The following is a 55441-nucleotide window of genomic DNA, read 5'->3' as shown; positions in this document are numbered from 1 at the left end:
GACAGGAATTCCTTGGTGCGCGGGTCGCGTGGATTGGCAAAGAATTCCTTCGGCGGGCCGTCCTCTACGATGATGCCGCGATCGGTAAAGTACATATGATCGGCGATCTCGCGTGCAAAGCCCATTTCGTGTGTGACCAACAAGCAGGTCATACCCTCCTCGGCCAGTTGACGGATGGTGACAAGGACCTCCTTCACGGTTTCCGGGTCAAGGGCTGCCGTCACCTCATCGAAGAGCATCACGTCCGGGCTCATGGCGAGTGAGCGGGCGATGGCCACGCGCTGCTGTTGCCCACCGGAAAGCTCGCCTGGATACTGCAACTCCTTGCCCTCAAGCCTCACCTTTTTCAGCAAACGATAGGCTCGCTCCTCGACCTCCTTGCGGTTCTGCTTCAGGACGATGGTGGGCGCCATCATGACATTCTGCAAAGCCGTGCGATGAGGAAAGAGGTTGTATTGCTGGAAAACCATGCCGACCTTGCGCCGCAACGCGAGCTTATCCAATCGAGGATTGTTGACCTCCTGGCCTTCAACCTTGATTGAGCCCTGGTTGATCGGTACCAGCGCGTTGATGCAGCGAAGCAGTGTCGATTTGCCGGATCCCGACGGGCCGATAATACAAATCACATCGCCCTTTCGAACATTCATCGAGACACCCTTTAGCACCTCCACGGCTCCAAAGGACTTATGCACATCCGAGACTTCGATGATCGGTTGGTCCGGGCTCCAGGCGCTTGCAGTGGCCATGGCGGTCATCACTCCTGTTTCATCCTATAGCTTTACCTGGAAGCGCTGCTCCAAGCGCACGGTGAAGCGGGCAATGGGATAGCAGTAAACAAAAAAGCACAACAGCACGAAGCTGTAGATCGGGATCAAGAGGTCCGGTCGATCTTCGGCCGCCAGCACGCGTCCAGCCTGCGTCATCATCTCCGATACGCCAACGATTGAGGCCAGCACGGTAGCCATGGTCAAGATCGCATAGAGGTTCATCCAAGGCGGCAGCATACGCTTGACGCATTGGGGCAGAATGATCTGCCAAAGCGTCTGCCGTCTTGAGAATGCAAGCGATTCAGAAGCCTCCCACTGACCCGACGGGATGGAGGCGATAGCGCCACGGACGATCTCCGATACGTTGGCCATCACAGGCAGTGCCAAGCCAATGGTTGCTTTGATCCAATCGGGGAAGGGTATGACCAATCCGCCGAGGCGAAACTCGAAGGGCAGCAGGAACATGCAGTAAAACAGCAACACCAACCAAGGCGCATTTCGGAAGAACTGCGTGACCAACCAGGAGCCCTGGCGCACCGGCAGCAGCAACGAGATCTGCATCAGCCCAAGACTGGTCCCTACCAGCGTGCCAATCGCCATCGCCATGAAGGAAATAAGAATGTTGAAGCCGAAGCCTGTAAGGAGCACTGGCAGCCACTTGAAAATCACTTCGTAGGCCGGTTGGCGCGCGTCACCGCTCTGCGCCGCTGCAACCCCTGACGAAAGAATCAAAATAGCAAGCAGCCAAAGCCCGTGTTTTGCCGTTAGGCGCGGCAGGAAACCGCCGACCAGCCGATCACGTTCCGCTTGTTGTTGGAGCCGTTGCGCAGCAGGCAGCAGCACCGGCAGATCGGTGCCGCCGGTTCGAAGTGCGGGGTGCTCGAAAGGAGTCTTCATCAAACACTTCATTGGCCGAACCCCGGTAATCGCATGGCGCGTTCCCAACGATGCATGCCCATCACCAGAACGCCCACGAGGAGAACATAAGCGACCAGCAGGAAGGTCATCATCTCAGGTACGTTTACCGAGTCGGACCAAATCTGGTTCGCCATGTAGAGCATCTCGGGAACGGCGATGGCATAGGCCAGCGTCGTTGTCTTCACTAGATTGACGAGATTATTGTTCAGCGCCGGCAGGCAAACCCTGAAGGCCAACGGCATGACAATGTAAATGTAAATCTGCAGCCGGTTGAAACCCAACGCCTCAGCCGCCTCGACGGTCGACTCCGGGACCGCTTCGATACCCGAACGGAAGATTTCGACATTGAAGGCGCCGGCAAAGAACGACAGCGAGATAACCGCCCAGGTGAAGTTGTCCAGCATAGGCTCTTGAAAGCCGAAACGGTTCTCAACGGTGGGCAGGAGGCTGCCGATGGCGAAATAGAAAAAGTAAAGCTGAACGAGCGGCGGCGTATTGCGGAAAAACTGAATATAGCCCTGCACGACCCGACGGGTCCAAACCAACTTGGATCCTTGAAGCCAGGCGCCGACAAGACCGATTACGATCGAGAAGGCGAGGCAGATCAGAGAGATGTAGACACTGTTCAGGAATCCTCGGGCTAAGCGATTCCTGTCGAAGGAATCATAAATGAACGTCAGGTTTATCCCGGTCTCCCGGTACAACTCCTGCGCCCAGTCAAATAGCCACTGCATGTCCATCCAATAACTCGCCGCTGTTATAATTAAGCAAGCCTAACGGTCGTCCTTGCCTGCACAGGTCGGGCGGTGCTTGAAGGTGGGGCGGCAAGGGTGACGCTATCGCTGCGTCACCCTCTCGATTGACCGCCTTAAAATCCGTGCAAGCGAATCAAGGTGCCGTAAGGAAGTTACTTCAGCTTGTCGTGCATGGTCTTGGCGAAAGGCGTGTTCGGAACACCGTACTTCGTCTCAAGCTCAAGGATACGCCCAGAAGCGTGCCATGATGTGATCATCTCGCTCATGAGGTCGTAAAAGGCCTGTTCACCCTTGGCGACGGCCAGGCCCCAAGGGGCGTCATCAATGGTCTCGAGGGGCATCTCGAAGTCGGCCCACTCAGGCTCGTTCAGCTTCGATACAATGAAGGAATCGTCATAGACGAATGCCAGGCAGCTGCCTTGTCCCAATGCCGTGAGTGCTTCGGAGGTGCCTTTGAAGGCGACGATCTGCGCGCCGAATTCTTCCTCGGTCTTGCGATTGTAGAAAGCGCCCTGAATACCGCAGACCGGAAGGCCCTTCAGGTCTTCCCATTTCTTGAAGCCGGCCTTTTTGACCGCCAGAACATTTGTGCCGGAGGAGTAGTAGTTGGGCTCCACAATATAGACCACTTCGCGACGGTCGGGCCGATCTGTCATGGTGGCGATCATCAGATCGATCTTGCCCTGCTCAAGGAACTGCATGCGGTTGGATGACACAACCGGCACCAACTCCAGCGCGACACCAAGCTTGTCAGCAACGTCCTGTGCCAATTCGGGCTCAATACCGATGATCTTTCCGTCTTCGTTGAGGTAGCCGTAGGGCTTGTAGTCGGCTTTGACGCCGACAATCAGCTTACCGCGCGCCTTGATCTGCTCGATCGCATCCGCGGCAGCCTGTGTTGTCAGGCCGGCCGTAAGGAAAGCGGCAGCCAGCAGTAATCCCAGGAATTTTTTCATTTCAACTCTCTCCCTATCTATCACTCGTATCCCGTCTAGAGCGAGATCTTGCTGGACGGTACATGGACCAAGGCCGTTTTTCTAGCCCTCAGGCGGTGGTTTCTGATTCTCCAGGTCACTCCGAGCGCGGCTGAACCGGGAAAACGAGCGGTAACTCTTGCTTGGTCCCGTGACGCAGTGCGTGATGTAGAAACAGCCGTCCGAGCGGAAGGTATAGCGGCTTCGATAGCGGTCTGGTGGACAGCAATGCTCGGCCATACCGGTCAGGCCGCCACCCAAAAGGGGCGTCAGGCGAACTTCTTGAAAAAGCCGGTCCGGCGGCTGGTCGTAGTAAACGGCAAAGCCGTCGCCGAGCGCCCTGAACAAATAGCCGCGCGATGCCTGAAAGGATTGGCCATTCTTCAGCTTTAGGCATCCCTGTTCGACATACCGCAGGCGATCTGCGTCAAGCCGCACGACATGGGCTTTCCCCTGCATCCCGGCGATGCCGGGAATGCGCCGCTTGAGGGTCCAGTCTCCGGCAAGAGTCTCGAAAACAGCATCAACGCCTCCCCATGCATCGAGGGATGCCGTTGTCGGTGTCCTATAGAATGCAAAGCTAACCGTCATCACGCCGAAGCATGCGACCGGGGCCGCATTCCGGCAAGGCGGATAGAATCCTTGAAATGAGAATAGTGCGAGGGATAATTTGCAGATACACCCAAAATGAAGGATGAATGGCAAATGGACGTGTTGAATGATGTTCTTGATACGCTCAATTTGAAAGGCGCACTTTATTTTCGAACCGACTTCTCTGGCCCGTGGGGCGTCACGGTTCCCGACCTTCAGCAGGCCGCGCGCTTTCATTTGGTGGTGCAGGGCCGTTGTCATGTGTCTTTCGCATCTGGCGCATCGGTCGATTTGGGGCCGGGTGACATTGTTCTGATTCCGCGTGGGCGGTCTCATGTTCTGGCCGACACGGTGTCGCGCCAAGCGCCTCCGCTGGAGACGGTGCTTGAGCTTTCGGGGTATGACGGACAGGGGGTTTTGGTTGTTGGGGAGCGCGACCCCCAAGCGTCAACGCAGATGGTTTGCGGTCACTTCAGCTTTCGTAAAGGTGCCGATCATCCGCTCTTGAGGGCCCTTCCGGAGTACCTCGTGACTACCACGGGGATGCGGGCTAGAGAGCCGTGGCTTGATGAGATGCTGCGCCTTGTGGTTCATCGGATGTTTTCTGAGGAAATCGGATCGCTGGCCGCCGTGACCCGCCTTTCGGAGATCGTCTTCATTGAGTTGCTCCGCGTCGGGATATCCCAAAGCCCGGATCTCAAAGCCATTCTCGAGGCTTTCCGTGACCGACAAATTGGCCAGGCACTGCAACTGATTCACAATCAACCTGCTGAATCTTGGACGGTGGAGCGGATCGCGGCGGCGGTTGGTATGTCTCGGAGCCGGTTTGCTGAAAAGTTCAGCGAGCTTATTGGCACCGGCCCAATGGCCTATCTTTCGGAGTGGCGATTGCAAAAGGCCCTCGCGCTTCTGGATGGGTCGCGTTCATCCATCCAGCAGGTGGCTCTGCAAGCCGGGTATCAATCACCGGCAGCCTTCACGCGCGCCTTTGCGGGAAAATTCGGTCTGCCGCCGACGGAATATCGCCGAAGTTTGGATTAATTTTGCAGATCGTCCCAAAGCGCTTGCACTAAGTCCCGGTATTAGGTCGGGTTCTTGATCTATCGCTCCGCTCCTCACAATTTCCCTCCTGTCGATCCCAAGGACCGTAGGAGGTATCATGCAAAGGATTGAAAGACTGAGCGAGGCAGACGCCCCGCAGAAAACCCAAGACCTGTTGGCCGCCGTCAAGAAACAGATGGGCGGTGTCCCGAACATCATCGCAACGCTTGCCCAATCATCCGCCGCACTTGGCGGTTACCTGGGGTTTGCCGGTGCTCTGGGTGGTGGTTCGCTTTCCGCTCGTTTCCGCGAGCAGATCGCGCTGGCGGTTGCCGGTGCCAACCGTTGCGACTACTGCGCTTCGGCGCACACCGCGCTTGGCGGCATGCAGGGCCTACAAGCCGAGGAGCTTGATCGCAACCTGAAGGGCAGGTCTAGCGATGCCAAGGTTGACGCGGCCCTTCGATTCGCTTCGCGGATCGTATCATTGCGCGGCAATGTCACCGACGAAGACCTCGCTGCGGTTCGCAACGCTGGGCTTACCGAGGAAGAGATCGTGGAGATCGTGGCAAACACGGTGCTCAACATCTTCACTAACTACTTCAACCATATCGCCGGAACGGAAATCGACTTCCCGGTCGTTAGCACGGCCGCAGTCGAAGCGGCCTGATCAACGAGGCTCCATTCTCACGAAAAGGAAAAAGACATGTCTGGAAAACTTACGCTCTCTGCCTTAGCTCTGATCGGCGCCATTGCGGCGGCGCCGGCCTTTGCGGCTGACGAACACAACACGGTTCCCGGCCTGACGGCTGCCGGTGCGCCCTTGGGTCTGCACGGAGTGGACCCCGTGGCTTTCATTCGGCTTGGTAACCGAATTGAAGGCACGGCGACTTACACGGCGATCCATGATGGCGTCGCCTACTACTTTGCCAGTGAAGAAAACAAGGAAACCTTCGAGGACGCCCCGGAAAAGTTTGTGCCCGAGAACGGCGGGTTTTGCACCTACGGGGTTTCGGTGGGTAAGAAGTTCGATGGAGACCCGAAGTACTCCGCTGTGGTCGACGGAAAGCTCTACGTCTTTTTGAACGAAGAGATATTCAAGGCGTTCCAGCAGGATCGTGCTGGCACGATCGCCAAGGCAGAAGAGAACTGGGCCAAGATCCAACACACCGCAGCAGGCGACCTTTAGTCCCTGCTTGGGAGGGCGCGGGTTTCTCCCCAAACTCGCGCCCTCTCCAACCGTCAACGTTTGTTGAAAACCGGATAGCCTCGTACATAGAGTAAGTCGTCGGGTCGTCGGCTAGAACCGAAGAAGTCCCAAGCTGGCCCCATTCTTTCTGAAAAATTGATACCGGGTATCTACAGCAGCGCATCTGTCGAAGCCGCCACGGCGCCGATTGCTCAAATCAAATTGCGTAAATGCCCGCTTTTCGTCCAGACGGTAGCGCCTTGGCTTCCCGCCACGGCGGTCGCGTTGTGATCGGCTGGTAAGCCTGGGGGTAAGCGCAACCAGGAGTGACGCTGGAAGGTGTCGCCGCCCTGCTCGAAGCTGCCATCCAGTACGAAGATTTCCATGCCGCCGGCGGAGGTAAGAGGAACAGCCGTACCGGCATCCCAGCGTTCGACGCGAACCGTTTCACGGGAATCCCAAAACAATGGGGTGACCGAAACACCTTCCCGTCCGGCAATCGCGAGAGCTTCGATCTTGTTCAGGTCAATTCGAACGAAGGTGCGGTCGTCAGGCGCGAACTGCCGGAGCTTCACCAGAATAGTGCAGCCAAGCTCAGAAGCGGGTGCGTGACTGGAGCTCGGTGGGTTCCGAACATAGGTGCCGGTGGGGTAGTCACCATGTTCGTCTTGAAAGACTCCCTCCAGTACGAGGAACTCCTCTCCGGCTTCATGGCAATGTGTCGGAAACCGGCTGCCGGCCGCATAGCGGACAATGGTCGTGGCCCGGGCTACCTCGCCGCCGAGGCGATCGAGCATTCGGCGGCTCACCCCCGGTGTTGGGGACTCTTGCCAGTCGATATTCTCGGCATGGAGGGCAATACGGCAGGTGAAGTCTGCATTCAGTTCCATGACGATACTCCTTGTACCCAGGGAACGAGCCGGTAGCTGCTAAACGGCCCGAGCCAAGCTCGGGCGGGCGGTGACGCGTTGATGCCAAGCAGTCAGTCTCGTCAGATCGTCGGGTATCGCAATGCCCGCGGCCGAAGCGAAAGCAAAACCCGCCATCGCCGTGATGTCGACGACCGTGAACTGATCGCCTGCAAGGTAATCATGCTCTTTCAGTAGCCCATCCATCCAGACCAGTGTCTTTAGGGCGGTTTCGCGTTGGTGCCTACCCCAGTCCTGGTTCTGATAGGTTTCGAGAACCGGTCCCAAGCCATCGGTGGCATGATGGAAGTAGGCGCCCACGGCATTCAGAAACCCTGCTTCAACCTTACGTTGGAGCATATGAATTATACCACGCTCTAGGGCGGTTCTTCCTGTCAGCGTCATTTCACCATGGGCATGATCGAGATACTCGGTGATAGCCGTGCACTCAGACAGAAAGGTGCCGTCGTCCAGCTCCAAAACCGGGACAGTGCCACTCGGGTTCTTAGCCAAAAACGCAGGCATGCGGTGTTCGCCGCCCATTACGTCGACAGGCACGAACTCGACTTGGTCAAGCAGTCCTTTCTCAGCCAGAGCGATGCGAACGCGTAAGGGATTGGCGAAACCTGCAATGTCATGAATCTTCATGGTGACTTCCTCAAGTTGATTTCCTCATGGGGGAACGGAAAGCAATAAACTATCTATCGATAGATAGAAAACAATAAGGCGCAGAGGTTTGGCGCTTGTCAATACCTATCTGCTGATAGATAAATGCTTTGTGATGACAGACGAAATCAGAGGCAAGGCAGCGGAGATCTTGGATGCAGCGGAACGTCGAATCCGCTGCGGTGGGTTTGATAGCGTCAGTTTCCGTGATCTGGCGGCCGACGTTGGCATCAAAAGCGCGAGTGTTCATTACCATTTTCCGCAGAAAGCCGACCTTGGAGAGGCGGTTGTGGAGCGCTATGGCGAACGGTTCATAGCCGCTCTGGGCGACCCGGACGATCCCAAGGAGAGTGCTAGGACCCGTATCAAGCGTCTGTGCGAGGCTTACCGCATCTCGACCCTTGACCAGGGGATGATTTGCCTTTGCTCCGTACTTGGCAGCGCGACACTAGAACTTCCTCCACAGGTTTCGCGAGCAGTGGTGAGGTTCTTTCATCGGCTGATGGAATGGACGGACCGGGCCCTTGAAGACGCTGACGGGGTGACAAGTGCGCTGGGTCCGCCTAGCGCTGGACATATCATCGCCAGCCTACAGGGGACCGTCATTCTAGCGCTTACCCTTGAAAAGCCGTCGCTTTTTGCGGAAACCCAGGAGCGCCTGCTCCGCGACCTTGCGTAAGCCACGGTGGCAGGCCAATCTGGCAGGATAATCAAAGCAATTCCCGAATAGGAAAAGATGCAATTCTCATCGGATAACGCGCGCGGTGCGACCTACATGGTCGCCTGTATGGTGGGCTACGTACTGAACGACGCCATGATAAAACTGGCGTCAGCCGACCTTGGCCTGTTCCAGACAGTGTTCTTGCGCGGTGGCGTGATATCATTGCTGATCGGTATTCTTGCCTGGAATCGTGGCCAACTGTTGTGCCGCCTTTCGAAACAGGATTGGCGTCTGCTTGGTTTGCGAATCTTCGGCGAACTTGGCGGCACGGTTTGTTTCCTGATGGCGCTTTTCAATATGCCGCTCGCCAATGCAACGGCGATCATGCAAGCGATGCCGCTGGCCGTCACGTTGGCGGCCGCACTGTTTTTGGGTGAAGCGGTTGGGTGGCGACGCTACAGCGCAATCCTGATTGGATTCCTGGGTGTTCTTGTCATCGTGCGCCCAGGAACCGAAGGCTTCACAAGCTATTCCTTCTGGGCGGTGGGTGCGCTGGGATTTCTGGTGCTGCGCGATCTCACGACGCGGCGGTTCTCAGAAAAACTGCCGTCAGTTTTCGCGGTTTTGATGACGTCGCTTGCCGCCACAGTGATGGGCGGCGTCGCCTCGGTCGCGGTTCCCTGGAACCCGGTGACACTGCAAAGCTTCTTGCTGTTGATTGCAGCAGCCGTTTTTCTGTTGTTCGGTTATCTCTTCAGCGTCATGGCGATGCGCGTGGGTGAGATCGGTTTCGTGTCGCCGTTTCGCTACACGGTTTTGATCTGGGCCATTATTCTCGGGTACCTCGTCTTCGGCGATGTGCCCGACGGCTGGATGCTTTTGGGCAGTCTAATCGTCGTTGGCATGGGATCCTACACATTCTACCGGGAGCGTCAGCGCCGTGTGCAGGAAGGCAAACCCGATGTCCCGCCTCTCGCCGGACCTTCGGCCCCTAGCACGCGGCCATAATCTCCTCAAGTTGCTGTGCTTCTGCTAGCAGGGCGAGATCCTGGCCGCCACGCTTGGTCAGCATGATTCCGAGTGGAACGCCCCCTTCCCGAGTTGGCAGGGACACACTGCAGCCGTCAATGACATTGGCCAGCGTCGTGTTGCGCAGGGTCATCAAGTTCACGCGGTCATAGGCTTCTTGCGATTCCAGGTCGCTGCGGCGCGGCGGCCCGATCGCCACGGTCGGCAACAGTAGCGTATCGTCGCCGATTGCCGCGTTGAACGCTGCGATAAGGCTCTCTCGTCTGTCCAACGTTTGGCGGTACTCGATTGCGGAGAGCCCCTCGGCCCGTTGCATGCGGATCAGAACGCGCGGGTCGAAAAGCTCCGGCTTCTCTTCTACCAAGGTGGCAAAAGTGGCGCGGGACTCAACGGCGGCAAATTGCCAGAGGGGAAGTGTTTTGTAAGAATCGAGCACCGGCAGCGGCCGTTCCTCAACCGTCATGCCGGCGACAGTCATTGCCGCGACTGTTGCGCGGAACTTTCGTTCGACTGCAGGGTCCAGAGCATCGAGGCCGAAGTTGCTAGGGATCAGATAACGCCGTTTCCGGTCCTGTTCGGATTGAAGGGCTGCATAAGGGCGACTGGCAAGTACCGACCAAGCTGCATGGCAGGCCGCGACCGTCCGGGCCATCGGCCCCACGCTATCAAGCGAACCGGACAGCGGTACGACACCGCGTCGCGAGGTGCTTTCCTGACTGGGCTTAAACCCGACAATACCTGTAAAGGCAGCAGGAATCCGGAGCGAACCGCCGGTATCGCTGCCAAACGCAATATCAGCCAGTCCGAGCGCGACGGATACCGCACCGCCGGACGTGGACCCGCCAGGCACGTGGCCGGGACAAACCGGGTTTTCCGGTGTGCCGTAGTGCGGATTGAGACCAAGCCCCGAGTAGGCAAACTCCGTCATGTTGCTATGCCCCAACATCACGGCGCCCGCGGCCCGTACCGCAGCAACCGCATCGGAGTCAGCTTGTGCTACGGGCTGGGTTGCGCGCACCTTGGATCCCGCGGTTGTGACGTAGCCTTTTACGTCGTAGAGGTCCTTGATGGTGACCAAGGCTCCGGCCAATGGAGATGTCGTTGCCGACGGCAAAGACGCTGCGGTCTGCAGCGCTTCCTCCTTGAACAGCCTGACGAAGACGGAACGAAAGGCTTCCGTGTCCGATTCGATCCGCTTGAAGGCTGCGACGGTTCGTTCGGACGCGGTCTGCGGCGACCAGGGGAACTCAGTCTTCATGGGTTTAGGCGCTCGTGGTCTTTGCTGTGTAGGCCGTCAGGTCATCGGCGTGGAGGTCCCAGAGGAGAGAGAATGTCATGCCGCGCTCTGCCGGCAAGCCGAGCGTCTCCAGGGCATTTGAGAGCGCCGCCGTCGCGGTCGCACTTGAGGACGCCTCGATCAGGATCAAGGCTTCCAACTTACGTGTTGCGAGGTCTTCCGACGGGAGCGGTGTTGAAAGACCTGAATCTGGCTCCATTGCCCGCGCAGAGAAGACGCCATCCAGCATAACGACTTCTGCCAAGACCGGCTCGACCTCGGCGTTGTCGATCTCGCCTGCGGTAAGAGTGATAAGTGCAACGGCACCGCCGCTCCCGACGCCGGCCTCCAGCGCCAAGGTTGAGACCCGACGCTTGGTGTTTCGCATGCGCTCAAAGTTCCGATAAGACCAATCGGTTTGCTGCTCGAAGGCCTTCTTGTAGGAAGCGGAAGTGAAGGTTTCTACGCCGGCTGCACGATACAGTGCCAGATACCGGCGGGCGCTATCGCTGGTGGCCCGATAGCGCCTCGCCCAGCGAAATCCCTCGATTGCAACGCGTTCGGCCATATGTTCGCGGTCGTACCAGCGGTTGAAGTCGTCCTCGTGGGCCGGATCGACGTCCGTCCAGACAAGAAGCTCCGCCTCACGACCAGCGTTCTTTTGCATCCCTAGGTCTCCCAGCTAAAAAATGGCTCTTACTGTGCCGCGTTCGGCCGCACTGTTACAAACGTTTGTTGTTCATACCGGCAATTCCCGAGGGGGGTCCAGGAGGGCGAATCGCTCGGAATCTCCCTTGCAAGGAAATCACTTCCGGCGGCGCATTGCAAAGAGCAGACGCCATATCAGGTCGCGCTCCCGCTGGCTCCACTCTGCCTCGCTCATTTCCAATCGCTCGGGCAAATTGCTTTCGTCGAATAAAGTCTCTTGATCCGGAAAGTAAGTTTTCCGCAAACGTTCGTTCCCGGCGCGAAAGCGATCGAGCAGCCTCTGGCGATCTTCCTTGCCTAGATGAATCGAACCGCCTTCCTTTTCATAGACGACCGACCCCAGGTGCTCGCCCAGAAACGCAAAGAAACGGTTATCATGCGGCCCGTCGAACAGGTCACGGTTCCTTTCGGCGATGCGTAATGTCAGCTCGCTAAAACCACGGTTCTGCTCTGTGTTGCCAAGGTCGAAAGTTTTCCCGTCCAGCCCCAGAATGTTGAAGAAATCCAATACGACGTCGTTGCCGTGGAGCTTCGGACGCTCGAACGTTTTGACGATTATCTGCTTTTTAAAAGCGGCAGCTTCCCAATCCGCCAGCGCAACATCCCAATTGGCGATATCACCCAGCCCATTGGCGATCCAGTCGTCGAAATCCGGGTGGCTCTTGAATCCCCATTGCTGCCAGTGAGCTTGGATGTATTGGTCCTGCCGCCGGAGGTAGGCAATCACGACAACGCGAAAATGTTTGTCCACGTCAAGAAAGAGGTCGGGGAAGTTGCGGCGGTTGATCAGGTTCTCCGCGCTGACGACCAACGAGTGGCACTCTTGCTCCGCCATCGCTTTCTTACAACGCAGGAGTCGGCGTAAAACCTTTTTCTGTGATTCCGGCTCATCCTTCGGCAAGCCTTGAAAAAACCAAAGCTGATGCCCGCTTACCGCGGCATCTGGCTCCAGCTTATCGCCTGGAACCAAGAAACCCTGTTCGCGCAAGGGCACCGCGCAGCGGGCGAGGGCTGCCTGTATGGAAGAACTGCCGGATTTTCCAGCGCCGATATGCAGATAAAGGGTTGGTTTGGTCAACTACGTTCCAGCCTGCTTCGGGTGATGCGCCGGTGGCTCAAGCAGATGGCGCGGCGCAACTTATCCTTTGTTAGCTACAGCGCCATAATGTCAGGAGTCAAACCAAACTCTTTGCAAATCGCCTTTAACTCTTTTGCCGGGTCGATTCCGAGGGATCGCATGAATCGGTAGTAAGCGCCGTCTTCAGTGTTAATTACCTTCGTATGACGTGCCTGCACGCTGTCGATCACTTGAGGCGCCTGGTCGAAATGCTGACTTACGCGTTCTCCGCAGAGAAAATCCAGCCCCCAGCCGCTGAGGGATCGCGGGAAGTCCGACAGGCAAAGCTTCAGGGCCTCGCCCGAGAACCCAGGCATCATAATCTCGACAGCATTGACGGGGCGGGCGTCCCTTTCCCCCTTTTGATGGTGGAGCAATGGCCAGGCGCAATAGGAGTCGGCGGTCAGCGAAGATTGGAAGAGATGTAGGTCCTTTTCTTCGGCAATACGGAACAGTTGGCTCAAGGCTTCGACCCCGAAGAGCAGATCATCGTCGAGCAAGAGAATATGCCGATAGCTCAATAGGGACGGAAAAACCTGTGCCACATTGTAGACACCGGAAAACTTTGTGCCTCGTTGATAGAAGGCAATATCGCCGATCGGCGAATGTAGGTAGGAATCATCATAATAATTTACGATCAGGTCCCAGTTGCGCCCAGTGTTGGAAAGCCATTTATGGTGAATCGATCCACGCCCGCACTGCAGGAAAACCGCCTGCTCGCCGGATAGGGTTTGAGGATCGCCCCATAGCATTTCCGGTGTGTCACCGAAAAAGGGCTTCTGTGCCGTGCCGGCCATCGCGTCAGTTGCTGCCGGTCAGGCGACGTTTGAGCCAGCGCAAGGGAGCGGTGACCCGCCATGAGGTAGAATTGTAGACCAGTTGAAGCTCATGATGCAGGCGCAGAACTTCGGGTTGCTCGGCCATCGGTGTGGCGGCGCCGACAGACTGCGCGTTACCGCGGCCGGATTTCAAAGACTGCTTCAAGTCCTGGTTCTCGAAGGACAACAGCTTGCGCTGTAGGGATAGCTCTCCGACACTGGCGAAGAAGTGACGCAGGATGTCTCCCTCGGTTTCATTGGAGAGATAAGCCGCCAAACGTTGAGCGGGACTACCGTCGGCTGCGCCAGGCATGAAGAGAATGCCCAGACCATGGCAATGCAGGAACTCGAAGGTTTGATACTGTTTCTTCAACTCCTTCCAAAGCCGCCAGACCCCAAAGTCCTTGGTGTATACATTGATGTCGTGGAAAAGAATGACGCCGCCGGGCGACACCTTATCCTTCCAGGTCTTGAAATCGTGCGAAACCGCCTCGTAAGTGTGCAGTCCGTCGATGTGCAAAAGGTCGATTGACCCGTTATCGAACCTTTCCGCTGCCTCGTCGAAGTACATCTTCAGGTAACGCCCGATGCCCTTGTACCGCTGGTCCAGAAGATGCTCGAAACGTTCTAGGACGGAATTGTCGTAAAAGCCGGCCTGTGAATCCCCAGACCAAGTATCGACGGCAATGGCCTGGCCGCCAATTTCCCGCCGCTTGAGTGCTTGGCACACCGCAAAAAAGCTCGCACCGTGATGCGTCCCAAGCTCGACGAACACCCGCGGGCGAAGGATGGAAACCACTGCCAGCATGAAGGGGATGTGCTCACCCCATGATGTCGGCACCAGTGTTTCGATATCCCAAGTCGCACACTGCATCAGCTCTTTGCGGATCTCGTCAGCCGAACTGACACCGGCCTTGTTTCCTGTGGAGGATAGTGTCGTGTAATGCAGATGATTGGCCCGCAAGCTATTGCCGACTAAATCGTCACTCTGTTCAAGATTCCATTCCTGGCTCAAGGTTCTCGCTTTCTCCTGGTCTACGATGCCGGACCGAGCAATTGTCCGCAGGCACTCGGCCGTCATTTCGCTCCACATGGGCGTCGGTAACGCATCTTCGCAGCGCACACCCTTCATGGTACTCGGCAGTTTCTGTACCACATAGCCGGTGGCGAGCAAGCTTTCGTCCGTCATCTCCGCCGTTTCCGAGGAATCTGTTTCACCATACTGTAGAGCGATCCTGTTCAGATCGCTCTTGGAAAGGTGAGAATCCGCAAGCTTGCGAAAGAGTTCGAACCAATGCGCACCATGGGCGTTGTTACGGCGCCGACCTTGTTTCCAATAGCCGATAATACCCTGACAGATTTTAAGGCGGAACTGATCTTGGGTTCGCAGCGGTAGATGGTAAAGATGGCCTTCCGCCTTAGGGGACGAAGGCGTTCTCTTGCCTTTCGGGTACTCCAGGAAATGGTTTCCCTGGCCCATCACAAAAGTGCCCTTCAGAAACAGCTGGCGGCTCCAGAATACCTTGCCATGGCTGGCAAACTGAGGGGGAATGAACCAGGAATCCGTTCGAGGATTTCCTTTATTGGGGAGCAGAGGGGCGCAGTTCTTCCAGAGTAGCGTGAAAGCCTTGCGACCTTGCAGGCGTTTCAAGAACCGGACGAATTCGTCGCGTGAACCAAAGGTCAGAAACTCGTCGGCATCAAGGGAGGTAATCCAGGAGATTCCGGCCTCCCGCGCCAACAGCCCTTCTGCCAGAAAGTTCATCAACCGCGCCTGATCGTATTCTGGTTCTATGTAGCGGACGATCTTGAGGCGTTCGGGAATCTTTGATTCAACCGCCTTCAAGTACTCGAATGTGCCGTCGGTAGAGTTGTGGTCGGCAATCACAATATGGTCGAAAAGATCGGTCACATGCGCCAACCAATCGGCGATGATGTCCGCTTCATTCTTGACCATTGAAACCAGGCCCGTCACTGGAAGTTCGTTGGAGTTTGCCATTATCGCGTTCTTACCCGCAGTGCTTTTAGCCCGATGTTATCGCCGCCCCGGTGTATACCGTGGAATGTTTAAAGCCTGTAGATTTATAGCAGGTTAAGCGGCAACGGCGCTTCCGGTTAATTGCATAAATTTGCTTAAGAGGAACGCCGCTGTGCCTACTTCCGCTTGTTGCTCCAGATCGCAGCCGTCAACTCGACTGCCCGCTCAACCGTCAATGTGGGGCCGCTGTATTGCGTTTTGCCCTTTTCCTCTGTCGGCGTAGCGAAGAGAGTCGGATTTTCTCGTCCAAGGTATTCGGCGGCCACCCGGGCATTGGATTCTTTGTATCTCGCAAAGAATGCAAGACGTTCGGCAGCCGTCAAAAGCCTGGAATCACCAGCAGGAAGATCTTCGAGAATCCTGACCACTTCGGCCCTCGACCGATTGGGACCCAACTCCGAGAAGTTCGGTAAGGCTTGATTGAGTAGCCGCAGAAATTCGACCGTGTCGCAACCAAGGCGACGGTTCTGAATTGAAGGTCGGGTAAAGCCGGCCAGGGAAAAGGTCATTCCAACCGCCTCAGCGAAATCCTCGATGATGCTGCCGTGCCTGGTGACGGCGTCTTCGAAGAGTCGAACGGCAATGTTTTGCTTGCCGAAGCTTGCCGACCAAAGCTGGAGTAAGTGCCAATAATCATAGCGATGCTTGGCTGCTGCTGCCGTCGGTATCTTGAAGGGCTCTGTGCGTCCGGCTTTTACGGCGGTGGAGTATGTGCTCTCCAACAATTCATCCTGGCGGCGAAGGTATACGATGATCTTTGGATTGTCGTCGTATGTCGCAAGGAAATCCCGAAGCGCCTGTATCTCCGACCGGCTGTTAAGGCGGGATGAACAGTGTTCGCTGCTGAGAATGATCTTGCCTCGCCGTTTGCTGATTTCTTTGTCAAAATCGGCGGCGAAGGTGGTGCGGAAGTTCGCGATAGCCTGCGCATCGTTTATCCCAAGCATCTGGGCCAAGTGCTTTTTCCGATCGTGGTCGTGGCAGTAGGCCGCAAGTCGGACATGGCTGTACGGTCCAGGCGATGTCGGAAAGTAAAATCCTTTGGATTGCAGTGCCTGACGATTGCTGGCCAGGAAATGCTGGATGGCGGTTGTCCCGGTTTTTTCGAGGCCGATATGCAGACAGATCTTTGGCATTGGTAGTCTAGTCACTTCTCGACAATGTGAGCCGTTCCTGAATCTTGTCAGCCCAGCAGTGAATAATGCTGCTTTGTGCATTTTTGAGATAGCGGCATTGGTGAGGGCAACTTAGGTGCGACGACCAGCCAATTGCAACGGTGCAGTTGATTAAATCTGCGACGGGGGCACGGGCTCGGCGCTTTAAGGCCTAATCTTCGCTCGAGCGGCGCAACGATTCGTTGTCGGGCAGCGGTGGGCGCTCCCCTTGACGAAGTTTGCGGGAGCGCTCGTTATTGACGTCCGCCGCGTCACCGCCGCTATTGCCGCCCGCCGCACCGGTAGCGGCATTGCTCTGCCGGCGTTCCAGCAATAAATAATCGTAGCCCAAACCGTCGCTCTTGCGAGGTTCCCCGGATGTGCGGATGCAGGTAACGACGATGGGGGCGTCCGATGGCCTTGCCTCTTCAATCACACCCTTGTCCTGCAATTGCGTTGCCCAGTCGATACGCATCTGCCAAGCGGCCATGCGGCAAAGATCCTGCGACGGGAAGGCAACCTCAAGCGGCGCGGCGGTTGTACGTTCAAGAAAGAATACCAGCAACAACCATTCCATTGTATTTCGCCCCTCGTGTTTTGCTCAGCGGCACCCGATGACACCGAAAGAGTAAAAAAAAGCCGGGCCTAGTGAAAGGCCCGGCTGAATCTGACGATGAGGCAACGCCTACGGTGCCTGATCGCGGCAGATCGTCAGACCGAACATCGTTCCGCTGGTGTTGTCGGTGTTGCAATCCATTACGCCGTTGAAAACGGTGTCGGAACGCGCCCGAACGTAGGCGAGCCCGCCCGCAGCGATATCTCCGTTCACGGTCGCGCCGCCACGGAACTCGAACAGGGATTGATTGAAGACCGACGCCGCTGCCCCCTGCACCCCGCCGTTGAGTGTGGAGGTGCCGCGAACCTCGGCGTATCCCTGCCGATAGATATCGATACCGACCGGACAGTCGAAGTTGTTCAGGAAGTCGCAGCCACCATCATCCGCAGCGGTCAGAGTGTCGCCGCTGTCGGAACGGAAAAAGCTCTGTGCACCGACTTCAACGGCCGCGTAACCGTTGCCGGTGGCAGTGTTATTCTGGCTGCGGACTGAACTATGATGGGCGATCTGGAAGCCGGCATCGAAGTTGGACTCGACGCCATTGTTGTTGAGTGTTGAACCGGTCACATAAGCAAAGGAATCGCGGAAAACGCCGATACCGTCGTTGCCGTTGTTGCTCATGGTGCTGTTGATCACGCGCGCACTTGAGCCGTTTGCGACCTCGACTCCAGCGCCGTAGTCAACGGTGCCGTTGCCGGTGAAGCTGCTGTCAACCACGCCTGCAATCGAGGCTAGGTTGAGAAGAAACCCTGAGCCGTTATGGCCGGTCGATACAACGTTGTTCAAAAACCCTATGACGGCGCCATCAAACCAGATACCTGGGCCGGTGCCGTTTTGGACCGTCAAGTATTCCAGGATGACCGTGCGGTTATCTACGAATATCGTACCGGTCAGGGTGTGGTCGCCGCCGAGGTTCATGTCGCCGTCCTCGTCGCCGGAAATAGTCAGCCCCATTGCGCCAACTATCACCACATCCTCGCTACAGTTGGACAAGAGCAGGATACGGTCAGCGCCGCTGGAGGCGTCGACTGCGTCCTGAATGGATGTGAAATCGCCTGACGCGCCCACACAATCAACGGTGTGCGTGGCGCCGCCGGCGCCGGCGTTTATGGCGTCAATGACTTCCTGGTTCAGGTCTTCCAACAGGACCGTGCCGTTGGTGATCTTGGCGCTTGTGACGACGCCGTCGGCGATCTTGTTGCCTGTCACCGAACTGTTGGCCAGCGTCGTGGTGTTGATTGAGCCGGGGATGAGTTTGGCCGGGCTGATGGTGCTGTTGGCGATCTTGGCGCCGGTCACCGCGCCGCCGGAGATCTTGTTCCCCGTGATCGACAGGTTGGCGATGGTGTTGGTATTGATCGAGCCTGGAATCAGATCGAGTGGGCTGATGGTGCCGTCCTCGATATCCGAGGATTGTACGCATCCGACGCATTGCACGTCCGTCGCGAGCTGAGCAAGAGTTGTTCCCGGCACAGCCACTGTAAGTCCAAGGGCGGCAATGGCGAGACCTAGGCTAAAGGTACTTTCCTTTGTCATGACTTCCCCCAATAACCCGAGTTTTGGAACATTCGGTATTCTTAGATATATCCTATAATGAATATGTCGTATTTCAATAAAAATGATCATATATTGAATGTATATTTAGGAAAAATAAGAATAAAAATAGAACGAATCAGATATAATTCATAATGATCTAGTAGATATAAAGTGTTATTCATAGTTCATGTGTAAATTGTCTCGTAACCATTTGTCTGTTGGAAAAAAATGGTCTGCGACATGCCTCGATTGATGTTCCAGGCCCTGTTTGGCGTGGTTGGAGAGTGCGGCCAAACCGGGGAAATAGATGTTGATCTCCGTCTGGCTTACTTGCCGCGGGCGAAAGGAAAGGGCTTAGGCAGAAAAAAGGCCGGACCCGTTACCGAGCCCGGCCGCTAGATCTAGATCTATAAAGTTCGACTAGGGGAAATTCACCTGGTCACGGCAGATGCTGAAACCCGGTCCCTCTCGCGTAGTATTGTTGCAACCAAGCATACCGCCGGCGAAGGTTGCGCCGCTCCGTGCACGAACAAAGGCGATCTGCCCTAAGGAGACGTCGCCCGTGACAGAAACTGTGTCCCTGAACTCAAAGAGCGATTGGTGAAATACCTGCGCTGCGGCATCCTGTGTTCCGCCATTGACGGTTGAGTTGCCTCGGACTTCGACATAACCCTGACGGTAAACATCGATCGCGACAGGGCAATCGCCGGAGCCGCTGAAATCACAGGTGTCGTTGGCGGCGGTAAAGGTGTCGCCGCCGTCCGAACGGAAAAAGCTTTGACCGCCGATTTCAATGGCAGCGTAGCCATTTCCGGTTGCCGTGTTGTTTGTGCTGCGCACCGAACTGTGATGAGCGACCTGGAAGCCGGCATCGAAGTTCGACTCGATGCCATTGTTGTTGAGGGTTGAACCGGTCACATAAGCAAAGGAATCGCGGAACACGCCGATACCATCGTTCCCGTTGTTGTTCATGGTTGAGTTCTGGACAATGACCTTGGAGGCGTTCGCAACTTCGATACCTGCGCCATAGCTGCCGGTGCCGTTGTTGGTAAAGATGCTGTCCTCGATGCCGACCGTCGAGGCAAGGTTCACCAACAGGCCGGAACCGGCGTTGCTATTGGAATTGACGCCAGTGACGCTGCCATCAGAATTGCCGTGGAACCAAATTCCGGGACCTGAGCTGCCGGTAACGGTCAAATACTCAATCTCCACGTCGCCGAAGTCTACCAAGATTGAACCAGTCAGGGTGTGGTCGCCGCCTTGAGTCTGGGTATTGGACTCGTCGCCTGAAATGACGAGGCCATCCACGTCCTCAATAACCACATCCTCGGCGCAATCGGACATGAGCAGAATACGGTCATCAAAACCCGCCGCATTGACGGCGTCTTGAATGGATGTGAAGTCGCCGGTTGCGCCGACGCAGTCCACGGTGTGGGTGACGCCTCCGCCGCCGCCGCCACCACCTGCGTTGATAGCGTCGATGACTTCCTGGTTCAGGTCCTCCAACAGGACCGTGCCGTTGGTGATCTTGGCGCTTGTGACGACGCCGTCGGCGATCTTGTTGCCTGTCACCGAACTGTTGGCCAGCGTCGTGGTGTTGATTGAGCCGGGGATGAGTTTGGCCGGGCTGATGGTGCTGTTGGCGATCTTGGCGCCGGTCACCGCGCCGCCGGAAATCTTGTTCCCCGTGATCGACAGGTTGGCGATGGTGTTGGTATTGATCGAGCCAGGAATCAGATCAAGCGGGCTGATGGTGCCGTCCTCGATATCCGAGGATTGCACGCATCCGGTGCACTGCACGTCCGTCGCCAACTGGGCTTGAGCAGCCTGTGGTGTAGTAACTGCGAGTCCGATTGCCGCTAGAAACAAGGTCTGGTTGATAGAGCTTTTCTTCCTCATGTCTACCCTTTCAGTGGTTCTGTTTTGCGCAAAATTTGTAGATAAACCAGAATAACTTGAGGATTTATGTTTTCAACCAGCAAAGAATTTAAATGCAAATATTGGAATTACACGCCCGAGCGGTTAAATTGAACAACGCCTGGTTTATATACTGTAGATTATCTCAATATTAGTGTATTGATTGATACAGAATACCTGATCCCGTGACATCATTCTCATACGAATCGGCACAGCGAATCGCTCCACTAATCCTTGAGTTTCAGGTTCCCTTCACCGATCACCACGGCACTGCCCCCGAGCGTTACACGAGCTAGCTTATTACTTGCGATCCGAAGGTCGAGGTCCAGGCGACTGGGGCGTCCCATGGCCTCGCCTTGCCGAATGACGACTGCGTGGTCACCGTCACGGAGGCTGAGAACGGTCGCATATTCGCCCGCAAAAGCAGCCGCTGCGCCGCCGGTGGCTGCGTCCTCGGCAATACCCATCGCTGGCGCAAACATGCGGGCCTGTACTTCTTCGGGTTGCCGGGGGTCGAGAAGATAGGGATAGAGGTGCGGGGCGGGGCTCTGGGACACCGAGGTCTTCCATAGGCCTAGGTCAATCAGGATCGAAGCCAGGGCGTCCTCGCTTGTGAGCGGGATAAACACAAACGGCACCCCTGCCGACCAAGCTGACGGCCCCCATTTTGCGATAGCGGAGACTGGGAGGCCCAAAAGCTTTGCTGCTAAAGCGGCGTCGCATTTCACCGGGAGCCGCTCGGGCAACTTGGGCGCCGTAAAGCGCGCGCGCCCCGTATCGCTACCCAAACGTTCTGCTTGCGCAGCTATCGGACCAATGGGTGGTACCAGAGTAAAAGTCATCACTTGCCCCGGTTCATTCACTGCCAAGGCAAGAGTTACGGCGGTACCTACTGTTGGGTGACCAGCGAAAGGAAGTTCTATCTGTGGCGTCATGATGCGAAGATCGAAGGTCGTGTCGGAATCACGGCGCGGGAACACAAACACTGTCTCCGAGAGGTTGAACTCAGCGGCGATGCTTTGCATTGTCGCGTCGCTCAGTCCATGGGCGTCGGTGACCACGGCCAAGGGGTTGCCGGCGAAGGGCTTGTCAGTGAAAACGTCCAGGAGGCGGTAGGGATAGAGCTTCATTGCGGTCGGAAATCCTTGCTTTGGTGCTCAGGGCTTACTGTCGTCCCGTGTTCGAGATGATCTGCGCCGAGCGTCGGAAACACCTTGGCGACCTTGCTTAAGAGGTAATCGCCATAGCGGCCAGAGAAAGTATGAGGATCTTCGCCGTCCCAACGCGGTGCATCGATGTGATCTCTCGCTAACCGCGGAAGGGGGACAATTTCCGCGGCGAAATCTGGATCAAGAAACAATGGAAAAGATAAACGATCATGACCGCTTCGGTTCATGACCCGATGCAGGGTCGAGCGGTAGGTGCCGCCGGTCAAGCGCTCGAGCATATCGCCGATGTTACAAACCAACGCCCCTTCTATCGGCGGTGCTTGAATCCAACCATTGGGGGTCTTGACCTCCAGACCGCCGTAGCGATCCTGTGCCAGCAAGGTCAACAGGCCATAATCGCAATGAGCGCCAGCACCCCAGGATTCCCGCCAGGATTCGGGCATTTCTGCCGGGTAATGGAATACCCGGAACAAGACAGTAGGGTTCGCTGTGTAAGTGTTCAGGAAGTAGTGCCGGTCCAACCCCAGGCTAAGAGAAATGCCCTCCAACAGCGCTTGTCCCGCACGCGTGGTGGCCGTCATGTAGGTCTCTACGGCATTGCGTAGGCCGGCTGGTTTGCTCGGCCAAAGGTTGGCGCCATGCAGCGGCCATCCGCCCCGTACCCGCGGATGATCGTTCGGCAGATCGCTGCCGAAATACAGTCCCTCCTTGTTATCGGGCTTGCCTGAAGTCAGTTCGTTGCCAACAGGAAAGTATCCGCGCCACGCAGCACCGCCCCGCGCCATGGCTACCTGCATTTTTTCAGTCAGGGGTAGCGCAAAGAAAGCGCGGCTTTCGGCCTCCAGGTCGGTGAGGCATTGCGAGGGGATCGCGTGGCCAACAACGTAAAAGAACCCCACCTTGCGGCAAGCGGTATCGATTGCACGCGCAACCTGCTGGCGTGCTTTGTCGTCATCGCCAAATAGAGGTGTCATGTCGATTACCGGCAGACTGAGCATCGGGTCGCGCGTCATCATCCTCTCCACCCTGAGCTGACCTGAGCTTACCCCATTTGGTAAACTTGGTGCAGTGCTCTCCAATCTGTGAATGGAACGGATCAGCGCGGATCGTAACCTATTACGAAGAACTGCATCCAATACTCCAGTGCGCCTACTAAGCCGTAAATTGCAGGGAGCCCAAATGGTGTCTTATTCGCGTAGCACATTCTATTCGGCGGAGGCCTCAGTGCCTCTCTCCAATTCAAGGCTTCCTGATCTTGAGGGCAAGCTCCGCTTCGAGCGCTCTACCACCAACACGGTGGGGGACTTGACGGCGCTGGGCTTGGTTTCGGAACTAACCCCCGACGAACATGCGCTGGTTGTTCAGGCCTTGCAGCTTGAGGTGGCCGATCTCGAGCAACGTGAATATGAAGAGGGGCTCGAAGATCAAGGTTTACCCCCGGCAGATAATGCAAAATTGATGGCGCTGTGGCGTTATGCACGGAGCCTCACCCGCTGCGGCGGTTGGGCTGAAGACGCCGAACGGGAGGCCTTCCAAGCTGCCGGGTATTCGGCTCGTTCGCTTCTTGAGGTGGCGGTGCTCTACGGCTCAATCGTGCTGCAGCGCTATAGGAAGGCAGATCCCAACGAATGACGGCACTGCCTGTACAGGCCTTCTAAGGACCGACCCGCACGGCGGATACGTGGTCCACAAATCCTTCGCTTCCCATAAGAGATTTGCAGCGTTCGAAGCGTTCCGTCGAATAGGCCCAAAAGTCGTCCACCGGATTTTTATTGGCGTGCTGGATCAGGCCCCACAGGGTCCACAGTAAATCGCACATAGCCTTGTAAATAACCATCCGACCCTGTTCGCCGGGCGCTGGTTCCCGTCCGAAATAGGCGCATAGCATTTCGTGGTCCTGCGCCTCGCTGAAAGCGCCTTCGACAGAAAGGTCGCCCAGATCCCATAGCGGATCATTCATGCCGGAATATTCCCAGTCGACCATCCACATACGGCTGCCCGTATCGAGAAGATTCTCGCAAAGAGGATCGCAATGACAGGGTGCCAGCGGCAGTGGGTGCGCCGCAAGGGCTGCGCGCAGTGTTTCAGCTTCGCCCAGGACTTGGTGGTAGCCTTCTGGTAAATCGACCGTTTTGCCAGAAAGAATTTTTAGATAATCGTCGATCATCGCGAATAGCTCGAAACGAAAATCGAACTTGGCGCCGCTATGGTGCAGCTTACGGAAAGCTTCTCCAGCACGTGCCGCTGCGCCCTTGCGCTGTGCGAAGGCCTTTGGAGTCATCGTGATCGTATCCTCGATGAAAGCCGTGACCATGATGCCGCTATCGGGATCGACAAAGAGCAACTCCGGACTGACACCGGCCTTCGCCGTTTCCCGTGCGGCCTTCGCTTCGTTCTTGCGGTTGATGTATTCCTCGGTACCTTTGCCGGGGATACGCAGGCACCAAGCGCGCTCGCCGGACGAGACCCTGAAGACTAGGTTGGTCAGGCCGCCAAGGCGCTCCAGTTTCACGCTTGCCGGATCAATCCCGGCAAAAATCGGTAGCTGGTCCAGAACGGCACGAGCCTGATCTAGCGCGTCATCAGTCATGGGGTCCTCCGTCAAGCTTTCAGTCGCTCCATCTTTGGGTCGTAGAGGCAACGCGCGCCGCGCGTGGCGTGCCAGTTCTGTCCAAAGGCCTCGATCTCAAAAGCGGTCTTTCCGGCGATTTCTGTCGGTAGGTAGGCAAAAGCGATGGTCTTGCCGGTCCAGTGACCATAACCGCAAGAGGTCGTCGAACCGACGACTTTGCCATCCAGCAAGACTGGCTCCCCACCCAAGAGTGGAGCGAAACCATCGATTGCCAGGGACACGAGCTTACGGCTGACGCCTTTTTCATGAATGTGGGCCAACGCTTTGCGACCAGTAAAGTCGCCCTTTTCCAAGGCGACGCAAAAGCCCAACCCAGCTTCATAGGGGTTGTAGTCCGGGCTGATGTCGCCCGACCAGTAAAGGTAACCCTTTTCTAAGCGGCAACTTTCAACCGCACGGTAGCCCGCATTGGACATGCCATGAGTTTCACCGGCCTCCCACAGGGCTTCGTAAACGGCGGCGGCAAACTCCTGTGGGATATAGAGCTCGTATCCGAGTTCACCGACATAGCCGACACGAACGGCCAGGGCTTGCGCGTTGGCTAATCCAATCTTGCGGATTGCGAGGAAGGGGAAAGCCTCGTTGGATAGATCATCGTCGCTGACAGCTTGCAGAACTTTGCGCGCGTGCGGCCCGCAAACATTGATGGTCGCGTATGCGCCTGTGATCTCAACCATCGACACGCCTGCGCCGGGCATTTGTCGTTCGATCCAGTCACTATCGCGAACGCCAAAGCCGGACCCGGTGACAAGCCAGAAGTGATCATCGTCCAAATGCAACAGCGTTACATCGGCCTCGATCCCGCCCCGGTCGTTGCAGAGTTGCGTGTAGATTGCTTTTCCCTTGGGCCCCGAGAGATCGTTGGCGGCGATCCTTTGCAAGGCTGCAAACGTTCCCGGCCCTCGCAGTTCGAACTTTGAGAAGGAGCTTTGGTCGATTAGGGCCACGCGCTCTCGAATGGCGCGCACCTCTTCCCCCACACCGTCGAACCAACTTGGTTTGCCTTCGAAGCTCGGCACGTCTTCCAGTGGGTCGCCGTCGCGACGGAACCAATTCGGCCGCTCCCAACCAAACTTGGAGCCGAAGACCGCGCCGCGCGCCTTTAGCGGTTCGTAGAGGGCCGAGCGGCGCAGACCGCGTCCGGCGAGCGATTCCTCTGCGGGCCAGTGGATTTTATAGTAGGCGGCATAGGCCTCGACGGCGCGCTGCTCCAAGTAGCGAGCCTGCGCGTGTACCGGGCCGAAACGCCGAACGTCCAAAGACCAGAGGTCCATACCCGGGTTGCCTTCGAGTATCCAGTTCGACATGGCTTGACCAGCCCCTCCCGAAGCGGCAATCCCGGCCGTGAAACCGCAGGCGACGAAGAAATTATCCAGACCGGGTGCCAGGCCCATCATTGGCTCGCCGTCGGCCGAAACCGGGATCGGGCCGTTGATGATTGTCTGAATGCCGATCTCATTCAAAACCGGCAGGCGTTCTGCAGCGGGTAACGCGAAACGCTCCAAGCGATCCAGGTTGCCTTCAAAAAGCTCGCGGCCGAAATCCAGTGGCGGCTTGCCGCGCCAGCACCCGCGCGTGCCGTCCTCCCAACCGCCGATGGCGAAGGACCCGGTATCGGGTTTCAGATAAAAGTTCTTGTCCGGGTCGCGCAGGGTCGTCAGGTCCTTCGGTAAGTCCAGCGCTTTTTCCGTAAGGAAGTATTGATGCTCGACAACCCCTGCGGCCAGCGCTACCCCGGCCATCTCACCAACGCGCTTGGCCCAAAGGCCGGCACAGTTGACCAGAATATCGCAGCCAATGGTTCCGTGATCGGTGACCACGCCCAGAATGCGGCGGCCACGGCGGACAATCTCAACGACACTGGTGTGCTCTTCGATCTTTGCGCCGTATTTGCGCGCGGCTTTAGCGAAAGCCTGGGTCAGAGCATAGGGGTCGATGTAACCATCGCCGGGAATGAAGGCAGCACCCTCGATTCCCTCTGTCGTGATGTAGGGGAAAAGCTTGGCGGCTTCCTCGGCGGAGAGCGCGTGGCACTCCACGTCGAAACTGCGAGCCTGGCCCATCGAGCGGCGGATTTCACTCCAGCGATCCGGGGAGGAGGCAAGGCGTAGGGAGCCGACCTTCTTCCAGTCGATCGCCGCATCGGTTTCTTCGGCGAGACGATCGAAAACCGCGACCGAGTTCTGCATCAGGCGCGTCAGGTTTCGTTTGCTGCGGAGTTGCCCGACCAGTCCGGCTGCGTGCCAGGTACAGCCCTCGGTGATCTGGGCCTTCTCAAGCAACAGAACATCTTTTTCGCCGGCTCTGGCCAGATGGTAAGCAACGGAGGTGCCTATGGCCCCGCCGCCGATGACGATGATGCGTGCGTGACGGTCAGCGGAAAAGGTCATTGCGGACGTCCCTCACATCTTGATGCGGGCGTTGGCTGCGTCATAGAGCGGTTCCAAGTGTAGCGTTGCCGGGACGCGTTCGGTCGCCACCACCAGTTCGTAGTTACCGCTGCTCAGGTAATCGTCGTTGACGCCATCGGCGTGGCGGACATATCCGAAACCGATCGACTTGCCGACGCTATAACCGAAGCCGGCACTGGTCAGATATCCCGCAAATTCGCCGTTGCGGAGGATCGTCTCCCGCCCCAGCAAAACGACGCCTGAGTCCTCAACCGTGAAGCAAGCCAGCTTCTTTTTGAGGGGTGAGTTGGCGGTACGCTCTGCGGCAGCACGGCCGATGAAGTTCAGGTCTCTCTTCAGCTTAACGGCCCAACCAAGTCCAGCCTCGAATGGAGAATCGTTCGGCGTGATGTCAGAGCCCCAGGCGCGGTAGCCCTTTTCCAGCCGCAAGGATTCGATGGCCCGATATCCACAGGGTCGAATCCCGTGGGCCGCGCCTGCTGTCATCAAGGCATCGAAGATGTCCCCGGTCGCCGAGAGTGGCGTATGCAATTCCCAACCCAATTCTCCGACGTAGGTGATGCGCAGCGCGCGCACTGGATGCCCCGCAATCTCGACCTCTTGGACATGGCCGAAGGGGAAGGCTTCGTTCGTGCAGTCAGCTGTGGTGACAGCCTGCAACACATCGCGTGCTTTGGGGCCCATCAGGGAAAGCGTTCCGAAATCTTCGGTGACGTCGGTCAGAGTCGCTTCGCCACCATCGGGCAGGTGGTCACGGATCCAGGTGCCGTCATGTGTGCGGAAGCCCGTGCCGGTCACGATGTAGAAGTGATCGTCGGCCAATCGCGCCACCGTCAGGTCGCATTCGATGCCGCCGCGACTGTTAAGAAGCTGCGTGTAGGTCAGCCGGCCCGCAGGCTTGGAGACATGGTTTGCGCAGATAGCATCCATCGCCGCCGCAGCGCCGGACCCACGCAGTTCAAACTTGGCAAAGGACGATTGGTCGAACAGGCCGACGGCCTCGCGTACGGCGCGATGCTCCTCGCCGACGGCGTCGAACCAGTTCTGCCGCCCCATGCTGTACAGGTCCTGCGGTTCGGTCCCCGGTGGCGCGAACCAATTGGGTCTCTCCCATCCCAGCTTCGAGCCAAAGACCGCCCGGCGTTCCTGCAGGCGTTCATAGAGCGGCGAAACGATGCGGGGGCGGCCTGTTTCATACTCCTCGTGCGGGAATCCGATGGTGTAGTGCTTGCCGTATGCCTCGAGCGTGCGGTCGCAGACCCACTGACGATCCCGGTGCAGTTCCGAAAAGCGCCGGATGTCCACCGTCCAGAGGTCGAGCGGGGCCTCCCCGCTCATCACCCATTCCGCGAGCACCCAACCCGCGCCGCCGCCCGAGGCGATGCCGAAGGCATTAAAACCGGCGCCGACATACATGTTCTCGCATTCGGGAGCCCTCCCGAGAATGAAGTTGCCATCAGGCGTGAAGCTTTCCGGCCCGTTGATCATCTGCTTGACCCCGGTGTTTTCCAAGGCGGGTACACGGGCGATGGCCTGATGCAGATGTTGTTCGAAGTGGTCCCAATCGTCATCGAATAGCTGAAACTCGAAGCTGTCAGGCACGTCGCCGGTCGTCCAGGCCTGCGGGTTGGGTTCGTAACCACCCATGACGAGGCCGCCGACTTCTTCCTTGAAGTAAGTGCGGCGGTCCGGGTCACGCACGGTCGCGGTGTCGCTGGCCAACCCCGCGATGGGCTCGGTAACGATGTACTGATGCTTGACTGGTTGCAGCGGCACATTGATGCCAGCCAGTTCGCCCAGTTGCCGGGCCCACTGTCCGGCGCAGTTGACGACAGTCTCGCAGGCGATCGTTCCTTGCGCGGTTTCAACAGCAGTGATGCGCTCGCCGTCCATCCGGAATCCGGCAACACGCACGCCTTCGACGATCCGGACGCCGTGCATCCGCGCGCCCTTTGCCAGTGACTGCGTAATGTCGGTCGGGTTGGCCTGACCGTCCGTTGGCAGGAAGGTGGCGCCAACAAGATCGCTCACATCCATCAGCGGCCACATGGCCTTGACCTCGCTGGGGCTCAACAAATGCATGTCCATGTTGAAACTGCGGGCCGTCGTTGCCAGGCGCTTGAATTCGATCCAACGGTCTTCGTTGCAGGCAAGCCGCAAGCAACCGCTCATCTTCCAACCCGTCTCCAGCCCGGTCTCAGCGTCCAGTTTCTTGTAGAGATCGACCGAGTAGCGTAGCACCTGGGTAATGCTGGCAGACGAGCGCAACTGGCCGACCAGCCCGGCAGCATGCCATGTCGAACCGGAGGTCAACTTGCCTTGTTCCAGCAGCAGCACCTCGGCTTTGTGGTCCTTGGCCAGGTGATAGGCGGTGGAACAGCCGATGATCCCGCCGCCGATGACGATGATCTGGGAATGGGAGGGAAGCGACATGGGGGTATCAGGCCTTTCCGTAACGTGACCGGTAGCGCGCCAGTTCAGCGGCGAGGCGGTCCAGGTTTTCTTGTGTGTAAGCTTCGTAGTCGACGCCGGGTGCTGAGAGGTGGAGTTCGGAAACCGAGCTCCAGAGTGTCTCGCGCAGCAAGGATGCGCATTTCATGGCGGCATGACTCCGCAGCAGGGCGGGCGACGGTTTCTCATCGAAGTAACGGGCCAGGAGCGCTTCGTCCTGCTCGGGCGAGAAACCGGCATTCGAGGCGATACCCGCCAGATCGAACATGGCGGTGGAGAAACCGGCGTACTCGAAATCGATCAGCCAAATCCGCTTGTCGTCCTCGATGAAATTGGCGGGCAGCAGATCGTTGTGACCGAAGATGATCGGCAGCGGCACCTGCACGGCCTCAAACTCCTCGGATAAATCCAGAAACTCCGGCAACTTTGCCGCCATTCGGCTACCGCCGGCCTCCAATGTGCGGGCATAATCTCGGATTACATGGAATACCCAGAACAGAAAAGCGGCGCCGCTAACATGACGCGGCATCGCTTGGTGAAAGCCTCGGATCAGATCGGCGATCGGCTCCAGATTGGTCTGAACTTCATCAGCTCCATAGGTTTGACCCTCGATAAAGACCGTAACCATCAGACCAGGCTCGGCATAGGTCACCTCCGGTGCGAAGCCCGCCCGGACAGCGGCCCGGGTGGTCATTAGTTCCCGGTCACGAAAGACGTGATGAAAAGGGAAATCACGGCCCAGGCGGACAACCTGTTTCCGGCCCGCGTCGATCACGGTATAGCTTTCGTTGCTCAGGCCGCCTTTCAACAACACCGGGTCAACCGATCCAGCCCAGATTGGCAAGCCCTTGATGCGCGTGATGCTGTCGCTCATGTCTCGTCTCCCGCGCCCGGCGAGAGGCCAAGTCGGGCCCGGGTCTTGGCCGCGCCTGCCGAGATCAGGCGGTCAGCGATGATGGCTATGAAAGCCACAGCCAATCCTGAAACCAAACCCCTGCCGGTATCGGCCTTGGTAAGCGCGATGTAGACTTCCTGACCCAGGTCGCGCGTGCCCACCAGGGCCGTGATGACCAGCATGGAAAGAGCCAGCATGATGGTTTGATTGAGGCCCAACATGATCGCCGGCAAGGCAAGCTTCAGCTTGATCTTGAAAAGCAGTTGGATAGGCGTGCAACCGGCGACCGTTCCGGCCTCCACCAACTGCGGATCGATACGCTGGAGGCCGTGGGCGGTGTAGCGTATGGCGGGGGAAATCGCATAGGCAATGACCGCCAGCATGGCCGTGAAGTCACCGACCCGAAACAACATCACCGCAGGCATGAGATAAACGAAGGAAGGCAGCGTCTGGAGCGTGTCGATAATCACCCGAACGAACCGCCAGACGCGCTCGCGCTCGGCCGATAGGATGCCGATCGGAATGCCGATCAGCCCCGCGAGAACGACCGAGATGCCGCAGAGGTAGACCGTGATCATGGCCTTTTCCCATTGCCCGGTCGCGGCAATCAGGAAGGCTAGTGCAGCGACGGTCGCGGCCAAACGCCAGCGGCCGAGGCTCCAACCCGCCAGCGCCAGCAGTGCTGCGACGCCAAGCCAAGGGAGGTCGAGAAGGAAGCGTTTGAAGGGGATCAGAAGGTTTAGTAGCAGGGCATTTTTCAACCCTTCGAGCTGATCGAAGAAATTGATATTGATCCAGCGCAGGATGTCGCCCCAGAAGGTGCCGGTCGAGATTTCAGCCGCCGACGGATAGCTCTGGAAAGCAACGCTGCCGAGGCCCAGCACAAAGGTGACGGCAATGAGCGCGACCGCGGAAAGACTGTAAGGGTAGCGTCGCCAGACGGGTAATTGCTGATCGTCATCGCCGCTATGTTGACGACTTCGTGCCGCATAGGCTTGCGAGAGGCGATCCAGCGCTATGGCCAGGGCGACAATGGCAAACCCAGCCTCGAAGCCGGTACCGATGTCCAGGCGCCGCAAGGCTGCAAGCACCTCGTATCCTAACCCCCCGGCGCCGATCATGGAGGCAATGATCACCATGTTCAAAGACAGCATGATCACCTGATTGACGCCGACCATGAGCCCTGGTCTTGCCGAGGGAACCAGCACGCGCCAAGTCATTTGCCGTCGGGTGCAACCGATCATCCGGCCCAAATCCTTGATCTCGGGCGGTACGCTGCGCAGCGAGACAATGCTGATGCGTGTCATGGGTGGCAGGGCATAGATGATAGTGGCGACGATGGCTGCCGTCGGACTAAAGCCGAAGAGGAAAAGGATCGGCACAAGGTAGGCAAAAACCGGGATCGTCTGCATCAGATCCAGGATGGGCGTAATGGCTCGTTCGAACCCGCGGGAGCGATAGCCGAGAATACCCAGTAACAGGCCACCGACGATGCCGATCGGGACGGCGATCAAAATCGAGGCCAGCGTTACCATGGCGCTGTCCCACTGGCCAAAGAGTGCAATGAAGCCGAAACAGCCCGCGACCAGCAACGCCAAGCGAACGCCCCCGGCGTAAAGCCCCATCATCGCGATGATGCCGATGATCGCGACCCAAGACAGGGGCGGCACAACTTGTACGGCGTCGGACCCCTGGCCTTCGAGGAAGCCGGTGGAAAGCAAGCTGAGCGCCACGCGATATGGGAAGTCGATGACATCTGCGATGAAGCGCGTCATTTCCGTAAAGGAAAAGAGGCCAAAACCGGCGTCATCCAACAGCCAGTTCATGAAATCCCGAATCCAGTAGCGCAGTGGAATTTCATAGGCGCCGGGATACTCGAAAGCCCACGCGAACAGGGTTTCGCCAAACTGCCAGAGGAGCACAAATAGTGTCAGCGCGACGAGCCAAACGAGGTTTCGTCCCTTGAAGCTGCGCCTTGCACTGCTGCTGTCCATCTCAGCCTCGCATCATGACCGCGACCACATCGTCGCGCAGCAGAAGGCCCTGAGGTTGGCCGGCGTCATCAATCACACTTAGCGTACTGATGCCTTGTTCCAGGAGCGGGGCGATTTCGGCGATGGTAGCCTTGAGAGAAACCTCTGGTCCGAGCGCGTCGGCAGGCAACTGGTCGTTGAGCGGCCGCATCAAGGAGGCCGCGCGCATCACCTTGGCTTTGGCGACGCTGCGCGTGAACTCGGCCACGTAGTCGGTTGCGGGGTTCAGCACCAGATCTTCCGGTGATCCAATCTGGACAACCGCGCCGTCTTTCATGATCGCGATACGGTCGGCCAGACGGATGGCTTCGTCAAAATCGTGTGTTATGAAGACGATGGTCTTCTGCAAGACCGACTGCAGGCGCAAAAACTCGTCCTGCATTTCCCGTCGGATCAAGGGATCGAGGGCGGAGAAGGGCTCGTCCAGGAACCAAAGTTCCGGCTCGACGGCCAGGGAGCGGGCGATACCGACCCTTTGCTGCTGACCGCCCGACAGTTCGCGTGGATAGAAGCCCTCACGGCCCGCCAAACCGACCAAATCGACCATTTTGGCGGCGCGTTCTTCGCGGCTGCGCCGGTTCAATCCCTGAACCTCAAGTGGGAAGGCAACGTTTTCCAGCACCGTCATGTGCGGGAGCAGGGCGAAGTGCTGAAACACCATCCCCATGTGATGGCGCCTGATTTGGACCATGCGCTCCGCGCTGGCTTCCAACAGATTTTCACCATTGAAGAGAATTTCACCTGAGGTTGGCTCGATCAAGCGAGACATGCAGCGCACCAGCGTCGACTTGCCGGAGCCCGATAGACCCATAATGACAAAGCTCTCGCCCTCGCGAACCTCCAGGTTTACGTCGCGAACAGCGCCGATGAGGCTGGCCTCTTGTAGAGTTTCTTCAGTGATGGGATGGGCAGTATCGCGCGCGGCCATGAAACTCTCCGCGTGCGGGCCGAATATCTTCCAGACGGACCGGCAGACGAGCTTCGCTTCTGATTCGGACATGGCCTACCTGTCGGCTCCCAGGCTTGAGTGCGGTGAGTGCGGCTCGATTGGTGCGGGCCGCCGGCGAACCTTGAGGCTCGCCGGCGGCCAACACAGCCTTGCGGCTTACTTGATCCAGGTGGACCAGCGCGCCTCGTTGTTTGCCATCCAGTCGGCGACCACTTCGTCGATCGACTTCCCTTCGAGGTCGACGGCGGTGATCATCGCACCCATCTCGCCGTTGTTGATGTTGAAGGCTTTTACGGCGTTGCTGGCGCCCGGCCACTTATCCTTGAGCCCGGCCCAGGAGACCTTCCAGATCGGTCCGCGTGGCTTACCGCAGTCATAGGTTTCGTTGGGATTGCTGCCCCAGGACGGATCTTCGTAGCACTCTTTCGTATAGGCCGGGAATTCGACCCACTCGCCCTCGTACTTCGCAGGTGCCCAGTGCGGCGCATAAACCCAAAGCATGACCGGCGCTTTGCGCTGATACGCGCTTTCCAACTCTGCAAACAGCGCGGCATCGGTGCCGGCGTGCACGACCTCGAATGGCAGGTCGAGAGCTTCGGCGCGCTCATCGTCGAAGCCGCCCCAGGTAACGGGGCCTCCCAGATAGCGCCCCTTAGGAGCGGTTTCGGCGGTCGCAAAGGCTTCGGCGCAGGACGCTTCTTTCAAGGCTTCCCAGTTCGGCAATCCCGGGCACTTTTCTTTCATGTAGGTCGGGTACCACCACTCCTCGATCGCCTGCATCCCGGTTTCACCGAGATTCTCGACCTTGCCGGTTGCCGTCGCCTCATCCATGGCGTCGCGTCCCGTGGTCTCCCAGATTTCCATCGCAACATGTAAATCGCCGCTCTTCAAACCGGCGAACTGGGCAATGTAGTCCGCTTGCACGTACTCGATATTGTAGCCGGCCTTCTTGAGAACCTCGCCCATGATCTGGGTGGTGATCAATTGACCTGTCCAGTCGTGTAGCGTCAGCTTGATCGGGTCGCGCGATTCGACCTCCGCCTGAACGTTGGTTGCGGCCAGGCTCAGCCCCGCGGTCACAGCAAGGCCGATGAAAGCGCGCCTCAATGTCATATTGACGGTCTTCATATGATTGTCTCCCTACCTCGACGGCGCCCTTCTCCAGACGCTCCCCTGTTTACTTCTAAGGGGCATAGTCTGGCGGCGGCAGTTCGTTGGAGTCAATCAGCTTTGAGGTGAAAAATTGGTGTTTTTCGAATAATCTGTGGTTTTACCAATAAAGGTTGCGCAATATCATCTTAGTATTTGGCATTTTTAACCGGTAACCACATGAATACCACAAAGAGAAGAAACGCGATCCTGGAACGCGTTGTAGAGCAAGGGTCGGCCAGAGTGAGCGACCTCGCCAGCGATCTGGGTGTTTCGCTGGAAACCATCAGGCGCGATGTGCGGCCGCTGGTGGAGCGTGGCGAACTTGTGAAAACCCATGGTGCGGTCTTCGCGGTCGATGCCTCTCGGGAAGCGCCATTTGAGCGCCGTTTGCGTGAACACGCGGAAGGCAAACGCCGGATCGCCCGCCATGTCGCTGGCCTGATTGAAGACGGCGACAGCGTCATGATGGATACCGGAACCACGACCAGTATTCTGGCGCGTGAGTTGCTGGCGAAGAAGCGTTTGATCATCGTCACCAATTCTTCTGACGTCGCGCGCATCCTGGCGACGGTCAATGGCAACAAGGTCTACATGGCGGGCGGCGAGTTGCATGGTGACAACGGTGCGGCGTTTGGGCGTTCCGCCATCGATTTCATAAGCAATTTCAAGGTCCGTTTCGCCATCATCTCGATCGGCGCCATCGATGCCCGCGTTGGGCCGATGGATTTTAGATTGGCGGAGGCCGAGTTCGCCCGCCGGGTTCTAGAATGCGGCGACGAACGCCTCGTGATCACGGATCACTCGAAGTTTCAGCGCTCGGCGCTGGTCAAGGTTTGTGATTTCGAAGAGTTTGATCACCTAGTAACCGATGTGCCGCCGCCCGAGGATATTGCCAAGCGCCTGACCGCGGCCGGGACCAAGGTCACAGTGGTTCCCTAACCGTGCCCGGAAGCTTGATTGCCGGTGTGCGTCAAGCAGGAACAAGAAAAGAACAAATCGCTTGACCGTCTACCTCTCCCTGTTTAGAACAAAAAAAGAACGAATGTGGCGGCAGGGAGCGATGACATGGAAATCGGCGGTATCATTGCAACGGCACTGACCTGTTTGGCATTGAACGTTTATCACGAGGCCAGGGGCGAACCTTTCCTGGGGCAAGTTGCCGTGGCTCAGGTCACCATGAACCGCGTGGCGAGTGCCTCCTATCCGGACAATGTCTGTGATGTTGTGACCCAGCCCTATCAATTTTCCTGGACCGGTGACGGGCTTTCGGATCAGCCCAGCGACCCCCGCGCCTGGCAGGACGCCTTGTCAGTGGCGGCAATGGTCCTGGATTTTGGTGCGCGTACTGCGGGCGTGAGCGATCAAACCCTGCATTATCATGCCACCAGCGTGACACCGGCCTGGAGTGCCGAAATGGCTTCCTTGGGCAAGATCGGCAATCATCGCTTCTATCGCCAATAGAAGAGGCCGGCGGTCAGGCGCGTTCGCGTGTCTTGTGAAAGCCTATTTTCGGCCAGTCCTGAATCGTGCGGTTCAGTTCCCAACTGTTACGCGCCATGAAAACCGGACCGCTGTCGCGGTCCTCCGCCATGCTGGCGCGGTGGCGCTCCTGGAACCGTTTCATTTCCGCCGGGTCTTCGGCGGTAACCCACCGCGCCGCCTCATATGGCGCGGTTTCAAAACCGGCGGCGATCTTGTACTCGGCGGCAATGCGCGAGGCGAGCACCTCAAGTTGCAACTGGCCGACCACACCGACAATCCATTCCGAACCTAGCAGCGGGCGGAATACCTGTGTCACGCCTTCCTCAGCCAAATCCTCTAAGGCGCGGCGAAGCTGTTTGGCCCGCATCGGATCATCGAGCCGAACCCGACGCAGGATTTCCGGCGCGAAGTTTGGAATGCCGGTGAAGCGCACTTCTGCGCCTTCCGAAAGAGTGTCTCCCACGCGCAGGGTCCCATGGTTTGGTATCCCGATGATGTCGCCGGGAAAGGCCTCTTCCGCCAACTCGCGCTCCTGGGCGAAGAAGAAGATCGGGTTATGCACGGCCATGGTTTTTCCGCTCCGCGCTTGACGTAGTTTCATGCCGCGTTGGAAACGCCCCGAGCAGAGCCGAAGGAAGGCGATGCGATCCCTGTGGTTTGGGTCCATGTTGGCTTGCACTTTAAACACGAACCCCGTAACGCGGTCTTCTTCCGGCCGAACTTCCGTGGGTTCAGCCGGTTGCGGCCGTGGCGCCGGCGCGTGGGTGGCAAGTGCCTGCAGGAGTTCGTCCACCGCATAGTCATAGAGCGCACTGCCGAAGATCACCGGCGTCATGTGACCGTCGCGGTAAGCCTTTGGGTCGAACTCCGGGTATCCCGCAAGGGCAAGCTCCAGGCTTTCGCGGAATGCGCTCAAGATGTGCTCGGGAATGCGTTCGTCCAGCTTCGGATCGTCCGGCCCTTCAAACTGGATCCGCTGCGAAAAAGCACCGCCGCGACCGCGGTCGGAGGTTAGCAGCTGATTCGTCTGGAGATCGTAAACGCCATAGAATTGGCCGCCCATGCCCATCGGCCACATGAGAGGAGTGACATCTAGCGCCAGTCCGCTTTCGATCTCGTCCAGCAGTTCGAAGGGATCGCGACCTTCCCGATCGACCTTGTTCACAAAGGTAATGATCGGAATGTTGCGTAAGCGACAGACCTCGAAGAGCTTTCGGGTCTGCGCCTCGATCCCCTTGGCTGCATCGATCACCATGATCGCCGAATCGACGGCGGTTAACGTGCGGTAGGTGTCTTCGCTAAAGTCTTCGTGGCCGGGGGTGTCCAGCAAGTTGAAAACGATGCCATCATGATCAAAGGTCATGACCGAGCTTGTGATCGAAATTCCGCGCGACCGTTCCATTTCCATCCAGTCCGATTGCGTGCGGCGGCGCTCGCCACGCGCACGAACCTGTCCTGCCAGACGGATGGCGTCGCCGAACAGCAAAAGCTTTTCGGTCAATGTCGTCTTACCCGCATCGGGGTGCGAGATGATTGCGAAGGTGCGTCGTGGCGCATCCACCGCCGTCTCACCGTTGCGTTGCCCGCTTGCCACTTTACCTGTTGGCGCCAAAACTAATCACTTCCCTCTCGGTTACAGCACGCGGGGTCTAACCGACAAAGCGGCCCGCTGTCACGCTCTTCTTGTGATCGAAATTTCAGCGTCGCTCTGAAACATGCCTCCTATGCGCGAAAAATCGTGGCTTCCCGGCAAAGGCTGCGGAATGCTAGCACCCATGCCGCAGTCGTCTAGCACCGTCATCGCCGCTCGATCTGGTGCCAGTTCATTGGCGGCAATCGGCTTCATGGTTGCAGCCGGCTTTCTGAATACGATCATGCTGTCGGCAATAAAGCACTTGGCGGACGACTTGCACCCCCTGGAAGTCGGATTCTTCCGTTGTCTCGTCGGCTTGATCGTGTTGCTTCCGGTCATCTGGCACGCAGGCGGCCTAGCGGTGGTGCGCACCGAAAGGATCGGCGCCCACATGCTGCGTGGTGCGCTCAACGCGGCGGGCATGCTGACGTTCTTCTGGGCAATAAGCTTGGCACCGTTGGCTACGATCTCTGCGATTGGTTTCACCGCGCCGTTGTTTGCATCGTTACTGGCAATCGTGATCTTGGCGGAGCGGGTCGGTTTGCGGCGCTGGATAGGAATCGGCGTTGGCTTTGCTGGCACGCTCATCATTCTGCGGCCGGGGGCGGATTCCATAGGGCTAGGGGCGTTGATGGCTTTAGGGTCCAGCGTTGCCTGGGCTGGCGCTATGATCGTCATCAAGCGCCTGACCGCAACCGAGTCGCCCTTGTCGATCACGGCCTGGGCTGCTTTCTTTGTCGGGCTTTTCTCGTTTATCCCAACGCTATTCGTGTGGCAGTGGCCAAGCGGCGCGCAGTGGTGGATGCTGGCTGGAATCGGGGCCCTGGGCAGCATGATTCAATTCTGTTTTGCAAAGGCTTTTTCGTTGGCCGACACCACTGTAGTCTTGCCGTTCGATTTTCTGAAGTTGGTGTGGGCCAGCATCCTGGGGTTCCTAATCTTTCAGGAGGTGCCCGATCTATGGACCTGGGTCGGCGGTTCGGTAATCTTTGGGGGGTCGATCTACATTGCCTACCGGGAGCGTAAGAGCGGAATCGAAACCGCTGTGACCGCGGCAAAGAGTCCGCCACCTTGATACAGATGCCGCTGCCGCGCACAGTATAATGAGTAAGCCGTTACACCCGATGTCTCGGTCATTGTCATCGGGACAGGAGAAAGGCTCGGATATGTCCGGTGTTTGCCTTATGGCCGATCTAGAGGCCCGCATTTCCACGCTTCAAGGGCAACTGCCCGAGGACCTGACGCGACAGGAATTAAAGGTGCGCCTCGTGGCCTTGCTCGCGGCCGAGATGGGTGTGCAGGAGTATGTCGCCGAAGAGGCCGTAGAGGCTTGGGCCGCCACACATTTGCGAGATGGCGAAGAGCGCGGCTAGTCGTCGCGGGCAAATTTCTCCTCTAGTATCCGCCGAAACCCTGTTATCGCGAGTGTTGCCGCAGGGCTGTCCTGTGAATTTCGCGCCAGCGCATAGATCGGTAGCTTCAGAATGGGAGCGGTCTCAACACGCTTCAGGCGTCCGCTTTTCAGATCGCCACCAACCAGGCTGAAGGGGAGGTAGCCGCTGCCTTTGGTTTCCAGCACCATTCGGTAGGCGAGCAGCCCTATGGAAATTACCAGTCCCGGATCGGCAAACTCCGGAAAGTGGGCCCGGTGCGCCACGGCAAAGTCACGCCCCCAGTCGACGTAGATATAGCCCTTTGGAAGGTTTCGCGACACCCGGCCCTGACCGGAACCGGAGCGCTCCAGCGATCCCGGGTCGCCGACCAAAACAAGGTCTTCCTCGCCGAGTCGGATGAGGTTTAGCCCAGGCCGGCTGTCGGGTGTGTACATGACAACCAGGTCGAAAAGCCCCTCAGCCATGCGCGACATCAATGTTTCCGGCGTTCCTGAATCAAGGCGCAGCGCGACATCGGGTGCCTTGCTGCGCATCCAAGGGACCCAGCTATCGAGGAGACGAAGCCAGAGACCTGCTTCACTGCCGATGCGAAGCCGCTCGCTGTAACGCTCCGGCAGTACCACATCCTGGCGGGCATGCTCCCAGGTCTCCACAAGCTGAAGGGCATGTCGGTGGAAATGGCGCCCGGCGGCGGTCAACTCCGCGCCGCGCTTGCCGCGCTGAAACAGGCTCGCGCCCAGGGAATCCTCCAGTGTCTTGATGCGGCTGCTGACAGTGGATTGCGATACATGCAGCCGCTCCGAAGCTTCGGAGAAGCTGCCGTAGGTCGTGACATCGATGAATGTCCGAATCAGAGATAAGTCCATGTCGTGGATTATATATCGGATTTATCGATAGATATTAGAGAAAAGTTTCGTTTGTCAGATATAAAAATCTACGGAACGATAGTGGCAAGGCGGCGCTGACCGCCATTTGCCATTATTTGGGACATGGTCGCTTATGAACAATGCGTCGCCGATACTTCAACTATCCAAATCGCCTGGGGCTTGCGGAGGAGATGTCGGACCGGACCCTACCGACTGGGAGGCCGTCCGCCCTTGGCGCCGCAACACCCGTGCTTTGATGCGCTCACGCCGGATGGCGATGAATCGAACCGAGCGCGCTGAGAAAACAACGGCGCTGCTATCCAACCTCCGGGCCGCATTCGGCTTGTCCGATCCCAGTTGTATCGGCTTTTACTGGCCCTTCAAGGGCGAGCCGGACATGCGCGGCTTTGTGCGGGAGCAGATTCGTCATGGCGCTTCGGCAGCGCTTCCGGTGGTCGTCGAGAAAGCTGCGCCGGTCGAATTCTGGCGTTGGCAGCCCCGCCAACCCTTGGCGCGTGGCATATGGGACATCCCCATTCCGGCAGAGCGGGAGGTTGTGCTGCCGACAGTACTGTTGGTTCCGCTGCTGGGTTTCGATCAGCAAGGTTACCGTTTGGGGTATGGCGGCGGCTACTACGATCGGACGCTGGCCTCTTTCCGGCAACGTCCACATGCGATCGGCGTCGGTTTCGAGGTTGGCAGATTGGACTCAATTCATCCTTTTCCGCATGACATTCCGATGGATGTAATCGTGACGGAAGAGGGAATCTTCAGGAGGTAATCGGCATGGATTTCAACAGCGAGAGCTTTGACAGAGCATTCTTGACCCTCAATGCGCGCCGATTGGAGGAACGCTCGGTCGTTACCAAGGCAGCGCTGTTGGCGACACTGGGGACACTTTCCGTACTGATCTTGTACCTCCTTTACGCCGAAGTTCAGGTCATGACTTACCTTGCTGATGCCGGGGGGTTCGCCGCCGTCTTCTTGATCTATGGGGTCATGGTGCCCTTGGCGGGCGTCCTGTGGATCTGGTTGTTTAGCCGCCTGTTGCCGCTCTACTCCGACAGAAGCTGAGCGCCGGGTTTCGGGCGGGATTGCAGCAGTGACAGGCCTGACAATACCTGAATCGGGAACCTTTTCTTCCTTGTGTGCATCAAATGACTGTACGGCGCTTTTTGTCGCCGCAGGCATTCCAGATGTACGACAGCAAGGGAGATACTCCGTGTCCATTCAGAATCCTTTTCCGACCTCGTTCCTTTCCCGTGAACTCTTGACCAAGCCGTTGAATCGCCGTGTTGCCTTGGGCCGTCTTGGCGGCGGCGTTCTCAGCGCTGCGGCCGTTGCGCTTATGGCCGGGCAAGACAATGTTGCAAAGGCGCACAGCAGCGGCGATACCGCCAATGACGTAACGATCCTGAACACGGCGCTTAGCGCAGAATTGGAAGCGATCGCAGCCTATCAGGTCGGCGCTGAGAGCGGCTTGCTGAGCAAAGGCGTGTTGGGCGTGGCGGTGCAATTCCAAGGCCACCACAAGGAACATGCAGACGTTCTGGCTGACACCGTCAAGAAGTTGGGCGGAACACCCTCCGAAGCCAAGCAAGAGTACATGTTCCCGACCGATCAGTTGAAATCGGAGGCCGATGTGCTGCAGTTTGCCGCAGGACTTGAGCGCGGCGCGGTCAGCGCTTATCTGGGCGCTGTGCCACTGTTCGATAATCGCGACCTCGCAAAAGCAGCGGCCTCGATCCTTGGCGACGAAGCGATGCACTGGGCTGTCCTTCGTCAGGCACTGGGCGAGAACCCGGTTCCCTCCGCCTTCGTAAACTGATTACACCCTCTCTCCCCCGGGGCGGCACCTTTCCCTCTCTCCTCTGGTGCCGCCCCACTCGTTACTCATCCAAGTAGGAAAGGTTGAAGGAGATCATGCTTCGGCTTGCCTTATCTCTGGTTCTTTCAGTCTTCATGGCCTCGGTCGCGTCGGCAGAAACAGCAACGACCGGCGACCCGCAGCGTGGTGAAGACCTCTATGGGCGGTGTCTGGCTTGTCACGCGCAGAGTTATGACCGAACCGGCCCCAAACATTGTGGTCTGATGGGCCGGGCGGCGGGCGGCGTCGAGGGGTTCCACTACTCCAAGGCCCTTCGGAACTCCGGCATCATCTGGGATGCGCAATCCCTGGATCAATTCCTCGAAGCACCCCGTCGCGCGGTACCGGGAACGACGATGGCTTATGCTGGCATTCCCGACCAAAAGGACCGACAGGACTTGATCGCTTATATCGCTACCTTGACGCCGGAAAACCCTGCCTGCCAGTAGTCGCCGATCTAGCGGTACCTGTAGAACTGCCGAAAGGCGGCGCAACAGCGCTTCAGTCCATCATCGTCGATGTCCTTGTGCAAGACGAGCCGGATGGTCGGGCGCTGTCCGCCGATCAGGATACCTTTATCCCGCAAGTATAGGGCCAGCGCCGCATGGTCTTCTGTCCTTGGTGTGATGAAGACCATGTTGGAGGGGGCTGCCTGGCGTTGTACTTCCAGCCCATCGAATTGCGCCAAGGCGTCGGCCAAAAGCGCCGCGCGGCGGTGATCTTCCGCCAGGCGCTGGATGTTGTTCTCCAAAGCATAGAGCCCACAAGCGGCCAAGACCCCGACCTGGCGCAAGGCGCCGCCAAGAATTTTGCGTTGTCGCCGGGCGGCGGCAATGAAGTCTTCCGCGCCGACCAGCAGTGTCCCCGCCGGTGCGCCCAGACCTTTCGAAAGGCAGATGGAGACGCTGTCCGCGGGTGCGGCCAGTTCCGATGCCTGGATGTTCAGCGCCACTGCGGCATTGAAAAGCCGCGCACCGTCCAGATGGACACGCAAGCCAGCCTTTGCAGCCACTGCCGCGGGACCGGCAATGCGATCCGGCGACAAGACTTTTCCGGAAACGCTGTTCTCCAGGCACAGCAGTCGGGTCACCGGGTAGTGCGGGTCGTCGGGTTTAATAGCGGCGCGCACGGCTTCCGGGTCCAGGCCGCCATCGGCCTGCGTAGCAATGGGGCAGGGCATGATTCCACCCAACACAGCCGCGCCGCCCGCTTCGCTGGTATAGACGTGATAGCGGTCACCGGCGATGTACTCCTCGCCGCGCCCGCAGTGGGTGAGCAAGGCCGCGAGGTTGCTTTGCGTGCCGCTTGGAAAGAACAGAGCCGTTTGTTTGCCGAGAAGGGCGGCGCCTTTCTCCTCTAGTGCGGCGACTGTCGGGTCTTCGCCGTATACATCGTCCCCTACAATGGCGGCGGCCATGGCGGCACGCATGCCCTCGGACGGCTGGGTGACGGTATCGCTGCGCAGGTCAACAATCGTGACGCCGCTATCGGGCGTCTGGTTCGCCTGGGTCATCCCCTCGTACAAAGCAGATCTCCTGGTTCTCGGTGGGCAAGCATCAGATGCGGCCGTCCGGCAAGGCGGCCACTATGTGTACGCGCTGCGTCTCGCCGCCATTGAGCGCCGTATGATAGCCCCGTGTATCGGTGAAATACACCGATCCGTCGGCCGGCAAATGGGTGACATGATGGTTGACGATGAAGAGCGAGCCTGGGTTGGTGACAACCGGAATATGCAGCCGAGGTTCAGGGTCACGATGCCAGGAGTTGCAATTGTAGAGGCCCTTGGAAAGCACGCGCAATCTGCCGATCGTAAAGCGCTGGCTCAGCGCATGGTATACCTCCTCGAAATAGGTTCCCGCGAACATCGGGTCAAACTCGGAATAGGCAGCCTCATCGACATACTCTTCGCGCGGCACCTCCTCGTAGCTGTCGTCGGGGCGCAACCAGTAGCGGCCGGATAGGTCGTTCTCCGAAACCTCGGTCACGCCCGGTCGACGTGTGAGGGGCAAGGCGGCAAAGCCTTCGGCCTGCATATTGCCCTGGTAGTGAGCGCGCGAGAGGCAAACCGTCAAGGCCTCGCGTAATTTGGCGATGTCGAACATCAGATTTAGCCGGGCAATACCTGGGCCTGGAACGAAAGAGGCTACTGATCGCGTGTCCAGGCGTGTGGCCAACCAAGCTTTCATCCTGGTGCTATCGTCCTGAATCGAAACTGAATCCGCACCCATGGCACTTCCGCTCCTTAGCTTTTAAACGATCAGACTTTCAGATTATGAACGGGGAAATAGTCTAAAAATATTGGAATTTTGGCATTAATTAATGAGAAAAAATGATTAACTAGCGGCTATCGCTCCATGAAGGGAGTTTCAGCATGCGTCGCAGTCTACCGTCGACAACAGCCTTGCTTTGCTTTGAAGCGGCGGCACGAAGCGGCAGCTTCACCCAAGCTGCCGTAGAGGTAAATCTCAGTCAAAGCGCAGTTAGCAGGCAAATCGCCATTCTGGAGAATTTCCTACATCGCCCCCTCTTTACGAGGGTACGGCAGCGGGTCCGGCTGACCGACGCAGGCGCTCGATATCTGGCCGAGATCGTGCCGCTCTTGGAGGACTTGGAATCCACCACTCTCAGATTGCGTTCGTTCGACCTCCGGGAAGGCTCGATCAATGTTGGGGTTTACCCGACGCTCGGGTCCCGTTGGCTGCTGCCTCTCCTGTTGGCTTTCGCGGAGGCCCATCCGGAGTTCAGCACAAACAGCATCACCTATCTGAGGAACAAGGAGTTCGATCCGGAACGAATCGATATCGGGATCGTTCAGGGCGATCCCCCCTGGCGCGGCTTGCAATCGGATTTCCTGATGCCTGAGGATCTGGCCCCGGTGGCCTCGCCCCGATTGATCGATCGGTCGTTCGATGCGCCTGAGGAATTGCTGGAGTTCCGCAGTTTGCAGCACACCACACGACCGTTGTCCTGGCCAATTTGGTTCAAGAGCCTGGGGCGTGAGTTGGCCGCGCCCCCTTCCGGTCTCATGTTCTCGCAATTCGAGATGGTGATAGAGGCGGCACTATCCGGGCATGGCATTGCGATCCTGCCCTTGGTTCTGGTGCGTCGTGAACTGGCGGCGGGGCGGCTAATCCTCGCCCATAGTCATGTTGCCAGGCCGCAAAGCGCATACTATCTGGTGATCCCTGATGCCAAGCGCGCGACACCTAAGATAGAGTGCTTTCGCCGATGGATCTTGAGCCACACCATCGACGAACGCGCCGGGTCGGAGGAAGCCGCCGGACAGATGACGCGAGGTACCTGATTCATGGCTTTGTTGATAGACATCGACGATCCGGACTGGATGACCGATGAGAAGTTGGCCCACATTCTTCGCCCCTTGTTGCCCGGAGTCGATGTTCGTTGCGCGCGCGATGTTGGTACACCTGAGGCGATTGAGATGCTGGCGGTCGCACGCCTCAAACCCGGTCAGGCCAGACGCTTCCCTAACCTCAAGTTGATCCAGAAGTTGGGCGCCGGCGTCGAGACCATCGTTGCGCAACCCGATTTGCCGCCTGCGGTGAAAATCGCGCGCCTCAAGCCGGCAACGGCGGCCCGGGAGATTGCAGCCTTTAGCTTGGGCTATGTGCTGCGGGAGCAGCGCGATATGGCGTACTACGAAGACGCGCAGCGCAGCCGCGCTTGGTCACCCAGAGAGCCGCGAGAAGCTGCGGAAACAACGGTGGGTGTGTTGGGGCTTGGTCACATAGGGGGCCAGATAGCCGCAACTTTTGCCGCGCTCGGCTACAATGTTATGGGCTGGAGCCGGTCCCTCAAGACGCTTGAGGGCGTTGTTTGCCACGCGGGGCAGAAATCTTTCTTCCCCCTTTTGGGCGCCTGCGACTATGTGGTGTCGGCGCTGCCTTCTACACCGCAAACCCAAGACCTCCTCGGCTCCGCAGCTTTTGCGGCAATGAAACCGGGCAGCGTCTTGATCAACGTTGGTCGAGGCGATCTGATTGTCGAAGCGGCTTTGCTATCCGCCCTTGATAACGGCCATCTTTCCCGAGCTGTGCTTGATGTTCAGCGCCAGGAACCTCTGCCAAACGACCATCCTTTCTGGTCACATCCAAAAATCACCGTCACACCCCACGTTTCCGGATGGCATTTGACAGGGGGATTGGCGGACGTGGCCGAAAACTACAGGCGCTTGCAGGCGGGCCAACCGCTGCTCCACGAGGTGGATCGGAATGCGGGTTACTAGCGCTGGGTAACTGTTCTAGAGACCAGCGGCTTTCGCATGCTTGACGGGAGCGCCGTAGGTGTTTGGTATGGCGTCCTCAAAGGTTCGAATGAGGTCCAGGTTATCCTCGTCCTCCTGCGAGCCATGTATCAAGGCCTGATCGCTGTAGTTCTTGGCGGCGGGGTCCTTCAGAACGCGAGCGTGCAGGCGCTTGAGCTGCAGATAAAGCGCCAGCCATTTCAAATGCGTTGTCGTGATCTCCCAGGCCCGACGAGGATAGAAGATCAGAGGATTCTCGATCGGCAAGCCGGGCCGTCTTTGAAGCCGGACCTTGTGCCGGAAGAACCCGGCTTCCAACGGGTGCAGCTTTTCGATCGTCACGGACCCGTAGAAGGCGCCAAGTGTCAGGAAGAGTTGCTTGGTGTTCAGTCCTCGCGCGACGCCCCGACGCAGCACGGTTTCGATGTGTTCCAGCGTGTAATACTGCTTCCAGGCGTCCAGGTAGATCTGCTCCCAAGCCTGATCGCTCATAAGAGGGTGATGCGACACCCGATGGTTCAGGTCGTATTTGTTCAGGTCGGGGTCCATCCAGACCCCGTTGCGCGCCATCTTCTGGTGATCCTCCGAGCCTGGTAGAGGCGTCAGGAAAAAGAACTCGACGAGATCGAGCGGTAACTCCCGCTTCATGATCTCAATGTTGCGGCGAATCTTCTCGGGCGTGTCTTCGGGAAAACCCAAGATATACCCAGCATAGGTTACCACGCCCGCGTCCTTCCAGGCCTGGAGCATCTCCCGATACTCCCAGATCTTATTCTGGCGTTTCTTGGCGCTGAGCAGCGCCTCCGGGTCGATGTTTTCCAAGCCGATGAAGACGCGGTTGCAACCCGCACGGGCAGCCTTTTCAATGAATCCGGGCGATTTATGGCAGAGCGTGTCCACCTGGATGATGAACTTGAAGCGGAGGCCGTCGATCTCGCGCAACCGTATCAAGCGGTCGAGGATCGCTTCCCAGTTCTTGTTTCGGGCAAAGTTGTCGTCGGTGATGAAATAGCGCCGAATCCCTTGCGCGTCGTTCTCTCGAATGATCCGTTCGATGTCATCGGGCGTGCGGTATCGGGACTTGCGGCCCTGGACGTTGATAATCGTGCAAAAGGAGCATTGGAAGGGGCACCCGCGTCCGGAATCGAAGCTGGTGTAATGCCCGGCCGCGCGCGAAACCAGAGTGCTCGGCAGGAAGGGAGAAGGCGCGCCAGCCATGTCCGGCAAGGCAGCCATATAGTTGTAAAGCGGTTTGATTGTACCGTTGCAGGCGTCCAGTAAAATTTCGTCGATGCGGCCTTCCGCTTCACCCGCGTAAAGAGAAACGCCAAGCTTTTCAGCCTCGCGCAGTTCCGGCGGTATCTCCGGCAGCATGGCAAGGCAACCTGCGACGTGAAAGCCACCGACAATTACCGGGATATCGGCGGCGCGAAACTGCCGTGCCAATTCCAATGCCCTTGGGAATTGATTGGACTGCACCCCGACCAGGCCAACGAAGGAAGCATCTGCGGCCTTGCAGGAAGCGATGATGGCCTTGATCGGAATAATGCAATTGGTTTCGTCGTAGGCATCCAACTCAACTGCCATGCGCCCGGCCAAATCGGGCTCCTCCGCCCGGTCCCGGATGATGCCGTAGAGGGACGCTAGGGTGTTCGAGGGAATCGAAGAGCGATGCCACTGAATGACATAGCCGTCATCGTCATAGTGCGACGGCTTGATCAAAGCAACGCGCAGTCGTATTCGCTGGGGCATCGCGTGGTTCCTGTTCGGTGCCGCTACAGGGAATCCGGGTAATTCCCGTAACCGGAGCAATGAGCTTAAAACAATTACTCGGGTAGGTAAAATCGGATCGCTCGCAGTTACGGAGAGTCGGGTGCAGAAGGCTCTCGACTCGGCATGGTCAATCGCTTCACCCTGGACAGCCTGTGCAATGAACTATTTGCTGCAGGATAATGATTGGCTATTCAACGCTCACTCGATCAAGGGACACGCTAGCTATGCAGGGTCGTGAAACACAAACGAGAATGCCCCCCGTTCTTTCGAGGTCGCGCCGAACACGTCGCACGCCTTTTTCCGATCGCGTTGAAGCGCAGGGCGTCAAGGCTTACACCGTTTATAACCACATGCTCCTACCCACGGTGTTTGAATCCCTGGAGGCCGACTACCATCATCTGAAGCGGCAAGTACAGCTCTGGGACGTTTCCTGCGAGCGGCAGGTTCAGGTGCGAGGGCCCGACGCGCAGCGACTCGTTCAATTGCTCACGCCGCGCGATCTATCCGGTATGTCGGTCGGTCAATGTTTCTACACGCCGATGGTGGACGAAACCGGCGGCATGTTGAACGACCCGGTTACCTTGAAGCTTGCGGAAGACCGCTACTGGATTTCGATTGCCGATTCCGATCTCTTGCTATGGGTCAAGGGACTGGCGAATGGCATGCGGTTGGATGCCGCGGTCGACGAGCCGGACGTGTCGCCGCTGGCGGTTCAAGGACCCCGCGCCGACGACCTGATGGCGGCGGTCTTTGGCGAGGATATTCGTAGCTTGCGTTTCTTTCGATTTAGGGAAGTCAAACTCGACGGTCAGACGTTGATCGTTGCCCGGTCAGGTTATAGCAAACAGGGAGGCTTCGAGGTTTACTTGCAGGACTCCAGCTTCGGTGGCGCTCTGTGGGACAAGCTGTTCGAAGCGGGGCAAGCCTTTCAGGTGCGTGCAGGTTGTCCGAATTTGATTGAGCGGATTGAGGGGGGGTTGTTGTCTTACGGCAACGATATGACGCGTGAGAACACACCGCACGAATGTGGGCTTGGCCGCTTTTGCCAGACAGCTGACGCCATTGGCTGCATTGGCCGCGATGCTTTGATTCGCGCGTCAATGGAAGGACCGCAACGGATGATCCGAGGTTTGCGGATTGCGGGCGAAGCGCTGACACCGCCAACGCAGCCCTGGGCGATCCATGCCGACGACCAATGGGTTGGGCAGGTCACCTCGGCGGTTTGGTCGCCTGATTTCCGCTGCAACGTTGCGATAGGCATGCTGGAACTGGGTTGGTGGGATGAGGGGAGCGTTGTCGAGGTCGAGACGCCCTTTGGCAACCGCCAAGCGACGGTTTCGCAGCTCAACTTTTCTTAGCAGTCTAATGCTCAGCCAGTTCAACGACCGGGCCGCCGGTCGCCTGCGCGTCAGCGGCATCGTGAGTTACCAGGAGTGCCGGGAGCCCCGCTTGTCGAAGCCGGGCGAAGACCAGTCGCCGCAAATCATCCCTGAGACTCTGATCGAGTTTAGAGAAGGGTTCATCCAAAAGCACAGCGCGTGGTTCCGACAGCAAGACCCTGAGCAACGCTACCCGGGCCTTCTGTCCGCCCGACAGGGTCGCGGTATCCCGTTGCTCGAATCCCTGCAGTCCGGCTTCGGCAAGGGCGTCACACATGCGCTGCTTGCGGTTGGGAGTTCGACGGTCCATGCCGAACAGAAGGTTGCCGCCAACCGAAAGATGCGGGAACAGCAAGGGGTCTTGGAACAACAGTCCGATATGGCGGGCCTCGGCAGGTTTGGACGTGACATCCTCGCCATCGAGCAAGATGTTTCCCTGTGCCGAGAATATAGGGTCCAAGAAGCCCGCGACAAAAGCGAGGAGGGTTGATTTCCCCGATCCCGAAGGGCCCATCACAGTCAGAACCTCCCCCGGGCCGATCTCTGCGTTCAGCGAGAGCAAAACCTTTTCCTTGAGGCGGATCCGGATATCGTTCAACAGCAGCCGGTGGGCCATTAATGCACCTCTCTCAATTGGCGCCTGTGCCGCCACACCAGGCGCGGCAGCAATAATGCCAAGCCGAAGCCCAAGGCGGGAACGAGTGCCTGCACCAGGGCCCAGACGCCGATCACACGCCGGTCGCCGCCTGTGGCGAGCGCCACAGCTTCAGTCGTAATCGTGGGGACCCTGCCTGCGCCTAGCAACTGTGTAGGAAGGTACTGGCCGATACTGACGGCCAGCCCAATCGCCACCGCGGTCAGTATCGGGGTCGTAAGCATCGGTAGACGCACCGTCCAGAAGGCGCGGGTCGGCGTGTTGCCCAACGTGCGGGCAGCCATGATCCAGCGCGGGTCGAGCTGCCGGTAAGCCTCGGCCAGTGACAGATAAACATAAGGCAGGACGAACAACACATGACCGAACGCGACCGGCCAGAACCCCGGCCGAACGCCCACCGCCTCCAGCCCGATCAAGAGACCGAAGAGGAAGGCAACCTGCGGGACGATCAGCGGTAAATACAGAATACGCATCGCCCGTCGGCCAGCAGGATGGTTGCTACGGACTTCGTTCTCCAATGCCGCGAGAACCAGAACGAGCGATATCGACGTGGCCACCAAGCCAACGAGAAGCGCCGTTACGAAGGGGCCTTCTATGTTTGGCAAAGCACGAACCCAGTGTTTCACGGTGATCGCTTGGGGCAGCGTGTCGGGGAAACGCCAGAAGCCCGCAAAGGAACTGACGGCCAATCCGGCCAGTCCCGCGAAAGCGGCAAACGCGGCCAACGTGATTCCGCCGGCTCCTGCTTTTGCCAGCAAGCGGTCGCAGTGGCCTTTGCGCCCGTTCGTGTACCAGGCGCGTGCGCAAAACCCCAAGAGGCGCTCCATGAGATGCCAGGTCAGAAGTGCTGAAAAGGTCACTAGAAGTTGCAGCAGCGCACCGGCCGAGGCCACGAAGCGCAGCGACAGGTCGGGGTCGTTTAACCAGCGGACCACCGCCACGCTGAGGGTCGGTGGATTGGTCGGCCCCAAAATCAAGGCGACGTCGACTGTCGATGAGGCAAAGGCGATGACGGCGTAGATGGGCAATCGGATCAGCGGATAAAGTCCCGGCGCCACCGCTTTGAGCCATGCGGTTACGGGGCCGTATCCAAGCGACCGCGCCACGGCCAAGCGGCGCGGCGAATCGATCTGTGGCAATGCAGCCAGGCTCATCAGGAGCAGGAAGGGTATTTCCTTGGCTATGAGTCCGGCCATCATCGCCAATCCCGAGGGATCATGTACAATCAACAAGTCCGGTGGCCTGTCCCATCCTGTCAGCCAGGGTGAAAGGAAGCGCACGATCAACCCGGAAGGCGCAATCAGAAAGGCGAGGCCGAACGCAGCCGCGGCATGCGGTATCGAAAGCAGCGGTGAAATCGCCCGTTTGAGCCAGCGGTCCAGCCATGTGCCGCCCGAACCCGATAGAAAAAGAAACACGATGGCCAAGGAAACGGCAGGTGTAATCAAGCCGCTTGCCAGGCTGATCCAAACCGAAGTCCAGAGGCCCGGCCGCTGAAACAGGTGTGCCCAATGTTCGAGCGTGAGGCTCGAACCACCAAGCGTAGGCATCCAACCAAATGCCGGCAGGAAAGCGCCAGCGATCCCGGCCAATATTGGGCCAACCAGAAGCGCCACGGTCAGATAGGGAACGACTCTCAACACGACAGCACGAGCCTAAGGCATGGGTGCGTGCCGGATTTCATTACTGGTCCGTGTAGCGCCGCTGCCACTCAGCCTCCAAATGCTCCATCCAACTTGGGTGCGGTTCCGGAATGATGGCCCCCAACTCATCAGGCTTGAGTGATGCGACACCGAGGTCAAGGCGATCGAACAGAGCGCGCTCGTCGGGATCTAGGCGATCCATGACCAGCACGGTCTCGCCACCCCAGATAGCGGGGTCCTGCTTGCGTGCCTGCGCTTCTGGGGACAGCAGGAAATTGGCGAGAACCATCGCGCCAGCCTTGTTGCTGGCATTGAAGGGAATGGCCAGAAAACTCACGTTTCCTATAGTGCCGCCGTCCAAGACGAAGCTGCGAACCGTATCCGGGAACTCGCCGTTGGCAATGGCGGAGGAGGCTTCGGCAGGGTTGAACGACAGGCTGATGGCGATCTCGCTGTCGGCTAACAGGCGGCGCATCTCTGTGCTGTTCGCCGGAAAGGCGCGGCCTTGCCGCCAGAGTTGGGGGTGAAGCGTGTCGAGATAGCTCCAGAGTGGCGCGGAGACGACCGCGAAATCGGATTCTTCGACTGGCCGGTAGAGAGGGGCTGTGTCGGGCACCAGCTTCAACAGCGCTTGCTTGAGGAAAGTCGACCCTAGGAAATTGGGCGGGAGCGGATAGGTGAAACGACCGGGGTTCGCCGTCGCCCACTCCAATAGCGCCGCCAGTGTTGTCGGGGGTTCGGATACGAATGCTTGGTCATAATAAAAAACGATCTGCGCCTTCCCCCAGGGTGCCTCGTACCCCTCGACAGGCACGGTAAAATCGTTGCGCACGCCGGGATTGTTGTCGGGGTCGGTCAGCGGGAAGTTGGGCAGGGACTCCGCCCAGGGACCGAACAGCAGGCCGTTGCGTTTCATCGACGCAAAGTTCTCGCCGTTGATCCAGATGAGATCGACGGCCCCGCCCGTCAGGGTTCCGGCGGCTTTCTCCGCGACGACCCGTGACACCGCTTCGGCGGTGTCACCAAGCTTCACGTGGACAACGTCGACTCCATAACGCTCGGCCACCTGCTTGCCGGCCCAGGCGATGTAATCATTGGTTCGCGGTTCGCCTGCCCAGGCGTTCCAGTAAACCGTCTGCCCTTTCGCCTCTTCAAGCACGGCCGACCAATTTCCCGGGTCAGGTTCGGCGGCCCGGAGCGATAGAGGAAACTGGAGCGCCAGAAGGATAAGGACGGCAAAGACTTGCAGGCGTAGGGGCATCGGAAGCTCTCCTATCGGGGGCGGCTATGGAATACTATCGGCTATTCGGCGGTCTCGAGGGAAGATCGCCTTTGACGATCGGCTTCCCGCTTGCTTCGGAGTTGCTCCAGAAGCGGCCCCATGACTGTTTCATGGAACCGGTCGCAACCTATGCAGAGATTTGCGTAGTCGTCGCCCTTGGGTGTCTTGGTGTGACAGGCGGCTTCAAAATCCGCTACGCTCCAGCCCTGCGCCAGACCCATTTTCCCAGGGTCGCCGGCATTGATGGCCTCATAGACTGGATGCCCCACCAGAGAATCGAGTATCTCCAGTAACGGTTCCTCGGTCAGGTTGCCCAACGCGCGCCCGGTTTTCATACAGCAGGGGAAGACCTGGCCCGTCGGTTCAATGGCGACTTCCGAGCCTGAGAAACGGTGATCCAAGAACCCAAGGCCACCAGACCAGGCGTTGCAAAAATTGTCGGCCATCGTGGCTTTCGACAGGCCGTTTTTCCAGGCACGGCCACGCGGCCAAAGCTTGCCGATCCAGGCATCCTCGGTTGCCCCGAAGAAGCTGTAAATCGGGCCTGCTTCATCCGTCCATTTACGTTTGGTGGCGTCGAGTCCGGACGGGTGCATGCCTGCAGCTTTAAATATGGCGGTCACTTTCTCCTGAAGGACTCGTTTCTTGTCGCCTTCCATGCCGACGTGGAAATCGTCGATGCCAGCAACGGAAATCATCCAGACTCCGCGGGCAAGAAGTTCCGTCACGATGTCCTTTGTCACCAGATCGCCGGTCGTCTGGACCACGATCTTGACGCCGCCCCTGTTGGCGTACTTGGCACGTAATCCCTCGATGATGGGATAGAGAACGCGCGTGCGCACGGGATCGGTAAGCACCTCGCCGCCGGACAGAATGATTCGCCCGACCTTCTCGCGAAATCCGCCGGGCGCGGTCACGTCCGGTTCGTCGCGATCCAGAAAGGTCATGCGATCCGGCAGGTTGGCGATGATGCGCGGCGCACTTGCCTCGGCCTCGGCGACGACGCCTTCCAATGCGTCGCGCGCATAGGGATGAAACCGGTCCTCGTAGCAGTGTTTGCAGCGGCGGTGGCAATGCCAGCAGATCGAATAGTAAATCGATTCCATGGAAATTCCGTCTCATCAAAAAAACAGGTTAGGCAATTTATCCGAATCCTTGCGCCAAGGAGAGAGCGGTAACTTCACATCTGCGTTAGACCCGGATATCCGCGGTAGACGGAGGACCTGACGTTTGCGGTGGCCACAGGTTCTCCCGCGTCACCGGCCGTGTCGTTACATTAGAATTCTGGTATGGGATCGACGGGCAGTCTATGTTGCCGGGCAAATGGGCGACCAGAGGGTTGCTGTGCACCATCAGTTGTGAGGTTTTTCGAATACCATGGACATGTTGAAGATCATAGCGCCGCCAATTCATTCCGAAGGGTGGAAGTTCATAGGCATTTTTGCCGCAGTGACGCTTGTTCTGTTCTTGTTTATCGAACCACTTGGTTGGATTGGGGCGGGCGCGACCCTCTGGTGCTACTATTTCTTCCGTGATCCCGAGCGGGCGACGCCGCTGCGCGAAGGACTTGTGATTTCACCTGCCGACGGCAAGGTTTGCAGTGTCGCCGCGGTAGCGCCGCCTTCGACTCTGGGCCTTGGTGATGAGCCGCGCGTGCGGGTCTCCATTTTCATGAACGTGTTCAATTGCCATGTGAATCGCTTGCCGATCGCTGGACGTATTACCAAAATCGTTTATACGCCGGGCAAGTTCTTGAATGCCTCACTCGATAAGGCCAGCGAGGATAACGAGCGCAATGCCCTGGCAGTAGAAATTGACGGCGGCTATGGCGATCTCGGCGTTGTGCAGATCGCCGGGCTTGTCGCCCGCCGTATCCTCTGCGAAGTGGAGGAAGATCGTCACCTTGAAACTGGAGAACGCTTTGGGATGATCCGTTTTGGCAGCCGCTTGGATGTCTATTTACCGGTTGGGTCCGCCTCGCTGGTCGCCGTGGGACAAACCGCGGTCGCGGGCGAAACGGTCATTGCCGATCTGACAAGCAAGGAGGCGCAGCGTGGCGCCAGGATTAGCTGATGCCCGAATCCCGCCGCCGTAAGGCTATTCCAATCCGATTCTTGATTCCCAGCCTGATGACGGTGCTGGCGATTTGCGCCGGTCTGACCTCCATCCGTTTTGCCATCGACGGGCGGCAGACGATGGCCGTTTATCTTATACTGCTGGCCGCCTTGCTGGACGGCATGGATGGTCGCGTGGCCCGCTTGTTGAAGGGCACCAGCAAGTTCGGCGCAGAGCTCGACTCCCTCGCCGATTTCGTCAATTTCGGCGTTGCTCCTGGATTGCTGCTCTACCTAAGCCTTCTTCAGGGGACCGGGCCGCTGGCCTGGTTGTCCGCCTTGATCTTCGTGATCTGCTGCGGCCTGCGCTTGGCGCGCTTCAATGTGATGGCACAGGCGACCGACGGACCAGCCTGGGGAAAAGAGTTCTATGTCGGCGTGCCTGCGCCAGCCGCGGGCTTGTTGGCATTGCTCCCGTTGTTCCTCCATTTCCTCGGCGTATCGGTAATCGAGGGCGCGCCGGTACTGGCGGCCTTCTATCTCATTTTCGTTGGTTTTCTCGCGGTCAGCCGGATACCGACCTTTGCAGTCAAGAAGGTCAGCATTCGGCGGGATTTACTGTTCCCGACCCTGTTGGGCATGGCGGCTTTCGTGGCGTTCCTCTTCACCAACGTCTGGCTGGCGATGACCTTGGGATCGCTTCTCTATCTTGGAAGCTTGCCGCTGTCATTGCGGGCCAAGCGCCGCCGCTTCGGCAAGGGCGAAGACGGCTAAGGAATCA

The 55441-nt window shown here is 58.2% G+C and carries 53 protein-coding genes (1 of these 53 running past the window's edge); 19 read left to right on the top strand and 34 right to left on the bottom strand.

The annotated features are described in order from the left end of the window. From ABIE63_RS15185 to ABIE63_RS15165, 5 genes are all read right to left on the bottom strand, one after another. Positions 1-746, bottom strand: partial view of an amino acid ABC transporter ATP-binding protein gene (locus ABIE63_RS15185; protein WP_221205883.1) — the 5' portion only. Its footprint begins 13 nt before the window's first position; the window shows 746 of its 759 coding nt (coding positions 1-746); its start codon is at positions 744-746; the stop codon falls past the left edge of the window. A gap of 24 nt (positions 747-770) precedes the next feature. Further along, on the bottom strand, positions 771-1664 hold the full coding sequence (locus ABIE63_RS15180) for an amino acid ABC transporter permease (protein ID WP_354505572.1): 894 nt from the start codon (positions 1662-1664) through the stop codon (positions 771-773). 8 nt (positions 1665-1672) lie between these two features. Continuing rightward, complete coding sequence (locus ABIE63_RS15175; protein ID WP_183417029.1) at positions 1673-2419, bottom strand: amino acid ABC transporter permease; 747 nt, start codon at positions 2417-2419, stop codon at positions 1673-1675. Between the two features lie 173 nt (positions 2420-2592). Next, complete coding sequence (locus ABIE63_RS15170; protein ID WP_183417030.1) at positions 2593-3396, bottom strand: transporter substrate-binding domain-containing protein; 804 nt, start codon at positions 3394-3396, stop codon at positions 2593-2595. Positions 3397-3477: 81 nt separating this feature from the next. Then, complete coding sequence (locus tag ABIE63_RS15165) at positions 3478-4005, bottom strand: DUF6314 family protein (RefSeq protein ID WP_354505568.1); 528 nt, start codon at positions 4003-4005, stop codon at positions 3478-3480. A 114-nt stretch (positions 4006-4119) separates the two neighbouring features. Here ABIE63_RS15165 and ABIE63_RS15160 point away from each other — a divergent pair, with 114 nt between their 5' ends. The 3 genes from ABIE63_RS15160 to ABIE63_RS15150 all read left to right on the top strand — a co-directional run bounded on the left by ABIE63_RS15160 (position 4120) and on the right by ABIE63_RS15150 (position 6235). Beyond that, positions 4120-5046 (top strand): AraC family transcriptional regulator, encoded by a 927-nt coding sequence (locus ABIE63_RS15160; RefSeq protein ID WP_183417032.1) that lies wholly within the window; start codon positions 4120-4122, stop codon positions 5044-5046. Positions 5047-5164: 118 nt separating this feature from the next. Continuing rightward, positions 5165-5716 carry a carboxymuconolactone decarboxylase family protein gene (locus ABIE63_RS15155; protein ID WP_354505565.1) on the top strand — a complete coding sequence of 184 codons (552 nt, stop codon included), beginning with the start codon at positions 5165-5167 and terminating at the stop codon, positions 5714-5716. A 36-nt stretch (positions 5717-5752) separates the two neighbouring features. Next, positions 5753-6235, top strand: a complete 483-nt coding sequence (locus ABIE63_RS15150; RefSeq protein WP_354505562.1) for a YHS domain-containing (seleno)protein — start codon at positions 5753-5755, stop codon at positions 6233-6235. 212 nt (positions 6236-6447) lie between these two features. On the opposite strand, the gene ABIE63_RS15145 is transcribed toward ABIE63_RS15150, so the two are convergent. Next, positions 6448-7125, bottom strand: coding sequence for a cupin domain-containing protein (locus ABIE63_RS15145; protein WP_354505559.1), 678 nt, complete (start codon positions 7123-7125; stop codon positions 6448-6450). A 39-nt stretch (positions 7126-7164) separates the two neighbouring features. Further along, entirely contained in the window at positions 7165-7791 is a 627-nt protein-coding gene (locus ABIE63_RS15140) for a glutathione S-transferase family protein (protein WP_354505556.1), read from the bottom strand. A gap of 133 nt (positions 7792-7924) precedes the next feature. Here ABIE63_RS15140 and ABIE63_RS15135 point away from each other — a divergent pair, with 133 nt between their 5' ends. Beyond that, positions 7925-8488 (top strand): TetR/AcrR family transcriptional regulator, encoded by a 564-nt coding sequence (locus ABIE63_RS15135; protein ID WP_354505553.1) that lies wholly within the window; start codon positions 7925-7927, stop codon positions 8486-8488. Positions 8489-8545: 57 nt separating this feature from the next. Continuing rightward, complete coding sequence (locus tag ABIE63_RS15130; protein ID WP_354505550.1) at positions 8546-9478, top strand: DMT family transporter; 933 nt, start codon at positions 8546-8548, stop codon at positions 9476-9478. Here the strand turns inward: ABIE63_RS15130 and ABIE63_RS15125 are convergent. From ABIE63_RS15125 to ABIE63_RS15075, 11 genes are all read right to left on the bottom strand, one after another. Further along, positions 9462-10757: an amidase family protein gene (locus ABIE63_RS15125; protein ID WP_354505547.1), complete on the bottom strand. Its 1296-nt coding sequence runs from the start codon at positions 10755-10757 to the stop codon at positions 9462-9464. The genes ABIE63_RS15130 and ABIE63_RS15125 overlap by 17 nt on opposite strands. A 4-nt stretch (positions 10758-10761) precedes the next feature. Next, complete coding sequence (locus tag ABIE63_RS15120; RefSeq protein ID WP_183417040.1) at positions 10762-11442, bottom strand: DUF4286 family protein; 681 nt, start codon at positions 11440-11442, stop codon at positions 10762-10764. 138 nt (positions 11443-11580) lie between these two features. Continuing rightward, on the bottom strand, positions 11581-12561 hold the full coding sequence (locus ABIE63_RS15115; RefSeq protein ID WP_354505543.1) for a hypothetical protein: 981 nt from the start codon (positions 12559-12561) through the stop codon (positions 11581-11583). Between the two features lie 74 nt (positions 12562-12635). After that, the gene (locus ABIE63_RS15110) at positions 12636-13397 is read right to left on the bottom strand and encodes a hypothetical protein (RefSeq protein WP_354505541.1); all 762 of its coding nucleotides are present in this window, start codon (positions 13395-13397) and stop codon (positions 12636-12638) included. A gap of 4 nt (positions 13398-13401) precedes the next feature. Beyond that, complete coding sequence (locus ABIE63_RS15105; RefSeq protein WP_354505538.1) at positions 13402-15417, bottom strand: class I SAM-dependent methyltransferase; 2016 nt, start codon at positions 15415-15417, stop codon at positions 13402-13404. A 155-nt stretch (positions 15418-15572) separates the two neighbouring features. Next, positions 15573-16592, bottom strand: coding sequence for a hypothetical protein (locus ABIE63_RS15100; protein WP_354505535.1), 1020 nt, complete (start codon positions 16590-16592; stop codon positions 15573-15575). Positions 16593-16782: 190 nt separating this feature from the next. Then, positions 16783-17187, bottom strand: a complete 405-nt coding sequence (locus ABIE63_RS15095; protein ID WP_354505532.1) for a hypothetical protein — start codon at positions 17185-17187, stop codon at positions 16783-16785. 108 nt (positions 17188-17295) lie between these two features. Further along, positions 17296-18762, bottom strand: a complete 1467-nt coding sequence (locus ABIE63_RS15090) for a right-handed parallel beta-helix repeat-containing protein (RefSeq protein WP_354505529.1) — start codon at positions 18760-18762, stop codon at positions 17296-17298. 420 nt (positions 18763-19182) lie between these two features. Next, a complete protein-coding gene (locus tag ABIE63_RS15085) occupies positions 19183-20661 on the bottom strand; it encodes a right-handed parallel beta-helix repeat-containing protein (protein WP_354505526.1) in 1479 nt (492 codons plus the stop codon). Between the two features lie 245 nt (positions 20662-20906). Continuing rightward, a complete protein-coding gene (locus ABIE63_RS15080; protein WP_354505524.1) occupies positions 20907-21809 on the bottom strand; it encodes a PhzF family phenazine biosynthesis protein in 903 nt (300 codons plus the stop codon). Continuing rightward, positions 21806-22864: a 2-oxoglutarate and iron-dependent oxygenase domain-containing protein gene (locus ABIE63_RS15075; RefSeq protein WP_354505521.1), complete on the bottom strand. Its 1059-nt coding sequence runs from the start codon at positions 22862-22864 to the stop codon at positions 21806-21808. The genes ABIE63_RS15080 and ABIE63_RS15075 overlap by 4 nt, the downstream gene beginning before the upstream one ends. Positions 22865-23027: 163 nt before the next feature. Here ABIE63_RS15075 and ABIE63_RS15070 point away from each other — a divergent pair, with 163 nt between their 5' ends. Next, positions 23028-23480 carry a hypothetical protein gene (locus ABIE63_RS15070; RefSeq protein WP_354505518.1) on the top strand — a complete coding sequence of 151 codons (453 nt, stop codon included), beginning with the start codon at positions 23028-23030 and terminating at the stop codon, positions 23478-23480. A 22-nt stretch (positions 23481-23502) separates the two neighbouring features. Here the strand turns inward: ABIE63_RS15070 and ABIE63_RS15065 are convergent, their stop codons facing one another. From ABIE63_RS15065 to ABIE63_RS15035, 7 genes are all read right to left on the bottom strand, one after another. Beyond that, positions 23503-24438, bottom strand: coding sequence for a choline/ethanolamine kinase family protein (locus ABIE63_RS15065; RefSeq protein WP_354505515.1), 936 nt, complete (start codon positions 24436-24438; stop codon positions 23503-23505). 11 nt (positions 24439-24449) lie between these two features. After that, positions 24450-26870 (bottom strand): FAD-dependent oxidoreductase, encoded by a 2421-nt coding sequence (locus ABIE63_RS15060; RefSeq protein ID WP_354505512.1) that lies wholly within the window; start codon positions 26868-26870, stop codon positions 24450-24452. Between the two features lie 12 nt (positions 26871-26882). After that, positions 26883-29324 (bottom strand): FAD-dependent oxidoreductase, encoded by a 2442-nt coding sequence (locus ABIE63_RS15055; RefSeq protein WP_354505509.1) that lies wholly within the window; start codon positions 29322-29324, stop codon positions 26883-26885. Between the two features lie 7 nt (positions 29325-29331). Then, complete coding sequence (locus ABIE63_RS15050; protein ID WP_354505506.1) at positions 29332-30216, bottom strand: phosphotransferase; 885 nt, start codon at positions 30214-30216, stop codon at positions 29332-29334. After that, on the bottom strand, positions 30213-32231 hold the full coding sequence (locus tag ABIE63_RS15045; RefSeq protein ID WP_354505503.1) for an ABC transporter permease subunit: 2019 nt from the start codon (positions 32229-32231) through the stop codon (positions 30213-30215). The genes ABIE63_RS15050 and ABIE63_RS15045 overlap by 4 nt, the downstream gene beginning before the upstream one ends. Position 32232: 1 nt before the next feature. Next, positions 32233-33270: a glycine betaine/L-proline ABC transporter ATP-binding protein gene (locus ABIE63_RS15040; protein WP_354505500.1), complete on the bottom strand. Its 1038-nt coding sequence runs from the start codon at positions 33268-33270 to the stop codon at positions 32233-32235. Between the two features lie 105 nt (positions 33271-33375). After that, complete coding sequence (locus ABIE63_RS15035; RefSeq protein WP_354505497.1) at positions 33376-34347, bottom strand: ABC transporter substrate-binding protein; 972 nt, start codon at positions 34345-34347, stop codon at positions 33376-33378. Positions 34348-34548: 201 nt separating this feature from the next. On the opposite strand from ABIE63_RS15035, the gene ABIE63_RS15030 reads away from it, so the two are divergent. Further along, positions 34549-35310, top strand: coding sequence for a DeoR/GlpR family DNA-binding transcription regulator (locus ABIE63_RS15030; RefSeq protein ID WP_183417058.1), 762 nt, complete (start codon positions 34549-34551; stop codon positions 35308-35310). A 126-nt stretch (positions 35311-35436) separates the two neighbouring features. Then, a complete protein-coding gene (locus tag ABIE63_RS15025) occupies positions 35437-35832 on the top strand; it encodes a cell wall hydrolase (protein ID WP_354505494.1) in 396 nt (131 codons plus the stop codon). Between the two features lie 13 nt (positions 35833-35845). Here the strand turns inward: ABIE63_RS15025 and ABIE63_RS15020 are convergent, their stop codons facing one another. Next, the gene (locus ABIE63_RS15020; protein ID WP_354505731.1) at positions 35846-37447 is read right to left on the bottom strand and encodes a peptide chain release factor 3; all 1602 of its coding nucleotides are present in this window, start codon (positions 37445-37447) and stop codon (positions 35846-35848) included. Between the two features lie 181 nt (positions 37448-37628). On the opposite strand from ABIE63_RS15020, the gene ABIE63_RS15015 reads away from it, so the two are divergent. Together ABIE63_RS15015 and ABIE63_RS15010 are read left to right on the top strand one after the other, a co-directional pair. Next, positions 37629-38561 carry a DMT family transporter gene (locus tag ABIE63_RS15015; protein ID WP_183417061.1) on the top strand — a complete coding sequence of 311 codons (933 nt, stop codon included), beginning with the start codon at positions 37629-37631 and terminating at the stop codon, positions 38559-38561. 91 nt (positions 38562-38652) lie between these two features. Further along, positions 38653-38859, top strand: coding sequence for a hypothetical protein (locus tag ABIE63_RS15010; RefSeq protein ID WP_354505490.1), 207 nt, complete (start codon positions 38653-38655; stop codon positions 38857-38859). On the opposite strand, the gene ABIE63_RS15005 is transcribed toward ABIE63_RS15010, so the two are convergent. Further along, positions 38856-39746 carry a LysR family transcriptional regulator gene (locus tag ABIE63_RS15005; protein WP_354505487.1) on the bottom strand — a complete coding sequence of 297 codons (891 nt, stop codon included), beginning with the start codon at positions 39744-39746 and terminating at the stop codon, positions 38856-38858. The genes ABIE63_RS15010 and ABIE63_RS15005 overlap by 4 nt on opposite strands. 133 nt (positions 39747-39879) lie before the next feature. On the opposite strand from ABIE63_RS15005, the gene ABIE63_RS15000 reads away from it, so the two are divergent. From ABIE63_RS15000 to ABIE63_RS14985, 4 genes are all read left to right on the top strand, one after another. Next, entirely contained in the window at positions 39880-40527 is a 648-nt protein-coding gene (locus ABIE63_RS15000; RefSeq protein ID WP_354505484.1) for a 5-formyltetrahydrofolate cyclo-ligase, read from the top strand. 5 nt (positions 40528-40532) lie between these two features. Beyond that, on the top strand, positions 40533-40820 hold the full coding sequence (locus ABIE63_RS14995) for a hypothetical protein (protein WP_354505481.1): 288 nt from the start codon (positions 40533-40535) through the stop codon (positions 40818-40820). Positions 40821-40968: 148 nt separating this feature from the next. Beyond that, positions 40969-41574 carry a ferritin-like domain-containing protein gene (locus tag ABIE63_RS14990; protein ID WP_221205884.1) on the top strand — a complete coding sequence of 202 codons (606 nt, stop codon included), beginning with the start codon at positions 40969-40971 and terminating at the stop codon, positions 41572-41574. Positions 41575-41669: 95 nt separating this feature from the next. Continuing rightward, positions 41670-42062 carry a cytochrome c family protein gene (locus tag ABIE63_RS14985; protein ID WP_183417067.1) on the top strand — a complete coding sequence of 131 codons (393 nt, stop codon included), beginning with the start codon at positions 41670-41672 and terminating at the stop codon, positions 42060-42062. 8 nt (positions 42063-42070) lie between these two features. Here ABIE63_RS14985 and ltaE read toward each other — a convergent pair whose 3' ends face one another. Beyond that, the gene (ltaE, locus tag ABIE63_RS14980; RefSeq protein ID WP_354505478.1) at positions 42071-43126 is read right to left on the bottom strand and encodes a low-specificity L-threonine aldolase; all 1056 of its coding nucleotides are present in this window, start codon (positions 43124-43126) and stop codon (positions 42071-42073) included. A 43-nt stretch (positions 43127-43169) separates the two neighbouring features. Beyond that, complete coding sequence (locus tag ABIE63_RS14975) at positions 43170-43841, bottom strand: hypothetical protein (RefSeq protein ID WP_354505476.1); 672 nt, start codon at positions 43839-43841, stop codon at positions 43170-43172. Positions 43842-43984: 143 nt separating this feature from the next. Here ABIE63_RS14975 and ABIE63_RS14970 point away from each other — a divergent pair, with 143 nt between their 5' ends. Further along, positions 43985-44917 carry a LysR substrate-binding domain-containing protein gene (locus ABIE63_RS14970; RefSeq protein ID WP_354505473.1) on the top strand — a complete coding sequence of 311 codons (933 nt, stop codon included), beginning with the start codon at positions 43985-43987 and terminating at the stop codon, positions 44915-44917. 3 nt (positions 44918-44920) lie between these two features. Further along, complete coding sequence (locus ABIE63_RS14965; protein WP_183417071.1) at positions 44921-45856, top strand: glyoxylate/hydroxypyruvate reductase A; 936 nt, start codon at positions 44921-44923, stop codon at positions 45854-45856. A gap of 15 nt (positions 45857-45871) precedes the next feature. On the opposite strand, the gene ABIE63_RS14960 is transcribed toward ABIE63_RS14965, so the two are convergent. After that, positions 45872-47626 (bottom strand): radical SAM protein, encoded by a 1755-nt coding sequence (locus tag ABIE63_RS14960; protein WP_354505470.1) that lies wholly within the window; start codon positions 47624-47626, stop codon positions 45872-45874. Between the two features lie 245 nt (positions 47627-47871). Between ABIE63_RS14960 and ABIE63_RS14955 the strand changes: the two genes are divergently transcribed. Beyond that, positions 47872-49005, top strand: a complete 1134-nt coding sequence (locus tag ABIE63_RS14955) for a dimethylsulfoniopropionate demethylase (protein WP_354505467.1) — start codon at positions 47872-47874, stop codon at positions 49003-49005. Positions 49006-49009: 4 nt separating this feature from the next. On the opposite strand, the gene ABIE63_RS14950 is transcribed toward ABIE63_RS14955, so the two are convergent. Genes ABIE63_RS14950 through ABIE63_RS14935 form a run of 4 tightly spaced genes read right to left on the bottom strand, consistent with a single transcriptional unit; the run spans position 49010 to position 53712 of the window. After that, positions 49010-49642 carry an ATP-binding cassette domain-containing protein gene (locus ABIE63_RS14950; RefSeq protein WP_354505464.1) on the bottom strand — a complete coding sequence of 211 codons (633 nt, stop codon included), beginning with the start codon at positions 49640-49642 and terminating at the stop codon, positions 49010-49012. After that, positions 49642-51324, bottom strand: coding sequence for an ABC transporter permease subunit (locus tag ABIE63_RS14945; RefSeq protein WP_354505461.1), 1683 nt, complete (start codon positions 51322-51324; stop codon positions 49642-49644). Before ABIE63_RS14945 ends, ABIE63_RS14950 begins: the two co-directional genes overlap by 1 nt. A 40-nt stretch (positions 51325-51364) precedes the next feature. Further along, complete coding sequence (locus ABIE63_RS14940) at positions 51365-52585, bottom strand: ABC transporter substrate-binding protein (RefSeq protein WP_354505458.1); 1221 nt, start codon at positions 52583-52585, stop codon at positions 51365-51367. Positions 52586-52626: 41 nt separating this feature from the next. Beyond that, positions 52627-53712, bottom strand: coding sequence for a radical SAM/SPASM domain-containing protein (locus ABIE63_RS14935; protein WP_354505455.1), 1086 nt, complete (start codon positions 53710-53712; stop codon positions 52627-52629). 271 nt (positions 53713-53983) lie between these two features. On the opposite strand from ABIE63_RS14935, the gene ABIE63_RS14930 reads away from it, so the two are divergent. Beyond that, positions 53984-54679, top strand: coding sequence for a phosphatidylserine decarboxylase (locus tag ABIE63_RS14930; RefSeq protein ID WP_354505452.1), 696 nt, complete (start codon positions 53984-53986; stop codon positions 54677-54679). After that, positions 54679-55434 carry a CDP-diacylglycerol--serine O-phosphatidyltransferase gene (gene pssA / locus ABIE63_RS14925; RefSeq protein WP_183417078.1) on the top strand — a complete coding sequence of 252 codons (756 nt, stop codon included), beginning with the start codon at positions 54679-54681 and terminating at the stop codon, positions 55432-55434. Before ABIE63_RS14930 ends, pssA begins: the two co-directional genes overlap by 1 nt. Positions 55435-55441 lie beyond the last annotated feature (7 nt).

The sequence above is a fragment of the Limibacillus sp. MBR-115 genome (assembly GCF_040549425.1).
In the GTDB taxonomy this organism is placed as follows: domain Bacteria; phylum Pseudomonadota; class Alphaproteobacteria; order Kiloniellales; family CECT-8803; genus Limibacillus; species Limibacillus halophilus.
The sequence above is the reverse complement of the archived record's forward strand: the minus strand, read 5'-3'. Positions and strand labels throughout refer to the sequence as shown.

What these genes read in the sequence shown, in the direction of transcription:
- ABIE63_RS15180 (WP_354505572.1), bottom strand. Translation starts at nt 1,664, where the DNA reads ATGAAGACTCCTTTCGAGCACCCCGCACTTCGAACCGGCGGCACCGAT.
- ABIE63_RS15175 (WP_183417029.1), bottom strand. Translation starts at nt 2,419, where the DNA reads ATGCAGTGGCTATTTGACTGGGCGCAGGAGTTGTACCGGGAGACCGGG.
- ABIE63_RS15170 (WP_183417030.1), bottom strand. Translation starts at nt 3,396, where the DNA reads ATGAAAAAATTCCTGGGATTACTGCTGGCTGCCGCTTTCCTTACGGCC.
- ABIE63_RS15165 (WP_354505568.1), bottom strand. Translation starts at nt 4,005, where the DNA reads ATGACGGTTAGCTTTGCATTCTATAGGACACCGACAACGGCATCCCTC.
- ABIE63_RS15160 (WP_183417032.1), top strand. Translation starts at nt 4,120, where the DNA reads ATGGACGTGTTGAATGATGTTCTTGATACGCTCAATTTGAAAGGCGCA.
- ABIE63_RS15155 (WP_354505565.1), top strand. Translation starts at nt 5,165, where the DNA reads ATGCAAAGGATTGAAAGACTGAGCGAGGCAGACGCCCCGCAGAAAACC.
- ABIE63_RS15150 (WP_354505562.1), top strand. Translation starts at nt 5,753, where the DNA reads ATGTCTGGAAAACTTACGCTCTCTGCCTTAGCTCTGATCGGCGCCATT.
- ABIE63_RS15145 (WP_354505559.1), bottom strand. Translation starts at nt 7,125, where the DNA reads ATGGAACTGAATGCAGACTTCACCTGCCGTATTGCCCTCCATGCCGAG.
- ABIE63_RS15140 (WP_354505556.1), bottom strand. Translation starts at nt 7,791, where the DNA reads ATGAAGATTCATGACATTGCAGGTTTCGCCAATCCCTTACGCGTTCGC.
- ABIE63_RS15135 (WP_354505553.1), top strand. Translation starts at nt 7,925, where the DNA reads ATGACAGACGAAATCAGAGGCAAGGCAGCGGAGATCTTGGATGCAGCG.
- ABIE63_RS15130 (WP_354505550.1), top strand. Translation starts at nt 8,546, where the DNA reads ATGCAATTCTCATCGGATAACGCGCGCGGTGCGACCTACATGGTCGCC.
- ABIE63_RS15125 (WP_354505547.1), bottom strand. Translation starts at nt 10,757, where the DNA reads ATGAAGACTGAGTTCCCCTGGTCGCCGCAGACCGCGTCCGAACGAACC.
- ABIE63_RS15120 (WP_183417040.1), bottom strand. Translation starts at nt 11,442, where the DNA reads ATGCAAAAGAACGCTGGTCGTGAGGCGGAGCTTCTTGTCTGGACGGAC.
- ABIE63_RS15110 (WP_354505541.1), bottom strand. Translation starts at nt 13,397, where the DNA reads ATGGCCGGCACGGCACAGAAGCCCTTTTTCGGTGACACACCGGAAATG.
- ABIE63_RS15105 (WP_354505538.1), bottom strand. Translation starts at nt 15,417, where the DNA reads ATGGCAAACTCCAACGAACTTCCAGTGACGGGCCTGGTTTCAATGGTC.
- ABIE63_RS15100 (WP_354505535.1), bottom strand. Translation starts at nt 16,592, where the DNA reads ATGCCAAAGATCTGTCTGCATATCGGCCTCGAAAAAACCGGGACAACC.
- ABIE63_RS15095 (WP_354505532.1), bottom strand. Translation starts at nt 17,187, where the DNA reads ATGGAATGGTTGTTGCTGGTATTCTTTCTTGAACGTACAACCGCCGCG.
- ABIE63_RS15090 (WP_354505529.1), bottom strand. Translation starts at nt 18,762, where the DNA reads ATGACAAAGGAAAGTACCTTTAGCCTAGGTCTCGCCATTGCCGCCCTT.
- ABIE63_RS15085 (WP_354505526.1), bottom strand. Translation starts at nt 20,661, where the DNA reads ATGAGGAAGAAAAGCTCTATCAACCAGACCTTGTTTCTAGCGGCAATC.
- ABIE63_RS15080 (WP_354505524.1), bottom strand. Translation starts at nt 21,809, where the DNA reads ATGAAGCTCTATCCCTACCGCCTCCTGGACGTTTTCACTGACAAGCCC.
- ABIE63_RS15075 (WP_354505521.1), bottom strand. Translation starts at nt 22,864, where the DNA reads ATGATGACGCGCGACCCGATGCTCAGTCTGCCGGTAATCGACATGACA.
- ABIE63_RS15070 (WP_354505518.1), top strand. Translation starts at nt 23,028, where the DNA reads ATGGTGTCTTATTCGCGTAGCACATTCTATTCGGCGGAGGCCTCAGTG.
- ABIE63_RS15065 (WP_354505515.1), bottom strand. Translation starts at nt 24,438, where the DNA reads ATGACTGATGACGCGCTAGATCAGGCTCGTGCCGTTCTGGACCAGCTA.
- ABIE63_RS15060 (WP_354505512.1), bottom strand. Translation starts at nt 26,870, where the DNA reads ATGACCTTTTCCGCTGACCGTCACGCACGCATCATCGTCATCGGCGGC.
- ABIE63_RS15055 (WP_354505509.1), bottom strand. Translation starts at nt 29,324, where the DNA reads ATGTCGCTTCCCTCCCATTCCCAGATCATCGTCATCGGCGGCGGGATC.
- ABIE63_RS15050 (WP_354505506.1), bottom strand. Translation starts at nt 30,216, where the DNA reads ATGAGCGACAGCATCACGCGCATCAAGGGCTTGCCAATCTGGGCTGGA.
- ABIE63_RS15045 (WP_354505503.1), bottom strand. Translation starts at nt 32,231, where the DNA reads ATGGACAGCAGCAGTGCAAGGCGCAGCTTCAAGGGACGAAACCTCGTT.
- ABIE63_RS15040 (WP_354505500.1), bottom strand. Translation starts at nt 33,270, where the DNA reads ATGTCCGAATCAGAAGCGAAGCTCGTCTGCCGGTCCGTCTGGAAGATA.
- ABIE63_RS15035 (WP_354505497.1), bottom strand. Translation starts at nt 34,347, where the DNA reads ATGAAGACCGTCAATATGACATTGAGGCGCGCTTTCATCGGCCTTGCT.
- ABIE63_RS15030 (WP_183417058.1), top strand. Translation starts at nt 34,549, where the DNA reads ATGAATACCACAAAGAGAAGAAACGCGATCCTGGAACGCGTTGTAGAG.
- ABIE63_RS15025 (WP_354505494.1), top strand. Translation starts at nt 35,437, where the DNA reads ATGGAAATCGGCGGTATCATTGCAACGGCACTGACCTGTTTGGCATTG.
- ABIE63_RS15015 (WP_183417061.1), top strand. Translation starts at nt 37,629, where the DNA reads ATGCCGCAGTCGTCTAGCACCGTCATCGCCGCTCGATCTGGTGCCAGT.
- ABIE63_RS15010 (WP_354505490.1), top strand. Translation starts at nt 38,653, where the DNA reads ATGTCCGGTGTTTGCCTTATGGCCGATCTAGAGGCCCGCATTTCCACG.
- ABIE63_RS15005 (WP_354505487.1), bottom strand. Translation starts at nt 39,746, where the DNA reads ATGGACTTATCTCTGATTCGGACATTCATCGATGTCACGACCTACGGC.
- ABIE63_RS15000 (WP_354505484.1), top strand. Translation starts at nt 39,880, where the DNA reads ATGAACAATGCGTCGCCGATACTTCAACTATCCAAATCGCCTGGGGCT.
- ABIE63_RS14995 (WP_354505481.1), top strand. Translation starts at nt 40,533, where the DNA reads ATGGATTTCAACAGCGAGAGCTTTGACAGAGCATTCTTGACCCTCAAT.
- ABIE63_RS14985 (WP_183417067.1), top strand. Translation starts at nt 41,670, where the DNA reads ATGCTTCGGCTTGCCTTATCTCTGGTTCTTTCAGTCTTCATGGCCTCG.
- ltaE (WP_354505478.1), bottom strand. Translation starts at nt 43,126, where the DNA reads ATGACCCAGGCGAACCAGACGCCCGATAGCGGCGTCACGATTGTTGAC.
- ABIE63_RS14975 (WP_354505476.1), bottom strand. Translation starts at nt 43,841, where the DNA reads ATGGGTGCGGATTCAGTTTCGATTCAGGACGATAGCACCAGGATGAAA.
- ABIE63_RS14970 (WP_354505473.1), top strand. Translation starts at nt 43,985, where the DNA reads ATGCGTCGCAGTCTACCGTCGACAACAGCCTTGCTTTGCTTTGAAGCG.
- ABIE63_RS14965 (WP_183417071.1), top strand. Translation starts at nt 44,921, where the DNA reads ATGGCTTTGTTGATAGACATCGACGATCCGGACTGGATGACCGATGAG.
- ABIE63_RS14960 (WP_354505470.1), bottom strand. Translation starts at nt 47,626, where the DNA reads ATGCCCCAGCGAATACGACTGCGCGTTGCTTTGATCAAGCCGTCGCAC.
- ABIE63_RS14955 (WP_354505467.1), top strand. Translation starts at nt 47,872, where the DNA reads ATGCAGGGTCGTGAAACACAAACGAGAATGCCCCCCGTTCTTTCGAGG.
- ABIE63_RS14950 (WP_354505464.1), bottom strand. Translation starts at nt 49,642, where the DNA reads ATGGCCCACCGGCTGCTGTTGAACGATATCCGGATCCGCCTCAAGGAA.
- ABIE63_RS14940 (WP_354505458.1), bottom strand. Translation starts at nt 52,585, where the DNA reads ATGCCCCTACGCCTGCAAGTCTTTGCCGTCCTTATCCTTCTGGCGCTC.
- ABIE63_RS14935 (WP_354505455.1), bottom strand. Translation starts at nt 53,712, where the DNA reads ATGGAATCGATTTACTATTCGATCTGCTGGCATTGCCACCGCCGCTGC.
- ABIE63_RS14930 (WP_354505452.1), top strand. Translation starts at nt 53,984, where the DNA reads ATGGACATGTTGAAGATCATAGCGCCGCCAATTCATTCCGAAGGGTGG.
- pssA (WP_183417078.1), top strand. Translation starts at nt 54,679, where the DNA reads ATGCCCGAATCCCGCCGCCGTAAGGCTATTCCAATCCGATTCTTGATT.